51 protein-coding genes and 1 tRNA gene (1 of these 52 running past the window's edge) are annotated in these 56610 nt (G+C 72.2%); 21 read left to right on the top strand and 31 right to left on the bottom strand.

Annotated elements, in window-relative coordinates; translation table 11 throughout:
- Positions 1 to 112 carry the start of an SsgA family sporulation/cell division regulator gene (locus ACIQ1J_RS11970; RefSeq protein WP_403556372.1) on the bottom strand. It extends 272 nt beyond the left edge of the window, so 112 of the gene's 384 nt are visible here — the first part of the coding sequence; it begins with the start codon at positions 110 to 112; its stop codon lies off the left edge, out of view.
- A gap of 165 nt (positions 113 to 277) precedes the next feature.
- On the opposite strand from ACIQ1J_RS11970, the gene ACIQ1J_RS11965 reads away from it, so the two are divergent.
- The 4 genes from ACIQ1J_RS11965 (at position 278) to ACIQ1J_RS11950 (ending at position 4361) form a co-directional block, all read left to right on the top strand.
- Positions 278 to 1345 carry an energy-coupling factor ABC transporter permease gene (locus tag ACIQ1J_RS11965; RefSeq protein ID WP_403556370.1) on the top strand — a complete coding sequence of 356 codons (1068 nt, stop codon included), beginning with the start codon at positions 278 to 280 and terminating at the stop codon, positions 1343 to 1345.
- A gap of 1 nt (position 1346) precedes the next feature.
- The gene (gene cbiQ / locus ACIQ1J_RS11960) at positions 1347 to 2108 is read left to right on the top strand and encodes a cobalt ECF transporter T component CbiQ (protein ID WP_403556368.1); all 762 of its coding nucleotides are present in this window, start codon (positions 1347 to 1349) and stop codon (positions 2106 to 2108) included.
- A 202-nt stretch (positions 2109 to 2310) separates the two neighbouring features.
- Positions 2311 to 3060 (top strand): energy-coupling factor ABC transporter ATP-binding protein, encoded by a 750-nt coding sequence (locus ACIQ1J_RS11955; protein ID WP_403556366.1) that lies wholly within the window; start codon positions 2311 to 2313, stop codon positions 3058 to 3060.
- An 83-nt stretch (positions 3061 to 3143) separates the two neighbouring features.
- A complete protein-coding gene (locus tag ACIQ1J_RS11950; RefSeq protein WP_403556651.1) occupies positions 3144 to 4361 on the top strand; it encodes a serine hydrolase domain-containing protein in 1218 nt (405 codons plus the stop codon).
- Here ACIQ1J_RS11950 and ACIQ1J_RS11945 read toward each other — a convergent pair.
- The 5 genes from ACIQ1J_RS11945 to ACIQ1J_RS11925 form a co-directional block, all read right to left on the bottom strand.
- Positions 4341 to 4616: a DUF1876 domain-containing protein gene (locus tag ACIQ1J_RS11945; RefSeq protein ID WP_403556364.1), complete on the bottom strand. Its 276-nt coding sequence runs from the start codon at positions 4614 to 4616 to the stop codon at positions 4341 to 4343. The genes ACIQ1J_RS11950 and ACIQ1J_RS11945 overlap by 21 nt on opposite strands.
- A 56-nt stretch (positions 4617 to 4672) precedes the next feature.
- A complete protein-coding gene (locus ACIQ1J_RS11940) occupies positions 4673 to 5518 on the bottom strand; it encodes an EamA family transporter (protein ID WP_403556362.1) in 846 nt (281 codons plus the stop codon).
- Positions 5515 to 6027, bottom strand: a complete 513-nt coding sequence (locus ACIQ1J_RS11935; RefSeq protein WP_403556360.1) for a YbaK/EbsC family protein — start codon at positions 6025 to 6027, stop codon at positions 5515 to 5517. The genes ACIQ1J_RS11940 and ACIQ1J_RS11935 overlap by 4 nt, the downstream gene beginning before the upstream one ends.
- A 137-nt stretch (positions 6028 to 6164) precedes the next feature.
- A complete protein-coding gene (locus ACIQ1J_RS11930) occupies positions 6165 to 8396 on the bottom strand; it encodes an MMPL family transporter (RefSeq protein ID WP_403556358.1) in 2232 nt (743 codons plus the stop codon).
- Positions 8397 to 8525: 129 nt separating this feature from the next.
- Complete coding sequence (locus ACIQ1J_RS11925; protein ID WP_210963385.1) at positions 8526 to 9125, bottom strand: TetR/AcrR family transcriptional regulator; 600 nt, start codon at positions 9123 to 9125, stop codon at positions 8526 to 8528.
- A 178-nt stretch (positions 9126 to 9303) separates the two neighbouring features.
- On the opposite strand from ACIQ1J_RS11925, the gene ACIQ1J_RS11920 reads away from it, so the two are divergent.
- Entirely contained in the window at positions 9304 to 12831 is a 3528-nt protein-coding gene (locus ACIQ1J_RS11920; RefSeq protein WP_403556356.1) for a S41 family peptidase, read from the top strand.
- A 79-nt stretch (positions 12832 to 12910) separates the two neighbouring features.
- Here ACIQ1J_RS11920 and ACIQ1J_RS11915 read toward each other — a convergent pair whose 3' ends face one another.
- From ACIQ1J_RS11915 to ACIQ1J_RS11900, 4 genes are all read right to left on the bottom strand, one after another.
- Positions 12911 to 13123, bottom strand: coding sequence for a hypothetical protein (locus tag ACIQ1J_RS11915; protein ID WP_210963383.1), 213 nt, complete (start codon positions 13121 to 13123; stop codon positions 12911 to 12913).
- 86 nt (positions 13124 to 13209) lie between these two features.
- Positions 13210 to 14103: an SDR family oxidoreductase gene (locus ACIQ1J_RS11910; protein WP_210963382.1), complete on the bottom strand. Its 894-nt coding sequence runs from the start codon at positions 14101 to 14103 to the stop codon at positions 13210 to 13212.
- Positions 14100 to 15044 (bottom strand): alpha/beta fold hydrolase, encoded by a 945-nt coding sequence (locus ACIQ1J_RS11905; RefSeq protein ID WP_403556354.1) that lies wholly within the window; start codon positions 15042 to 15044, stop codon positions 14100 to 14102. Before ACIQ1J_RS11905 ends, ACIQ1J_RS11910 begins: the two co-directional genes overlap by 4 nt.
- On the bottom strand, positions 15041 to 16600 hold the full coding sequence (locus tag ACIQ1J_RS11900) for a flavin-containing monooxygenase (RefSeq protein ID WP_403556352.1): 1560 nt from the start codon (positions 16598 to 16600) through the stop codon (positions 15041 to 15043). The genes ACIQ1J_RS11905 and ACIQ1J_RS11900 overlap by 4 nt, the downstream gene beginning before the upstream one ends.
- Before the next feature lie 134 nt (positions 16601 to 16734).
- On the opposite strand from ACIQ1J_RS11900, the gene ACIQ1J_RS11895 reads away from it, so the two are divergent.
- The gene (locus tag ACIQ1J_RS11895; RefSeq protein WP_403556350.1) at positions 16735 to 17397 is read left to right on the top strand and encodes a MerR family transcriptional regulator; all 663 of its coding nucleotides are present in this window, start codon (positions 16735 to 16737) and stop codon (positions 17395 to 17397) included.
- 84 nt (positions 17398 to 17481) lie between these two features.
- Here the strand turns inward: ACIQ1J_RS11895 and ACIQ1J_RS11890 are convergent, their stop codons facing one another.
- Positions 17482 to 18285: an exodeoxyribonuclease III gene (locus ACIQ1J_RS11890; RefSeq protein WP_403556348.1), complete on the bottom strand. Its 804-nt coding sequence runs from the start codon at positions 18283 to 18285 to the stop codon at positions 17482 to 17484.
- Positions 18286 to 18353: 68 nt separating this feature from the next.
- Here ACIQ1J_RS11890 and ACIQ1J_RS11885 point away from each other — a divergent pair, with 68 nt between their 5' ends.
- A complete protein-coding gene (locus ACIQ1J_RS11885) occupies positions 18354 to 18839 on the top strand; it encodes a GNAT family N-acetyltransferase (protein ID WP_403556346.1) in 486 nt (161 codons plus the stop codon).
- Positions 18840 to 18849: 10 nt separating this feature from the next.
- Here the strand turns inward: ACIQ1J_RS11885 and ACIQ1J_RS11880 are convergent, their stop codons facing one another.
- The 8 genes from ACIQ1J_RS11880 to galU form a co-directional block, all read right to left on the bottom strand.
- Complete coding sequence (locus ACIQ1J_RS11880) at positions 18850 to 20613, bottom strand: hypothetical protein (RefSeq protein WP_403556344.1); 1764 nt, start codon at positions 20611 to 20613, stop codon at positions 18850 to 18852.
- 197 nt (positions 20614 to 20810) lie between these two features.
- A tRNA-Ala gene (locus ACIQ1J_RS11875) sits at positions 20811 to 20884 on the bottom strand.
- A gap of 82 nt (positions 20885 to 20966) precedes the next feature.
- Positions 20967 to 22292, bottom strand: coding sequence for a gephyrin-like molybdotransferase receptor GlpR (glpR, locus tag ACIQ1J_RS11870; protein ID WP_403556342.1), 1326 nt, complete (start codon positions 22290 to 22292; stop codon positions 20967 to 20969).
- A 173-nt stretch (positions 22293 to 22465) separates the two neighbouring features.
- Positions 22466 to 23074, bottom strand: coding sequence for a GNAT family N-acetyltransferase (locus tag ACIQ1J_RS11865; RefSeq protein ID WP_247697158.1), 609 nt, complete (start codon positions 23072 to 23074; stop codon positions 22466 to 22468).
- Positions 23075 to 23097: 23 nt separating this feature from the next.
- Positions 23098 to 23637, bottom strand: a complete 540-nt coding sequence (locus ACIQ1J_RS11860; protein WP_403556340.1) for a molybdenum cofactor biosynthesis protein B — start codon at positions 23635 to 23637, stop codon at positions 23098 to 23100.
- Positions 23634 to 24155, bottom strand: a complete 522-nt coding sequence (gene moaC / locus ACIQ1J_RS11855; protein ID WP_403556338.1) for a cyclic pyranopterin monophosphate synthase MoaC — start codon at positions 24153 to 24155, stop codon at positions 23634 to 23636. The genes ACIQ1J_RS11860 and moaC overlap by 4 nt, the downstream gene beginning before the upstream one ends.
- Positions 24156 to 24242: 87 nt before the next feature.
- A complete protein-coding gene (gene glp, locus ACIQ1J_RS11850; protein ID WP_403556336.1) occupies positions 24243 to 25592 on the bottom strand; it encodes a gephyrin-like molybdotransferase Glp in 1350 nt (449 codons plus the stop codon).
- On the bottom strand, positions 25589 to 26524 hold the full coding sequence (gene galU / locus ACIQ1J_RS11845) for a UTP--glucose-1-phosphate uridylyltransferase GalU (protein ID WP_403556334.1): 936 nt from the start codon (positions 26522 to 26524) through the stop codon (positions 25589 to 25591). The genes glp and galU overlap by 4 nt, the downstream gene beginning before the upstream one ends.
- Before the next feature lie 93 nt (positions 26525 to 26617).
- On the opposite strand from galU, the gene ACIQ1J_RS11840 reads away from it, so the two are divergent.
- Positions 26618 to 27238: a 5-formyltetrahydrofolate cyclo-ligase gene (locus ACIQ1J_RS11840; protein WP_403556332.1), complete on the top strand. Its 621-nt coding sequence runs from the start codon at positions 26618 to 26620 to the stop codon at positions 27236 to 27238.
- A 53-nt stretch (positions 27239 to 27291) separates the two neighbouring features.
- On the opposite strand, the gene ACIQ1J_RS11835 is transcribed toward ACIQ1J_RS11840, so the two are convergent.
- A complete protein-coding gene (locus ACIQ1J_RS11835; RefSeq protein ID WP_403556330.1) occupies positions 27292 to 30180 on the bottom strand; it encodes a penicillin acylase family protein in 2889 nt (962 codons plus the stop codon).
- A gap of 276 nt (positions 30181 to 30456) precedes the next feature.
- On the opposite strand from ACIQ1J_RS11835, the gene ACIQ1J_RS11830 reads away from it, so the two are divergent.
- The 6 genes from ACIQ1J_RS11830 to mscL all read left to right on the top strand — a co-directional run bounded on the left by ACIQ1J_RS11830 (position 30457) and on the right by mscL (position 36562).
- Positions 30457 to 32013 (top strand): potassium/proton antiporter, encoded by a 1557-nt coding sequence (locus ACIQ1J_RS11830; protein WP_403556648.1) that lies wholly within the window; start codon positions 30457 to 30459, stop codon positions 32011 to 32013.
- Positions 32014 to 32410: 397 nt separating this feature from the next.
- Positions 32411 to 33727 (top strand): MFS transporter, encoded by a 1317-nt coding sequence (locus ACIQ1J_RS11825; RefSeq protein WP_403556328.1) that lies wholly within the window; start codon positions 32411 to 32413, stop codon positions 33725 to 33727.
- A 68-nt stretch (positions 33728 to 33795) separates the two neighbouring features.
- On the top strand, positions 33796 to 34134 hold the full coding sequence (locus tag ACIQ1J_RS11820; RefSeq protein ID WP_403556326.1) for an FmdB family zinc ribbon protein: 339 nt from the start codon (positions 33796 to 33798) through the stop codon (positions 34132 to 34134).
- A gap of 83 nt (positions 34135 to 34217) precedes the next feature.
- Positions 34218 to 35069, top strand: coding sequence for an S-methyl-5'-thioadenosine phosphorylase (locus ACIQ1J_RS11815; RefSeq protein WP_403556324.1), 852 nt, complete (start codon positions 34218 to 34220; stop codon positions 35067 to 35069).
- A gap of 308 nt (positions 35070 to 35377) precedes the next feature.
- Entirely contained in the window at positions 35378 to 35950 is a 573-nt protein-coding gene (locus ACIQ1J_RS11810) for a hypothetical protein (protein WP_403556322.1), read from the top strand.
- A gap of 141 nt (positions 35951 to 36091) precedes the next feature.
- Entirely contained in the window at positions 36092 to 36562 is a 471-nt protein-coding gene (gene mscL / locus ACIQ1J_RS11805) for a large conductance mechanosensitive channel protein MscL (RefSeq protein ID WP_403556320.1), read from the top strand.
- 42 nt (positions 36563 to 36604) lie between these two features.
- Here mscL and ACIQ1J_RS11800 read toward each other — a convergent pair whose 3' ends face one another.
- Positions 36605 to 36781: a hypothetical protein gene (locus tag ACIQ1J_RS11800; protein ID WP_121747538.1), complete on the bottom strand. Its 177-nt coding sequence runs from the start codon at positions 36779 to 36781 to the stop codon at positions 36605 to 36607.
- A 98-nt stretch (positions 36782 to 36879) separates the two neighbouring features.
- Between ACIQ1J_RS11800 and ACIQ1J_RS11795 the strand changes: the two genes are divergently transcribed.
- From ACIQ1J_RS11795 to ACIQ1J_RS11785, 3 genes are all read left to right on the top strand, one after another.
- Positions 36880 to 37953: a P1 family peptidase gene (locus ACIQ1J_RS11795; RefSeq protein ID WP_403556318.1), complete on the top strand. Its 1074-nt coding sequence runs from the start codon at positions 36880 to 36882 to the stop codon at positions 37951 to 37953.
- Between the two features lie 141 nt (positions 37954 to 38094).
- Positions 38095 to 39318, top strand: coding sequence for an Ig-like domain-containing protein (locus ACIQ1J_RS11790; RefSeq protein ID WP_403556316.1), 1224 nt, complete (start codon positions 38095 to 38097; stop codon positions 39316 to 39318).
- Positions 39319 to 39486: 168 nt separating this feature from the next.
- Positions 39487 to 40233 carry a DUF6227 family protein gene (locus ACIQ1J_RS11785; protein ID WP_210963362.1) on the top strand — a complete coding sequence of 249 codons (747 nt, stop codon included), beginning with the start codon at positions 39487 to 39489 and terminating at the stop codon, positions 40231 to 40233.
- Between the two features lie 120 nt (positions 40234 to 40353).
- Here the strand turns inward: ACIQ1J_RS11785 and ACIQ1J_RS11780 are convergent, their stop codons facing one another.
- The 5 genes from ACIQ1J_RS11780 to ACIQ1J_RS11760 form a co-directional block, all read right to left on the bottom strand.
- On the bottom strand, positions 40354 to 42441 hold the full coding sequence (locus tag ACIQ1J_RS11780; RefSeq protein ID WP_403556314.1) for a fructose-specific PTS transporter subunit EIIC: 2088 nt from the start codon (positions 42439 to 42441) through the stop codon (positions 40354 to 40356).
- Positions 42438 to 42833, bottom strand: a complete 396-nt coding sequence (locus ACIQ1J_RS11775) for a hypothetical protein (RefSeq protein ID WP_403556312.1) — start codon at positions 42831 to 42833, stop codon at positions 42438 to 42440. The genes ACIQ1J_RS11780 and ACIQ1J_RS11775 overlap by 4 nt, the downstream gene beginning before the upstream one ends.
- The gene (gene pfkB / locus ACIQ1J_RS11770) at positions 42830 to 43777 is read right to left on the bottom strand and encodes a 1-phosphofructokinase (protein WP_403556310.1); all 948 of its coding nucleotides are present in this window, start codon (positions 43775 to 43777) and stop codon (positions 42830 to 42832) included. The genes ACIQ1J_RS11775 and pfkB overlap by 4 nt, the downstream gene beginning before the upstream one ends.
- On the bottom strand, positions 43774 to 44535 hold the full coding sequence (locus tag ACIQ1J_RS11765) for a DeoR/GlpR family DNA-binding transcription regulator (RefSeq protein ID WP_210963828.1): 762 nt from the start codon (positions 44533 to 44535) through the stop codon (positions 43774 to 43776). Before ACIQ1J_RS11765 ends, pfkB begins: the two co-directional genes overlap by 4 nt.
- A 300-nt stretch (positions 44536 to 44835) precedes the next feature.
- Positions 44836 to 46353 (bottom strand): MFS transporter, encoded by a 1518-nt coding sequence (locus ACIQ1J_RS11760; protein WP_403556308.1) that lies wholly within the window; start codon positions 46351 to 46353, stop codon positions 44836 to 44838.
- A 62-nt stretch (positions 46354 to 46415) separates the two neighbouring features.
- Here ACIQ1J_RS11760 and ACIQ1J_RS11755 point away from each other — a divergent pair, with 62 nt between their 5' ends.
- Positions 46416 to 47387: a helix-turn-helix transcriptional regulator gene (locus tag ACIQ1J_RS11755; protein ID WP_403556306.1), complete on the top strand. Its 972-nt coding sequence runs from the start codon at positions 46416 to 46418 to the stop codon at positions 47385 to 47387.
- Between the two features lie 224 nt (positions 47388 to 47611).
- Here ACIQ1J_RS11755 and ACIQ1J_RS11750 read toward each other — a convergent pair whose 3' ends face one another.
- Complete coding sequence (locus tag ACIQ1J_RS11750) at positions 47612 to 48409, bottom strand: TetR/AcrR family transcriptional regulator (RefSeq protein ID WP_403556304.1); 798 nt, start codon at positions 48407 to 48409, stop codon at positions 47612 to 47614.
- 482 nt (positions 48410 to 48891) lie between these two features.
- Positions 48892 to 49890, bottom strand: coding sequence for an RNA polymerase sigma factor RpoD/SigA (locus ACIQ1J_RS11745; RefSeq protein WP_210963825.1), 999 nt, complete (start codon positions 49888 to 49890; stop codon positions 48892 to 48894).
- Positions 49891 to 50124: 234 nt separating this feature from the next.
- Here ACIQ1J_RS11745 and ACIQ1J_RS11740 point away from each other — a divergent pair, with 234 nt between their 5' ends.
- Complete coding sequence (locus tag ACIQ1J_RS11740; protein WP_403556302.1) at positions 50125 to 50643, top strand: GNAT family N-acetyltransferase; 519 nt, start codon at positions 50125 to 50127, stop codon at positions 50641 to 50643.
- Between the two features lie 137 nt (positions 50644 to 50780).
- On the opposite strand, the gene ACIQ1J_RS11735 is transcribed toward ACIQ1J_RS11740, so the two are convergent.
- Positions 50781 to 51566 carry a dioxygenase gene (locus ACIQ1J_RS11735; protein WP_403556300.1) on the bottom strand — a complete coding sequence of 262 codons (786 nt, stop codon included), beginning with the start codon at positions 51564 to 51566 and terminating at the stop codon, positions 50781 to 50783.
- Between the two features lie 99 nt (positions 51567 to 51665).
- Between ACIQ1J_RS11735 and ACIQ1J_RS11730 the strand changes: the two genes are divergently transcribed.
- On the top strand, positions 51666 to 52184 hold the full coding sequence (locus tag ACIQ1J_RS11730) for a MarR family winged helix-turn-helix transcriptional regulator (protein WP_210963823.1): 519 nt from the start codon (positions 51666 to 51668) through the stop codon (positions 52182 to 52184).
- Between the two features lie 106 nt (positions 52185 to 52290).
- Here the strand turns inward: ACIQ1J_RS11730 and ACIQ1J_RS11725 are convergent, their stop codons facing one another.
- Positions 52291 to 53832 carry an MFS transporter gene (locus ACIQ1J_RS11725; RefSeq protein WP_403556298.1) on the bottom strand — a complete coding sequence of 514 codons (1542 nt, stop codon included), beginning with the start codon at positions 53830 to 53832 and terminating at the stop codon, positions 52291 to 52293.
- Between the two features lie 207 nt (positions 53833 to 54039).
- Positions 54040 to 54693, bottom strand: a complete 654-nt coding sequence (locus ACIQ1J_RS11720) for a TetR/AcrR family transcriptional regulator (protein WP_210963821.1) — start codon at positions 54691 to 54693, stop codon at positions 54040 to 54042.
- Between the two features lie 313 nt (positions 54694 to 55006).
- Here ACIQ1J_RS11720 and ACIQ1J_RS11715 point away from each other — a divergent pair, with 313 nt between their 5' ends.
- Complete coding sequence (locus tag ACIQ1J_RS11715; RefSeq protein WP_403556296.1) at positions 55007 to 56299, top strand: M6 family metalloprotease domain-containing protein; 1293 nt, start codon at positions 55007 to 55009, stop codon at positions 56297 to 56299.
- The last annotated feature ends 311 nt before the right edge of the window (positions 56300 to 56610 follow it).

Below are 56610 nucleotides of genomic sequence, written 5' to 3'. Positions count from 1 at the left end.
CGTGGTCGGGGTCGTAGCGCAGCACGACGGGTATCGCTCCGCCGTCGTCCTCGTCGGGAAGGTCCGCGTCCGTCAGAACGTGGGCTCGTGCGTACTGTTCGACAACGGACATCGGATCGCCCCTTGCGCTGTGCCACCTGTGCGAAAGCTCTGCGTCCACCCCTTCTCCAATGTCCCATAAATCCCGGACCACGCCCTTCGGGGCGTATATCACGTGTGAGATCAGCCTTTACCTCGCTCTTGCAAAGGGGTTGCAACTGGTCCCTATCATCGAGTCGTGCATGTACCTGACGGATTCATCAACGCCCCGGCCTCCGCCGTGACCGGAGTCGTCGCCGCGGGCGCCATCGCGGTCGGCCTGCGCGGCGCGCGCCGCGAGCTGGACGAGCGGACGGCACCCCTCGCGGGGCTGGTCGCGGCGTTCATCTTCGCGGTGCAGATGCTGAACTTCCCCGTCGCCGCCGGCACCAGCGGACATCTGCTCGGCGGTGCCCTCGCGGCGATCCTCGTGGGCCCCTGCACGGGGATGCTGTGCGTCTCCGTCGTCCTGCTCATGCAGGGCATCCTCTTCGCCGACGGCGGCCTGACCGCGCTCGGCGTCAACATCACCGACATGGCGATCGTCGCCACGGTCGTCGCCTACGCCCTCTTCCGGGGCCTGGTGAAGGTCCTGCCGCGCACCCGCCGCTCGGTCACCGTCGCCTCCTTCGTCGCCGCCCTCGTCTCCGTCCCGGCCGCCGCCCTCGCCTTCACGTTCCTGTACTGGATCGGCGGCACCACCGACGTCGCCGTCGGCAAGGTCGCCACCGCGATGGTCGGCGTGCACGTGCTGATCGGCATCGGCGAGGCCGCGATCACCGCGCTGACCGTCGGCGCCGTCATCGCCGTACGCCCGGACCTCGTGTACGGGGCGCGCGGGCTCACGCGGAAGCTCAGGCTGCGGGTGAACGGCGAACTCGTCGACGTCCCCGACGCGGAGCCGGCCGCCGCGCCCGCCGCCGCCCGCTCCCACCGCAAGCTGTGGATCACGGGCCTGGTCACCTCGCTGGTCCTCGCCGGCTTCGTCAGCTTCTACGCCTCCGCCGACCCCGACGGCCTGGAGAAGGTCGCCGCCGACGAGGGCATCGACGAGAAGACCGAGGAACACGCGAACGCCGGCTCCCCGCTCGCCGACTACGGCGTCGAGGACATCACCGACGCCCGTGTCTCCAGCGGCCTCGCGGGTGTGATCGGCGTCGGCGTCACGGTCGTCGCGGGCAGCGCGGTGTTCTGGTCGGTGCGCAGGCGGCGCGGCGACGACACCTCGCCGACCGGCGTCCCGGACCGCACGGACACGAGCGCCTGACATGGGCGCCGGGCACGCGCACCGGCTCTACCGGCACGGGGACTCCCCCGTGCACGGTCTGCCGCCGCACACCAAACTCGCCGCGACCTTCGCCTTCGTGATCGTCGTGGTGTCGACGCCCCGCGAGGCGATGTGGGCCTTCGGCCTCTACGCGCTGCTGCTCGCGACGGTGGCGTACGCCGCCCGGGTCCCGGCCGGCTTCCTGCTGCGTCGGCTGCTGATCGAGGTGCCGTTCGTCGCGTTCGCGGTGCTGATGCCGTTCGTGGCCCAGGGCGAGCGGGTCGAGGTGCTCGGCATCTCGCTGAGCGTCAACGGCCTGTGGGGCGCGTGGAACGTACTGGCCAAGGGCACCCTGGGCGTCGCCGCCTCCGTGCTCCTCGCCGCCACCACCGAGCTGCGTGAACTCCTGCTCGGCCTCCAGCGCCTGAAGCTGCCGCCGCTGCTGGTGCAGATCGCGTCCTTCATGATCCGGTACGGGGACGTGATCGCGGACGAGATGCGCCGGATGCGGATCGCCCGGGAGTCGCGCGGCTTCGAGGCGCGGGGCGTCCGGCACTGGGGCGTGCTCGCCAAGTCGGCCGGGGCGCTGTTCATCCGCTCCTACGAGCGCGGCGAGCGCGTCCACCTGGCCATGGTCAGCCGCGGGTACACCGGTTCGATGCCGGTGATCGACGAGGTGACCGCCTCCCGGGCGCAGTGGTCGTACGCTTCGCTGCTCCCGGGGGCGGCCCTTGTCGTGTGCTTGCTGGGATGGGTGCTTTGAATCCCCCCTGGGTCGCAAGGGGGGTTCCCGGCTCACGCTGCTCGATTGCCCAGCGGACGACCGAGACTGACGCGGTCAACACCAGCCGGGTCGAAACCAGCCCGGTTGACAGCAATGGCACAGGGGTGGTGCAAGCTTGGCTCTCGCAGGCACCGCCGTCGACGACGACACTCATCCGCAAGCTGGGAAGTGGGCGCTTCCGATGACACCCTCCCTTGAGGTCTCCGGCCTCGCCTACGCCTACCCCGACGGGCACCAGGCCCTCTTCGGCGTGGACTTCTCCGTCGCCCGCGGCGAGCGGGTCGCGCTGCTCGGCCCGAACGGCGCGGGCAAGACGACGCTCGTCCTCCACCTCAACGGCATCCTGACCGGTGGCACCGGCACGGTCACGGTCGCCGGGCTGCCCGTGGACAAGCGGAACATGGCCGAGGTCCGGCGCCGGGTCGGCATCGTCTTCCAGGACCCCGACGACCAGCTCTTCATGCCGACCGTGCGCGAGGACGTGGCGTTCGGGCCGGCGGCGGCCGGGCTCAAGGGGGCGGAGCTGGAGCGTTGCGTGGACCGGGCGCTCGCCCTGGTCGGCATGGCGGAGTTCAAGGACCGGCCCCCGCACCACCTCTCCTTCGGCCAGCGACGCCGGGTGGCGGTGGCGACCGTGCTCGCCATGGAGCCGGAGATCCTCGTCCTGGACGAGCCCTCGTCCAACCTGGACCCGGCCTCCCGCCGCGAACTCGCCGACATCCTGCGCTCCCTGGACGTCACGGTCCTGATGGTCACCCACGACCTGCCCTACGCCCTGGAGCTGTGCCCCCGCGCGCTGATCCTCAGCGACGGCGTGATAGCGGCGGACGGCCCGGCCGCCGGCCTGCTCTCCGACGACGAGCTGATGCGCGCCCACCGCCTGGAACTGCCCTTCGGCTTCGACCCGCGGTCGGTGTCGGCGAGCGGGTGAGGAATCGCAGGGGGCCGGCGACGGTTGCACCCACTGTCGCAGGCGATCGGAAGGGACCCGGAAACGTGGACGCGGACGCGGACATGGACGTGCACGGCACAGTGGCCGAGGGCTTCGAGCCGGTCAGGGACGCGTTCGCACGGAACTTCACGGCGCTCGGGGACCGGGGCGCGGCGGTCGCCGTCTACCGGGACGGGCGCAAGGTCGTCGACCTGTGGGGCGGCACCAGGGACGTCGATGGCACAGCCGGCACCGAACCGTGGCGCCGGGGCACCGCCCAGGTCGTGCGCTCGGCCACGAAGGGCGTCGCCGCCGCCGTACCGCTGCTGCTGCACCAGCGCGGGGAGCTGGACCTGGACGCGCCGGTGGGCGAGTACTGGCCGCAGTTCAAGGCGCACGGCAAGGAGCGGGTGCTGGTCCGGCACGTGCTCAACCACCAGGCCGGGCTGCCCGTCCTCGACCGCCCGCTCACCCCGGACGAAGCTCTCGACCCGTCGCGCGGGCCGCAGGCCGTCGCCGCCCAGGCACCCGCCTGGGAACCCGGCACCGACCACGGCTACCACGCGCTGACGTACGGCTGGCTGCTCGACGAACTGGTCCGCAGGGCGACGGGCGGGCGGAGCACCGGCGAGTGGATCGCGGACGAGATCGCGGGGCCGCTGGGCCTGGACCTGTGGCTGGGGCTGCCCGCGGCGGAGGAGGCGGCGGGCCGGGCCGGGCGGGCCGGGCGCGTCGAGGACCCCGAGCCGTCGGGCAGCGGCCCGCGCCTGCGCCCCAAGCGCGCGGTCACCGAGGCCTACCGGGATCCGGACTCCCTCACCCGCCGCGCCTTCGCCGCGATCACGCCGTTCCCCGACCAGAACGACCCGGCGTACCGGGCGGCGGCCCTCCCCGCGACCAACGGCATCGCTACGGCCGACGGGCTGGCCCGCTTCTACGCCGCGCTGATCGGCGAGGTCGACGGTGTGACGCCGCACGCCCGGCTCTTCGACGCGGCGACGCTGGAGCGGGCCCGCGCCGAGGAGTCGGCCGGGCCGGACCGGATCCTCGTCGTGGGCACCCGCTTCGGCCTCGGCTACATGCTGCACGGCAGCGCGTCCCCGTTCCTGTCCCCCGGCTCCTTCGGCCACCCGGGCCGCGGCGGCGCGCTCGGCTTCGCCGACCCGGAGGCGGGCATCGCCTTCGGGTATGTCACCAACGGCTTCCGCAAGACCGTGACGGCGGACCCGCGGGCGCAGGCACTGGTGCGCGCGGTGCGGGCGTCGCTCGGGCGGACCGGCTCAGACGTGGATGGGGTGTGAGGTCCTCCCCGACGCCGTGTCGATCTCGTCGTGCGCCTTGGTGAGCAGTCGCATCGCCAGCTCGTTCAGGGCGCGCGCCCCCGCGACCTCCTCGCCGACCCTCGGCTGGTGGGAGTCGACGCGGTGGCGGCTGGCGTGGCCATGGCCGCGGACCTCACTGCCGTCGGGGAGCCGCACCATCGCGACCGCCCGCGTGTGCTGGTCGTCCTCCATGAACTCCAGCTCGACATGCCATCCCACTGCGGTGTGCATCATGACGATCACCTCCGGAACACCTGCTTCCAGGGTGCTCCTCGCAGCCGCCGTGCGCACTATCCCGTGTGCAGCATCAGTCCGATCCCGACGACGAGGAGGCCCGCCGCCGCGATCCGGGGCACGCCGAACCGCTCCTTGAAGAAGAGGGCGCCTATCGCCGCGCCGACCAGGATCGAGGACTCGCGCAGGGCGGCGATCGGCGCGAGTTCGGCGCGGGTCTGCGCCCACAGGACCAGCGCGTACGCGGCGACGGACAGCACCGCGCCGAGCAGCCCCAGACCGGCGTGCGGCCGCAGCAGCGCCCAGGCTCCGGCGCGGTGGCGGGACAGGAAGTACGCCGGGAGGACCGTCCCCTGCACCGCCATCAGCCAGGCGATGTAACCGAGGGAGGACCCGGCGGCGCGCACGCCCAGCCCGTCGACGACCGTGTACACCGCGATGGTCGCTCCGGTCGCCAGGGCCGCGCCGATCGCCGCCCAGTCGGGCCGGCGTCCGCGCAGCCCCCACAGGGCGACGCCGGTCAGCCCCGCGCAGGAGACCACGATGCCGCCCGCCGCCCAGCCGTCCGGCACCTCGTGCGCGAAGACGGCGGCGAGGCCGGTGACCAGCAGCGGTGCGCTGCCGCGGGCGATCGGGTAGGCCTGCCCGAAGTCGCCCAGCCGGAAGGACCGCATCAGCAGGGCGTAGTACGCGATGTGGATCGCGGCGGAGACGAGGAGGTACGGCCATGCGCCGGCCGCCGGGAACGCCGTGAAGGGCAGCAGCGCGAGCCCGATGAGCATCCCGCCGCCCGAGATCAGCGCGAAGCCGGTCAGCTTGTCCGTGATCCGGTGGGCGATGGCGTTCCAGCTCGCGTGGGTGACCGCGGCGAGCAGGACGGCGCCGGTGACCAGGGGCGTCACTCGGGGCGCTCGCGCACGTCCACGAGGGTGGCGCCGGCGGTGGCGACGAGCTCCTTGGGTTCCATCGGGAAGACGGCGTACGGGGTGCCGGCGGCGGCCCAGACGACGTCGTGCGCGAGGAGGGAACGGTCGGCGAGTACCCGGGTCCTGCTCCGGTGCCCGAAGGGCGGCACGCCGCCGATGGCGTATCCGGTGGTCTCCCGTACGACGTCGGCCTTGGCCCGCGTGACCTTTCCGGCGCCGAGCTCCTCCCGGACCCGCTCCAGGTCCACGCGTGAGGCGCCGTCCATGAGGACCAGCACGGGCACGCCGTCGGCGGCGAAGATGAGCGACTTGCAGATCTGGCTCAGCTCGCACCCGATCGCGGCGGCCGCCTCGGCGGCGGTGCGGGTGGCCTCGGGGAAGCGCCGGGCCCGTCCTGCGAGGTCACCGAGGCCGAGTTCGCGCAGGGCTTCGGCGAACCGGGGGTGGGCGGCGGGGGTCGCGGAGGCGTCGTCGGTCGTCGTCATGGACGGCACCGTAGCGGTACGTGTAGCCGGCAGGCGACCGGGTTGCGGTGTCCTCGCGCGACAGGAAGCCGGTGAGGGCAGCCCCGTCCCCACGGAGCCCTCACCGGCTGGTCTGTCGTCCTGTCAGAGGTGGCGCGTCAGGTGCGCGCCAGCTCCCGGTCCTCGTCGGGACCCGAGCCCCGCTCTCGGGCCGTGCGCAGTCCCTCGCCCTCGACGTCCACGTTGGGCAGCGCGCGGTCCAGCCACTTCGGCAGCCACCAGGCCTTCTTGCCGAGCAGCGCGAGGACCGCCGGGACGATGGCCATGCGGACGACGAACGCGTCGAAGAACACGGCGATCGCCAGGCCGAAGCCGATCATCTTGACCATCGCCTCGCTGGAGCCGATGAAGCCGGCGAAGACCGCCATCATGATGACCGCCGCGGCCGTGACGACCCTCGCTCCGTGCCTGAAGCCGGTGACGACCGCCTGGTTGGGCTTCTCGCCGTGGACGTGAGCCTCCCGCATGCGGGTGACCAGGAAGACCTCGTAGTCCATCGCCAGGCCGAAGACCACGCCGACCATGAAGATCGGCATCATCGACATGACCGGGCCGGTCTCCTCCACGCCCATCAGGCCGGACAGCCAGCCCCACTGGAAGACCGCGACGACCGCGCCCAGCGCCGCCATGACGGAGAGCAGGAAGCCGAGGGCCGCCTTCAGCGGGACCAGGATCGAGCGGAAGACCACGATCAGAAGGAGGAAGGCCAGGCCGACGACCAGGACCAGGTACGGCAGCAGCGCGTCGTTCAGCTTCTCGCTGACGTCGATGTTCATCGCCGTCGAGCCGGTGACCAGGGTCTCCGCGCCGGTGTCGGCCTGGATGTCGCCGCCCGCGTCGCGGATGGCGTGCACCAGGTCCTCGGTCTGGACGGAGGACGGCTTGGAGTCCGGGATCACGGTGATGGTCGCGGTGTCACCGCCCTTGTTGGGCGCGGGCGGGGTGACCGCCACGACGTCCTCGAGGCCCCTGATCTCGTTGGAGACGTCGGTGAAGACCTGCTTCGGGGCGTCGCTGCCCTTCGCGTCGACGACGACCATCAGCGGACCGTTGAAGCCCGGCCCGAAGCCCTCCGACAGGAGGTCGTACGCGCGGCGCTGGGTCGTGGACGTCGGCTGGGAGCCGTCGTCGGGCAGGCCCAGTTCCAGAGAGGCCGCGGGGATCGCGGCGGCTCCGAGGCCGATGACGCCGAGGAGCAGGACGGCCAGCGGGCGGCGGACGACGAAGCTCGCCCAGCGGGTGCCGAGGTTGGCCTTGGCGGGCTTGCCGTCGGCCTCCGCGCCGTTCTTCCTGCCGCCGCCCAGGAGCTTGCTCTTCGCGCCGGTCGGCTTCACCCTGCGGCCGGCGTAGCCGAGCAGTGCGGGGACCATCGTGAGGGCGATCAGGACCGCGATGGCGACGGTGCCGGCCGCCGCGATGCCCATCTTGGTCAGCATCGGGATGTTGACGACCGCGAGACCGACCAGGGCGATGACGACCGTGAGGCCGGCGAAGACGACCGCCGAGCCGGCGGTGCCGACCGCCCGGCCCGCGGCCTCCTCGCGCTCGCGGCCCTCGGCGAGTTCCGCGCGGTAGCGGGAGACGATGAACAGGGCGTAGTCGATGCCGACCGCGAGGCCGATCATCATCGCCAGGATGGAGGTGGTGGAGCCCAGTTCCAGGGCGCTGGCCAGGGCAGTGATCGAGGAGACGCCGATGCCGACACCGATCAGGGCCGTGAGCAGGGGCAGTCCGGCCGCGACCAGCGAGCCGAAGGTGATGACGAGGACGACGGCGGCGACCGCGATGCCGATGACCTCGGTGGCGCCGGTGTGCGGGACGGCCTGCAGCGCGTCACCGCCGACCTCGACGGTCAGCCCGGCGTCGCGCGCCTGCTGGGCGGCGTCCTCCAGGGCGTCCTTGGTGGTGTCCTCCAGCTCCATGCCGGAGACGTCGTACCTCACCGACGCGTAGGCGACCGTGCCGTCCTCGCTGACGGCGTTGCCCGTGTACGGGTCGGCGACCGAGGCGACCTCGGAGCCGTCGGCCAGGTCGGCGACCGTCTTCTCGACGGTCGCCTTGTTGTCGGCGGCCGTCATCGTCTCGCCGGACGGTGCCTTGAAGACGACGCGTGCGGTCGCCCCGTCGGCGCTGGTGCCGGGGAAGCGCTCTTCAAGCAGGTCGAAGGCCTTCTGGGCCTCGGTGCCGGGGATGGAGAAGGAGGTGGTGCCGGCGGGCGGGGCACTGGCCGCGCCGACGCCCGCGAGCGTCAGCAGCGCCACCCATATCAGGGCGACGAAGTGCCGCCGGCGGAAGGCGAGCCGGCCGAGTTTGTAGAGGAACGTGGCCACGAGGGCGTACTCCCGGTCAGGTCGTGGGAACTTCAGGGCAGGGGGGATCGGCCCGACGACGATGGGGGCACCGCCCACGCCCTTGAGGCAGTGGGGCTGGTTACGTCAGGTGGGCTCAGGCGGGGTTGCTCAGGTGGTGGGGACGCCGAGGGCGGGGAGGATCACGGCGTCGATGTAGGAGGTGAGGAAAGCCCGGGTCGGTGGCTGGTCCTCGAGCAGCGTGCGGGTGGCGAAGGCACCGACCAGCATGGGCACGAGGAAGTCCAGTGCGGGGCAGTCCGCTCTGATCTCGCCCCGGTCGACGGCGCGTTGCAGCAGGTGCCGGAACTCCGCCATCTCCGGTTCGACGAGTTGGTCCCGGAAAGCCTGGCGCAGGTCCGGGTTCTGGTGGAGCGCCATGGCCACGCCGCGCATCAGCGCGGAGTTCTGGGCCATGGTGCAGTCGTCCTCGCGGGCCATCAGGGCGTGCAGGTCGCCGCGCAGCGAGCCGGTGTCGACATCGCCGATCTCACCGGGCTTGTTGTGCCGCATGGCCCTGACGACCAGCTCGGGCTTGCCGCCCCACTGGCGGTAGAGCGTCGCCTTGCTGGACCGGGTGCGGGCCGCCACGGCGTCCATGGTGAGGGCGTCGTAGCCGACTTCCCGGAGCAGGTCGAGCACGGCCTCGTACAGCTCGGCCTCGCGCTCGGGAGTGATCCGACTGCGGCGCGCGGTGGCTGCCTCGGTCATCCCGCTCACCCCTCTCCGTGCCTCTGTGTGAACGACACCGTTTCGTACATGAACAAGGTACCCCACCCTCTAGCGAAACGAAACGGTTTCGTTCGTGTTCTGGGTCACGGTCGTCGGTTACTCATAAGTGCCCACGGGAGCGCGGGCCGAGTTGCCGGGGTCCGGCCCCCGGCAAAGCATGGGGTGGGTGAGCTACCTGCGCCTTCCGCACCTCAGTGGCGACCAGCTGTGCTTCGTGGCCGAGGACGACCTCTGGCTCGCGGACCTCGACGGTCCGGGCCGTGCCTGGCGGCTCACCGTCGACCGCACCAAGGCCGGCCACCCGCGCTTCTCGCCCGACGGCCGCCACATCGCCTACACCAGCTGGCGCAGCCTGTCGCCGGAGGTCCACCTCGTGCCGGTGGACGGCGGACCCGGACGGCAGCTCACCCACTGGGGCGGCCTCGACACCCGGGTCTGCGGCTGGTCCCCGCCCGAGCCCGACGGCCACGCCGCCATCCTCGCCGTCGCCTCGCACGGCGAACCCTTCTCCCACCTGACCTGGGCCTACAAGGTCACCCCCGACGGCGACCCCGGCCGCAAACTGCCCTGGGGACCGGTCACCGACATCCAGGCCGCCGATTTCGACGGCGAGCGCAGGACCCTGCTCCTGACCGGCACCCCGCCGCACGAACCCGCCGCCTGGAAGCGCTACCGGGGCGGCGCCACGGGCAGGCTCTGGCTGCACGGGCAGCGGCTGCTGCCCGGCCTCCAGGGGCACCTGCACTCTCCCCTGTTCGCCGGTGGCCGGATCGCCTTCCTCTCCGACCATGAGGGCGTCGGCAATCTCTACTCCTGCGCCCAGGACGGCTCCGACCTGCGCCGCCACACCGACCACGACGCCTGCTACGCCCGGCACGCCGCGAGCGACGGCGACCGCGTGGTGTACCAGTGCGCGGGCGACCTGTGGATCGTCGACGACCTGGCGCCCGGCTCGGTGCCACGCCGGCTCGACGTCCGGCTGAGCGGGCCGCGCGCGGGACGGCGTACCTACCAGGTGCCCGCAGCCCAGCACGTGGGCGGCGTCTCCGTCGACGAGACGGGCCGCGCGAGCGCCGTCGTCGTACGCGGCAGCCTGTACTGGCTCACCCACCGCGACGGCCCGGCCCGCACCCTCGCCGACACCCCGGGGGTCCGGGTGCGGCTGCCGGAGATGCTCGGGGCGAGCGGGCGGATCGCGTACGTGACGGACGCGGAGGGCGAGGACGCCGTCGAGATCGCCCACCTGCCGCGCGCGACCGGGGGCCGCGCGCCCAGACGGCTCGCCTCGGGGAAGCTGGGCCGGGTCCTGGAACTGGCCTCGGACCCGGCGGGCGAGCGGCTCGCCATCGCCTCGCACGACGGCAGGCTCCTGCTGCTCGACGTCTCGGAGGTGGACACGGAGGTCGCCCGGGCGCTGGACGCGGTGGGCACGGGGGGCCCGGCGGCGGAGGCAAGGGGTACGGGGAGCTCGGCGGCGGAGACGGCAAGGGGTACGGGGAGCCCTGCGGAGGCGGTGGCCGCCGCCAGCGGCACCGATACCGACACCGGTGGCGGCGGCGCGGACCCGGACGGGGCGACAGAGGGTGCCGGGGACAGCGGCACGGCAGGCGCGGCGGGGGCCTCCGGCCTCACCGGTGCCGCCGCGGGCCGCGTCACCGAGCTGATCCGGTCCGTCAACGGCCCCGTGAGCGACCTCGCCTTCTCCCCGGACGGGACCTGGCTCACCTGGTCGCACCCGGGCATCGGACGCTCGCTGCGGCAGATCAAGATGGCCCGGATCAACGGTCATCACGGGCAGAACGGGCAGGAGGGGCCGCTCGTCGTCGACGTCACCGACGGACGATTCGAGGACGAGAACCCGGTGTTCACCCGGGACGGCCGCTATCTCGCCTTCCTGTCCTGGCGCGGCTTCGACCCGGTGTACGACGTGCACACCGGCGACCTGTCCTTCCCGCTGGGCTGCCGCCCCTACCTGGTGCCGCTGTCCTCCGCGACCCCCTCCCCCTTCGCGCTGAACCCGGAGGGCCGTCCTGCCGCCGGGGGCCTGGACCCGCTGGAGGACGAGCCCGGCGAGGGCGGCGCGGTGACCGTCGAGGTGGAGGGACTGGAGAGCCGGGTGACCCCGTTCCCGGTCACCGCGTCCAAGTACTCGGCGCTGCAACCGGTCGCGGGCGGCGGCCTGGTCTGGCTGCGCTGGCCCATCTCCGGCGCGCTCGGCGAGACCTTCGCCAACCCGGCCGACCCGAGCGAGCAGCCCACCCTGGAGCACTTCAACCTCGCCAAGGCGAAGAAGTCCGAACTGGTCGACCACCTCGACTGGTTCCGGGTCAGCGGCGACGGCACCCGCCTGGTCGTGCTCGACGAGGGCGACCTGCGCGCCGTACCGGCGACCGAGACGGGCGACGGCGACTCGACCACCTGGATCGACCTGCGCCGCATCCTGCACGAGGTCGACCCGGCCGCCGAGTGGCGCCAGGCGTACGACGAGGCGGGCCGCCTGATCCGCGCCTACTTCTGGGACCCCGGCATGTGCGGCATCGACTGGGACGCGGTGCTGGACCAGTACCGGCCGCTGCTCGAACGGGTCGCCTCCCCCGACGAGTTCGCCGACCTGCTCCGCGAGGTACTCGGCGAACTCGGCACCTCGCACGCGTACGTCGCCGCCGCCCGGCGCAACGAGGGTCCGGCCCACTACCAGCGCCGGCAGGGCCTGCTCGGCGCCAACTTCGTGTGCCGGGACGGCCACTGGGTGGTCAAGCGCATCCTGCCCGGCGACTCCTCCGACTCCAAGGCACGCTCCCCGCTGGCCGGCACCGGCATCCGCGAGGGGGCGTCGCTGACCCACGTGGACGGCCGCCCGGTGGATCCGGTGACGGGCCCGTACCCGCTGCTGGCGGGAGCGGGCGGTACGACGGTGGAGCTGACCTTCACCCCGGGCGAGGGCGGCCCGGGACCGGCCCGCCGGGTCGCCGTCGTACCGCTCGTCGACGAACGGCCGCTGCGCTACCAGGACTGGGTGGCCAAACGCCGCGAGGTGGTACGCGAGTTGAGCGGCGGGCGGTGCGGCTACCTGCACATCCCCGACATGGGCGGCTCCGGCTGGGCGCAGTTCAACCGCGACCTGCGCATGGAGGTGTCCCGGCCCGCGCTGATCGTGGACGTGCGCGGCAACGCGGGCGGCCACATCAGTGAACTCGTCATCGAGAAGCTGACCCGCACCATCCTGGGCTGGGACCTGACCCGCGACGCGCAGCCGGTGTCGTACACCTCCAACGCCCCTCGCGGGCCCGTCGTGGCGGTCGCGGACGAGGCGACGTCCTCCGACGGCGACATGATCACGGCCGCGTTCAAACTGCTGCGCCTCGGCCCGGTGGTCGGGCAGCGCACCTGGGGAGGCGTGGTCGGCATGACCGGCCGGCACCGCCTCGGCGACGGCACGGTGATCACGGTGCCGATGAACGCTGCCTGGTTCGACGCGTACGGCTGGTCCGTGGAGAACTACGGCGTCGCCCCCGACGTCGAGGCGATGCGCACCCCGCTGGACTGGGCCGAGGGCCGCTACCCGGTACTGGACGAGGCGGTCCGGCTGGCCCTGGAGCTGCTGGAGACCAACCCGCCCGCCACGCCGCCCGGTTACGACGGCGTACCCGACCGGTCGCGGCCGCCGCTGCCACCCAGGGCGTGACCCGGAAGCGAGCCCGGGGCAGGCGAAAGGGCGCCCTCCGCGCGTGCGGTGGGCGCCCCTTCGACTCAGCGGCGGCGCGTCAGGCGTCGCTGCCCTCGAACCGCTCGTCCGTGTCACGGCGGCGCGTGGCGGGCTCGCGCTCCTCCGCGTCCCGGCGGCGCGACGGGTCCATCTCGTCCTCGTCACGACGGTGGTCGCGGTTCTTGAACTGCTCCCTGGCCTGGTCGGCCCGCTGCTTGCCCTGCTGCTGCATGCGCTCGGCCTTGTCCTGGAACTGGTCCTTCATACCCATGTGGGTTCACTCCTGTGATGTTCGGGCCCGGCCGGATCGGCCTGGCTCGATCAGATTCACATGGGCTGTGACCGTGCGCATGTCGATCACTTACGGACCGTAGTCCTGCTGGTCGGGCGCTGCTCGTCAGCCGCTCCGCCCGCGCCGACCAGGCCCGTGCGCACACTGTCGAGCCGGTCCCCGAAGCGCCGCATCTCGCGCTGCCCGACGGTGCCGATGACGGCCGGCAGGTAGCCGCGCATCCCCTGCATGCCGCGCAGCCACCACTGCCCGTAGACGTGGGCCGAGCGTCGCTCGATGCCCTCCACGAGCCGGTCGACCGCCGGGCCCAGCGGATAGGTCTTGTTCGACGGCCAGGGCAGCCGCCGGCGCAGTTCGCGCATGACGTCGTCCTGGTCCGCGCCGCGCACCATGTCGGTGTCGGTCCAGGACAGATAGCCGACGCCGACCTTCACACCCCGGTGCCCGACCTCGCCGCGCAGGCAGTGCGCGTACGCCTCGACACCGGACTTGGAGGCGCAGTAGGCGCTCATCATCGGCGCGGGGGTGAGGGCGGCGAGGGACGCGATCTGGAGCAGGTAGCCGCGGCTCTCCAGCAGCGCCGGCAGGAAGGCGCGGGCCGTGACGGCCGAGCCGATCAGGTTGACCTCGACGACCCGCCGCCAGGACTGAGGGTCGGAGTCGACGAAGGGCCCGCCGGTGGCGACGCCCGCGTTGGCGACGACGATGTCGATCCTGCCGAACCGTTCCTTGACCTCACCCGCGACCCGGGCCATCGCCTCGTGGTCGGTGACGTCGGCGTGCCAGTGCTCGCTCTCGCTGTGCAGCCGGGCCGAGACCTGCTTGAGCTCGTCCGGCTCCAGACCGACCAGGGCCACCTTCACCCCGCGCGCGGAGAGCTTGCGGGCCAGCAACTCCCCGACGCCCCGCGCGGCTCCGGTGACGACGGCGACCCGCCCTTCCAGGCTCACCCTGCTCATGCGCTCTCCTCGGCGTGTACGGCACGCTCGCCGCGTGCGGTGGGTATGTGGGTGGCGGCGAGGGCGCGTATCTTCCCGGTGACCAGCTCCGGCGCCTCCACCGGCGTCATGTGGCCGACCCCCGAAAGCTCCGTCAGGCCCACGCAGTGGGGCAGCGCGGCGGCCAGCGAGCGGGCGTGCACGGGCGGGGTCAGCCGGTCGGCGGTGCCGACGACCACCTCCACCGGCATCGTCAACTCCCGTACCCCGTGGTCGAGGTCGAGCAGGTCCAGCACCTCCGACCAGGCGTGCCGCACCTTGCGCGGACAGGCGTGCACGATGCGGGCACAGGCGTCGACCATGTGCGGGGCCGAACCGGGGCCCATCGTCCCGTACTTGAGGATCCTGCGCGCGAGGGGCGTGACCGGCCCGAGCGGCGCCCGGGAACCGAGGATCCGCCGGGTCAGCCAGGTACGCACCCGGCCCTCCCCGAGCGGCACCACGGTCGAGGAGGCCACCAGCCGCGAACTGCCGGTGCTGCACAGCAGGACGGCCGCCGCGTGCTCGCGCACCGCGGGCCGGGTCGCGGCGGCCATCACCGTCATCCCGCCCATGGAGTGCCCGGCGATCACGGCCCGTTCGCCCGGTGCGAGCGTGGCCGACAGGACCGCCTCGAGGTCGTCGGCGAGGGCCTCGGTACCGCACGCCGGATTCGCCGGACTGCGGCCGTGGCCGCGCTGGTCGTACACGACGACCCGGTGGTCGGCGGCCAGCGCACGGACCTGAGCCGCCCAGAAGGCGGTCGAGCAGACCCACCCGTGCGCGAGGACGACCGCGGGGGCGCTCCCGGGGCCGTGCGCCTCGACGTGTATCCGGGCGCCGTCGGCGGCGGTGACGGTCAGCTCACGGGCGGGGGCGGGCGGCGCGTACGGCCCGGCGGCGGCGTGCAGCAGGCGGCTCACGCGCCCACCTCCGCGGTCGCGTCCGCGCCGGGGACCGCATCGGCGTCCGCGGCCGCGCTCGGTGCCGCCTCGGCGACGGCCGTACGCAGCACCTCGTACTCCGCGAGGTCCACGCGCCGCGTCGCGCGCCGGAACTCGGCGGTCGTGCCGGGCCAGACGGTGGTGTTGCGGCCGCTCGCGTCCAGGTACCAGCTGGTGCAGCCGCCGGTGTTCCACACCGTGCGCTTCATGCGCTCCTGCACCCGGTGGTTCCAGTTCCGCACGGCGGCGGGCCGGGCGTCGAGGGCGGTCCGGCCGCCGAGCACGTTGATCTGCCGCAGGTAGTCGGCCAGGTAGTTCAGCTGCGACTCGATCATCAGGATCATCGACGAGTTCCCGAGGCCGGTGTTGGGCCCGATGACCGTCATGAAGTTGGGGAAGCCGGCCGCCGACGCGCCGCGCAACGCCTCCATACCGTCCTTCCAGGTCTCGGCGAGGGTCCGCCCGTCCGCGCCCACGACACGCTCGGCGATGGGCATGTCGGTGACGTGGAAACCGGTGCCGAAGATGATCGCGTCCACCTCGGCCTCGGTGCCGTCGGCGGCGACGAGGGTCGAGCCGCGCACCTCGCTCAGTCCGCCGACGACGTCCACGTTCGGCTTGGCGAGCGCCGGATAGTACGTACTCGACAGCAGGATCCGCTTGCAGCCGATGCGGTAGTCGGGGGTGAGTTTGGCGCGCAGGGCCGGGTCCTTGATGGCGGCGCCCATGTTGCGCTTGGCGATCTGCTCGACGAAGCCCAGCTCGTTCGGATGCTTGGTGAAGGCCTGCACCTGGAGTTCCCGGATGCCCCACAGCAGCCCGCGGCGCAGCTTGGTGGTGACGGGCAGCGCCCGGTGCAGGGCGCGCTCGGCGCCGCTGATCGGCCGGTCCATGCGGGGCATCACCCAGGCCGGGGTGCGCTGGAAGAGGGTGAGGCGGCCGGCCTTCGGCTGGATGGACGGCACGATCTGGATGGCGGAGGCACCGGTGCCGATCATGGCGACCCGCTTGCCGGTGAGGTCGTAGTCGTGGTCCCAGCGGGCCGAGTGGAAGACCTTGCCGGGGAAGGAGTCCAGCCCCGGGATGTCCGGCACCTTGGGGTCGGACAGCGGCCCGGTCGCGGACACGACGACATCGGCGGTGAGACTCCCGCTCGCGGTCTCGATCTCCCACCGCAGCTGCTCGCCGTCCCACGCCATCCGCTTCACCTCCGAGTCGAAGCGGAGGTGGGGGCGCAGCCCGAAGGTGTCGGTCACATGCTCCAGGTAGGCGCGGATGTGCTCCTGCCCGGAGAAGGTGCGCGGCCACTCGGGGTTGGGTGCGAAGGAGAAGGAGTACAGGTGGGACGGCACGTCACAGGCGCACCCGGGGTAGCTGTTGTCCCGCCACGTACCGCCGACGCTCGAGGCCCGCTCCAGCACCACGAAGTCCGTGATCCCCTCGCGCCGCAGCCGCACGGCGGCCCCCAGCCCGCCGAAGCCGGACCCGATCACCGCCACCCGCACGTGTTCTTGTACCTGCTCGTGCTCGGCCATCCCGAAGCCTCCACGCGTCGCCTAGAACTCTGCCAGTGAACACTGGCGCAATGGGGAGAGTAGAGCAGCACCCGTACTGATGGGTAGGGGGCACGCGAGGAAAGTTACCGACGGTACGCCGTAGGCTCGACGCCGTGACCGAGAAGCGCGAATACCGCATGGCGGAACTGGCCCGGCTGGCCGGCATCACGGTGCGCACCCTGCGCTTCTACCGGGAACGCAAACTGATCCCCCCGCCCCGCCGCGAGGGCCGCATCGCCTGGTACGACGACCACCACCTGGCCCGCCTGCGCACCATCGCGGCACTGCTGGAGCGCGGCCACACCCTGAACGGCATCGCGGAACTCGCCGACGCCTTCGACCACGGCCGCGACGTCGGCGACCTCCTCGGCCTCGGCGAACCCACCGAGGAAACCCCGGTCCGCCTCACCCCCGAGGAACTCGCCGCCCGCTTCGAGGGAGAGGTCACCCCCGAGAACCTGGCCGCCGCGATGGACCTCGGCTACCTCGGCACCGACGGCGACGAACTCGTCCACATCAGCCACCGCCTGCTGGAGGTCTCCTCCGCCCTGGTCCGCGAGGGCATCCCCCTCGGCGAGGTCCTCCAGGCCGGCGCCCGAGTCCGCGAACACGCCGACGCCCTGGCCGACCTCTTCGCCGACCTGATCCTGCGCCACGCCCCCGAAGAGGAACTCCACCGCCTGCGCCCCCTGGCCCGCAGCGTCATCGAGGCGGAACTGTCCCTGGCGCTGGACCGGCGGATAGGGAAACCGGGCAGAGGAGGCGGAGAGGACTGACCGGGGTCCACGTCCTGACGACAGGGCCTAGTCCTGTCGTCAGGGCCTAGTCCTGTCGTCAGGGCCTAGTCCTGTCGTCAGGGCCTAGCGGTCGTAGACGACCGTCACCGGTGCGTGGTCGGACCAGCGCCCGGCGTGCGTGGCGGCCCGCTCGACGTGGCCCTTGACCGCCTTGGCGGCCAGCCCCGGGGTGGCCATGTGGTAGTCGATGCGCCATCCGGAATCGTTTTCGAAGGCCCGCCCCCGGTAGGACCACCACGAGTAAGGCCCCTCGACGTCCGGGTGCAGGGCGCGTACGACGTCGACGTAGCCGCCCTCCGCCGGATCCAGGACGCGCCCCAGCCACTCGCGCTCCTCCGGCAGGAAGCCGGAGTTCTTCTTGTTGGCGCGCCAGTTCTTGAGGTCGGCCTCGCGGTGGGCGATGTTCCAGTCGCCGCAGACCACGACCTCGCGGCCGTCGGCGGCGGCGCGTTCGCGCAGTTCCTTGAGGTAGGCGAGGAACTCGCCCATGAAGCGGACCTTCTCGTCCTGGCGCTGGGTGCCGACCTCGCCGGAGGGGAGGTAGAGGGAGGCGACGGTCACACCGGGCAGGTCGGCCTCGACGTAGCGGCCGCCGGCGTCGAACTCCGTCGAGCCGAAGCCGACCTGGACGCGGTCGGGCTCGCGGCGGGTGCAGAGCGAGACGCCGGCGCGGCCCTTGGCGGCGGCGGGGGCGTGCGTCACGTGCCAGCCGTCGGGGGTCCGGACGTGTCCGGGCAGCTGCTGGGGCTCGGCCCGTACCTCCTGGAGGCACAGCACGTCGGCGGAGGTGTCGGCGAGCCACTCCACGAAGCCCTTCTTCGCGGCGGCGCGCAGACCATTCACGTTTACGGAGGTCACGGTGAGCACCAGGGCACGATACCGGCACACTGGACGATGTCCCGCTCCGGGCAGTGCATTCATATACGGTAGGTAGCATGAACATACGCCGGGTCCCCTTCGACCACCCCGACGCCGTGAAGCTCAACGACGAGGTACAGGCCGAGTACGACCTCCGCTACGGCGACGGCGGCGACGCCACGCACCTGGACCCGTCGGACTTCGCGCCGCCGAACGGCCTGTACCTGGTCGCGTACGACGAGAACGACGTCCCGGTCGCCTCCGGCGGCTGGCGCAGCCAGGAGACCAACGACGAGGGTTACCGCGACGGGGACGCCGAGCTGAAGCGGATGTTCGTGATCGAGCAGGTGCGCGGGCGCGGGCTGGCCCGCCGCATCCTGGCCGCCCTGGAGGAGGACGCCCGTGCGGCGGGCCGGACCCGCATGGTGCTGGAGACCGGCACCAAGCAGCCGGAGGCCGTGGCCCTGTACACCTCCAGCGGCTACGAGCCCTGCGGGAAGTTCGGCTTCTACCGCTTCCACGAGGAGAGCCTCTGCTATGCGAAGGCTCTGCAGGTCCCGTAGCGCTTGACCGTCAGGCCCTCGTCAGGCCGTGTCGGCTGCCCTGGCGGCGGCGTGAGACGGCGAAGAGCACGCCGCCCGCGGCGAGGGCCAGCACCGCGCCGGCCGAGGCGAGCAGAGCCGCGGAGCCGGTGGAGGCCAGCAGGCCGTCCTGGCCGCCCTGCGGCGACTGGCCGCCGGTCGTGCCTCCGGTGGAGGCCGAGCCGCCGGTCGTGCCGGTGCCACCCGTGGCGCCCCCGGTGGAGGCCGAGCCGCCGGTCGTGCCGGTGCCGCCCGTGGTCTCCGAGCCGCCGGTGGTGCCGGAACCGCCCGTGGAGCCGCCGTCGGTACCGCCCGTGGTCCCGCCGGTGTCGCCCGGCGTCTCCTCGTCGCCGGTGCCGTTCAGCACGATCCAGCCGGTGTCGTTGGACGGGTCGCCCTCCCACGGGTTGTCCCACTCGGGAAGGGCGATCTTGCCCTTGGCGCCCTCGACGACCTTGTCGATGCGGAGCTGGAAGGTGAAGGTGCGGTGGTCGTCCTCGAGGAACGGGGTGTCGGCGAAGCAGAGGTACTCGGCCGTGGCCTCGTCGTTCATGGGGCGGCAGGGGCTGTCCACGACGCTCGCGCCCTCGGGGATCTGCACGCTGAAGCCCAGCGGCTCACCGCCCGAGCGCAGTGCCCCGATCCAGGCGGGTCCGTGGTTGCTCAGACCGATGCCGACCGTGACGGTCTCGCCCTGCTCGCCGTCGACGCGTGCACCGGTGAGGTCGAGGTCGTAGCTGTTCTGCGTGGGCAGGTCGATCTCGGCGTACTTCGTGTAGTCGCCGCTCTGGCCGCCCTTGACCGGCTTCAGGGTGAGCGTCCGGCCGGACCCCTGCCGGTAGTCGGCGCCCGACCGCAGCGCGCCGGCCTCCTCGGCGCCGACCGCGTCGAAGCCGTAGTGGAAGATGTCGCCGAGCGCGAAGTCCGCGGTCTTCACCCGGACGGGCTCGCTCAGTTCGTAGGCCGTGCCCGGCAGGAATTCGCCCTCGAAGGTGCACAGGGCGACCTTCTGATAGCGGATCAGGTCGTCCTTGTTCTCCTCCGCGTACGAGCAGTTGTCGTACGCGTCGGGGAAGGACAGGCCGCGCGTGCCGCCGAAGCGCAGGACCACGCCGTCGGCCGACATGCTGCCGACGTTGCGGAAGCCGAGCGGGGCGCTGTAGGTGTCACCGGCCTCGAAGTCCTCGGGTTCGGCCGGGAGCTTCTTCTTCAGCAGCTCGGGCCCGCCGACCAGCACGTCGACGGTGTGCTCGTTGAACTCCAGGCCCTCGCCGGCGCCCGTCACCTGTATCTTGCCGAAGTCCCCGGCCTCGGCGGTGTCCTTGAGGTCGAGACGGATGCTCCAGCTCGGGTTGTAGGAGTCTCCGGGGTACAGGCTGCTCGTGTCGCAGACGGCGGTCAGTGCGTCCACGTCGCACGACTGCGGCAGGTCGACCTCGGCGAAGCCCTTGAGCGCGGTGGCGTCGATGGTGACGCTGTAGCCGTTGTTCGGGACCGGCTCCGGGTCCGTGCCGCTGTCCGGGTCGTAATCCCCCGGCCCGGTGATGCCCAGCCGGATCTGCGGCTCCCCCGGCTCGCCCTCGGCCCCGTCCAGCGCCAGGTCCACCTTGTCCGGCCCGGTGATGGCGACGGGAAGCGGCGCCTGGCCGCCGTCCGCCTGTGCGACTCCGGCCAGCCCCAGCGTGGCGAGTCCCGCGACGGCCACTTGGGCCACTGCCGCGCGAGTCCACGGCGCGCGCAGGGAGCTACGTCTCATGCTTCTCTTCCGTTCCCAGACGACAGGACGGCGCCACTGCGGTGACGCCGCACACAGGTGACCCGCTGGTAACGGTGAAGGTTGCACAGTGCCCGGTCACGAATCCATCCCGGCCCCACATGCCTACAGGTGCGCCCCGGAAACGACGAAGGTCCCGTCCGATCGTGATGACCGGACGGGACCTTCGTCAATGTGCGTGGACCTGTGGGGATTTGAACCCCAGACCCCCTCGATGCGAACGAGGTGCGCTACCAGACTGCGCCACAGGCCCTTGCGACGTGTGAAACTTTAGCACCCCGACCGGCCTGCTCAAAAATCGCTAACGACCGGCGAGCAGGCGACCCGGCGGGAAGCTACTCGTTGGCCGCGCGGGGGCGGCCTCCGTCCTCGTACTGGTCGAAGAGCGGGGTCCGGCCCCGCTCCCGGGACCGGCGGGCGGATGCGGCGCGGCGGGCGTCGCTGCGGCCCGGGGTTTCCGCCCGGTCCTCGGTGTGGGTCGGCGAGTGGTCCGGCTGGGGATCGGCCGCCGCGTCCTCCTGGTCGGCGACGGCGCTGGAGCGTGCCGAGCTCCAGGCGTCCGGCGCCGCGAGGTCCACGTCGGGCGTGGCGCGGGGGGCGACCGGCGCGGTGACGTAGGTGGGCAGGGGGACGGGCACCGGGTCCCAGCTGTCGCCCCGCGGCCGCCGCTGCCGTTCGCGCTGCTGGTCGACCCACTCGGCGTGGTCGGTCTGCTCCACCAACGCACGCCGGTCGGCGGCGAGCGCCGACAGGCCGGAATCGGGCTCCTCCTCGGGTCCCTCGTCCGGCTCCTCGGCGTCGGGGTCGCCGACGGGGCCGACGGGGTCGGCGGGCATGCGCCGACGCGGCCGGCGGTCGCCGTCGCGCAGCCGCTGCGCGGCGACCTCTGCCTGGCGGCGGTCCATGTGGAACGCGAACCGGTGGCGTTCCTGCGAGCGCAGGTAGGCGATGTAGCCGCTGAGCAGTACGGCGGGAACCCCGGGTGCCCACAGGAAGGCGAGTCCGCCGACCGCCGCGACGACCGAGCCTAGGGTGAAGGCCAGGAACAGCATCACCGTCGTGCGCCGACGGCGCGCGAGGACCTTGGTGCGCCGGGCGCGGGCCGCGGCCGCCGGCGAGACGGGGGCGCGCCGGGCCTGCGGCACGCGCCTGCGCGCCGCTGCGGCACCGGGCCCGGGGGACTGTTCGGGTCTGGGGCCGTGCGGACGTCCGCCGGTCTCCTGGCGCGCCGGCTCAGGCTGGCGTGCCGGTTCGGGCTGGCGTGCCGGCTCAGGCTGGCGTGCCGGCTCAGGCTGGCGTGCCGGTTCGGGCTGGCGCGCCGGGCCGGGCTGCTCCGCGGGCTGGGCCGCGGGCTGCTGCCGTGCGTCGGGGCGGGGGTGCCGGTGCGTTCTGGACACGGCGAAGGCCCGGACGTCCACCGAGTCGGTGACGGCGTCCGGGGCGTCGGCGTCGGGCTCCGCCTCGTCGGCGGAGCGCGACCGCAGGTCCTTGGCGTACCGGCGCTCCATGCCCGCCCGTCCGGACAGCAGCCGGATGGCGGTGCTGAAGCGTTCCGTCGGACGGGCCTCGTTCAGCTCGTCCTGCCTACGGAGCCACATCGGCACCAAGTAGGCGGCCCAGGCCCCGACGATGACTGCGTAGATGAGGCCGCTGCTGCTCACGCCTCACACGGTAGAGGGGTTTGCTTGAGGCCATCCGCCAATTGAGCCGGTGTGTCGCACGATCTGGCTGATATTTCGAGCTTTTTTTGTGATCGATGTGATCAGCCGACTACCAGGGGTGCGAAATTATCCGTTCCGGACGGTCGCACCCCTGGTCAATTTCGAACGTTTATTCAATTACCGGTCTTCCGCGTACTCCGGTCGCGTGACCGGTGCCAGCGCCGCAGCAGCCCCTCCGGGACCTCTTCCGCGGTGAGCGCGAAGACGAGATGGTCGCGCCAGGCTCCGTCGATGTGGAGATAACGCGGCCTGAGACCCTCCTCGCGAAATCCGAGTTTCTCCACGACCCGGCGACTGGGCGCGTTCTCGGGGCGAATACAGACCTCGACGCGATGCAGTCCGACGGTGCGGAAACAGTGGTCCACCACCATCGCCACGGCGGTCGGCATCACCCCGCGGCCGGCCACCGCCTCGTCCACCCAGTAGCCGACGTGCCCGGAGCACATCGAGCCCCAGGTGATGCCGGCCACCGTCAACTGCCCGACCAGTCGCCCTTGGTACTCGATGACGAACGGCAGCATCCTGCCCGCGTGGGCCTCGGACCGCAGGTGCCGCACCATCTGGCGGTAGGTGGGGCGGTGCGTGAGCGGACCGCCGGGCGTCGGCGGCGGGATCGTCGCCTCCCACGGTCGCAGCCAGTCGCGGTTGCGCCGGTTGACCTCCCGCCAGGCCCGCTGGTCGCGCAGCCTTATCGGCCTGATGACGAGGTCGCCGTCCACCAGCTCCGCGGGCCAGGATGGGCTGTTCAGCTCGCACCCCCACCACTGGCTGGTCTGGCGTGGTCGCCGCCGCGGAGCTGGTCCACGGCGTGCGTGAGCAGCGGCTCCAGCACGGCGAGGCCGTCCTTCACCCCGCCGGAGGAACCCGGCAGGTTGACGATCAGCGTGCCGCCCGCCACTCCGGCCAGGCCCCGGGAGAGCACCGCGGTCGGCACCTTGTCCCGGCCGTACGCCCGGACGGCCTCCGCGATGCCGGGGACCTCGTAGTCGATCACCGCCCGGGTCGCCTCGGGGGTGCGGTCGGTGGGCGAGATGCCGGTGCCGCCGGTGGTGACGATCACGTCGTAGCCGGCCTCGGCACCCGCTCGCAGGGCGGCCTCGACGGGGTCGCCGTCGGGGACGACCCGGGGGCCGTCGACGGCGAAGCCGAAGCCGCGCAGGCCCTCGGCGATCAGCGGCCCGCCCTTGTCCTCGTAGACCCCGGCGGCGGCCCGGTTGGAGGCGGTGACCACGAGGGCGCTGTACGGCGCGAGGAGGCCGCCGCCGGCCGACCCGTCCCGTGTCATGACCGGCTCCAGTCGCCCGACTTGCCGCCCGTCTTCTCCTCCACGCGCACGTCCGTGATGACCGCTCCCTTGTCGACCGCCTTGACCATGTCGATCACGGTGAGCGCGGCGACGGAGACCGCGGTGAGCGCCTCCATCTCGACACCCGTGCGATCCGTCGTGCGCACCGTGGCGGTGATCTCCACGGCGTCGTCCGCGACCGACAGGTCCAGTTTCACACCGGAGACCGACAACGGGTGGCACAAGGGGATCAGGTCCGGGGTGCGTTTGGCACCCATGATGCCCGCGATGCGCGCGGTGGCGAGGGCGTCGCCCTTGGGGACCCCCTCGCCGCGCAGCAGCTCGACCACACGGGGCGCGACCAGGACGCGTCCGCTCGCGCGCGCGGTGCGTGCGGTCACTTCCTTGGCGGACACGTCGACCATCCGGGCGGCGCCCGCCTCGTCGATGTGCGTCAGCCGGTCCTGCGGGTCGTGCGCGTCCTGGCCGTGGTGCGTGGGTCGGTCCTGCGTACTCATGCTTGTGTGGCGCTCCCGGTCCGGGCCCCGGCGCGGTGCGGCGCGTGGGCCTGCTGTGCGCGACACGGTACCGCCAAGCGGGCGGGGTCAGCCGAGCAGGACCACTTCGACGTCGGCGCCGGGCTCGACGGACTCGGTGTCCTCGGGGACGACGATCAGCGCGTCGGCGTGCGCGAGTGCGGCCACGAGGTGGGAGCCCGAGCCGCCGACCGGGGTGACCGAGCCGCCGGCGTAGCTGCCGCGCAGGAACTGCCGGCGCCCCTTCGGTGAGGTCAGCGCCTTCTCCGCGGCCAGGGACGCGGTGGTCGTCGGGCGGTGGACGTCGGTGAGGCCCATGAGGGTGCGGATCGCGGGGCGGACGAACAACTCGAAGGAGACGTACGACGACACCGGGTTGCCGGGCAGGGCGAGCAGCGGGGTGTGGTCGGGGCCGATGGAACCGAAGCCCTGGGGCTTGCCGGGCTGCATGGCGAGCTTGCGGAAGTCCACGCCGCTGCCGGGCTCGTCCTCGTCGGCGACGTGCGCCAGCGCCTCCTTGACCACGTCGTACGCCCCGACGCTCACCCCGCCGGTGGTGACCATCAGGTCGGCGCGGACCAGTTGGTCCTCGATGGTGGACCGCAGGGTCTCGGCGTCGTCGGCGACGGCGCCCACGCGGTAGGCGATGGCGCCGGCGTCGCGGGCGGCCGCGGTGAGGGCGAAGCTGTTGGAGTCGTAGATCTGGCCGTGGGCCAGTTCCTCGTCGGGCTGGACGAGTTCGCTGCCGGTGGAGAGCACCACCACGCGGGGGCGCGGGCGGACGCGGACCCTGCCCCGGCCGATCGCGGCGAGCAGCGCGATCTGCGGCGGACCGAGGACCGTGCCGGCCGCCAGGGCGCGGTCGCCGGACCTGACGTCGCTGCCCTTCGCGCGGACGTGCGCGCGTGCCTCGGCCGGGCGGTGCACGTGGACCTGACCCTCGGCGCCCTCGGGGGCCAGGCTGCGGGCGCGCATGCCGGCCACCGGGCCCTCGCCGAGCCCGCCGTCGGTCCACTCGACGGGGACGACGGTCTCGGCGCCGGGCGGGAGGGGGGCGCCCGTCATGATGCGGGCGGCCTGGCCGGGGCCCACGGTCAGCGGGTCGGCCCGGCCGGCGGCGACGTCCCCGACGACGACCAGGGCGGCGGGGAACTCCTCGGTCGCGCCCGCCACGTCGGCGACCCGCACCGCGTACCCGTCCATGGAGCTGTTGTCGAACGGCGGCAGAGAGAGCGGCACCGTGATGTCGTCGACCAGGACGCAGCCCTGGGCGTCGAGCAGGTTCAGCTCGATGGGTTCCAGGGGGCGGACGGTGGTGAGGATGTCGTCCAGGTGGTCCTGCACCGACCACAGCCGGTCCGGACCGAAGTCCGCGGGGGCGTGGTCGTGGCCGGTGTCACGGTGCGCTGTGCTGCTCAACGTCCCTGCATCTCCTCGGCTACGTAACTGCGAAGCCAGGTCCGGAAGTCCGGGCCCAGGTCTTCACGTTCGCACGCGAGTCTGACAATGGCACGCAGATAGTCGCCGCGGTCACCGGTGTCATAGCGGCGGCCCTTGAAGACGACGCCGTGCACCGGGCCGCCGGCCTTTCCCGCGGCGGTAGCCGCCGTTGTGTGCGTCTCGGCGAGCTGCTGGAGGGCGTCGGTCAGCTGGATCTCACCGCCGCGGCCGGGCTCGGTCTTGCGGAGTATGTCGAAGATGTGGGGGTCGAGCACGTAGCGGCCGATGATGGCGTAGTTGGAGGGCGCGTCGGCCGCGTCGGGCTTCTCGACCAGTCCGCCGACCTTGACGACGTCGCCGTCCTCGGTGCTCTCCACAGCCGCGCAGCCGTAGAGGTGGATCTGCTCGGGCGCGACCTCCATGAGGGCGATGACGCTGCCGCCGTACTGCTCCTGGACCTCGATCATGCGCTGCAGCAGCGGATCGCGCGGGTCGATCAGGTCGTCGCCGAGCAGGACCGCGAAGGGCTCGTTGCCGACGTGCGGGGCGGCGCACAGCACGGCGTGGCCGAGCCCCTTGGGGTCGCCCTGGCGAACGTAGTGGATCATGGCGAGGTCGCTGGACTCCTGGACCTTGGCCAGCCGGCTCGCGTCACCCTTCTTCTGAAGGGCGGACTCCAGTTCGTAGTTGCGGTCGAAGTGGTCCTCCAGGGGACGCTTGTTGCGGCCCGTGACCATGAGGACGTCGCCGAGGCCCGCGGTCACGGCCTCTTCGACCACGTACTGGATCGCCGGCTTGTCGACGACCGGCAGCATCTCCTTGGGAGTGGCTTTGGTGGCCGGCAGGAACCGGGTACCGAGCCCGGCCGCGGGGATGACAGCCTTGCTGATCCTGGGGTGGGACTGAGTCATGCGCGCCACCATATCCGGTGCCAATAGGGAGAATCTGTGACTCCGGATCACTGGCGCTCATATGAGCGTATTAGAGAGGTACGGGAGCGACCTTTGAGTCACATCGGACCTATTGGCCAGCCTGACAAGCGGACGTTGCGGCGGGAGTTCCTCGCGGTGAGGAACGGGTTGACGGCCGATGACGTGCGAGAAGCCGCGGACTCGCTGGCCGCGCGGGCGCTCGCGATGCCGGAGGTGGCGCAGGCGCACGCCGTGGCGGCGTACGTCTCCGTGGGCGCCGAACCAGGCACCCTCACGCTCCTGGACGCGCTGCGCGCGCGGGGGGTGCGCGTCCTGCTGCCGGCGCTGCTGCCGGACAACGACCTGGACTGGGGCGAGTACGCCGGGGAGGACTCCCTCGCGGTCGTGCGGCACGGCGGGCGGATGGCCCTGTACGAGCCCGCCGGCCGGCGCCTGGGGCCGGACGCGGTGACGGAGGCCGACGTCGTGCTGCTGCCGGGCCTGGCGGTCGACGGACGCGGCCTGCGGCTGGGGCGCGGCGGCGGGTCGTACGACCGGGTCCTCGCGCGTCTGGACCGGGCGGGCGCGCGTCCCGCGCTGCTGGTCCTGCTGTACGACTCGGAGGTCGTCGCGCTCGTCCCCGCCGAGCCCCACGACCGGCCGGTGGACGCGGCGGTGACGCCGTCGGGGGTGCGCAGGTTCACGCGCGCGTGAACTGAAGGGGCCCTCCACGCGCGCGTGGAGGGCCCCTTCGGGTCAGTCGTCGGCTACGGCTTCAGCACCAGCGTGTCGCTCGTGCTGTCGTCGACCGCCTTCTTGGAGAAGGCCCACGGCAGCAGCTCTCCCTTGGCCCACTTGTCCGTCTGGTCCGTGTAGTGGGCGCTGTAGGCGTGTCCGGAGGCACCGGTGAGGTTGATCCACCGCGACTTGTCGAGGTCGCCGAGGTTGACCACCATCCGCATGGACGGCACCCACACCACGCCGTAGCCGCCGGCCGCGTTCCAGCCGGCGGCGTTGACCGCCGCCTCGCCGCCGCTGAGCTTCCACGGGCCGCGGTTGAGGGCGTACTTCAGGAAGCCGGGGCCCTCGGTGCCCAGGGTCTGGTTCTTCAGGAACAGGCGGTGCAGCCGGCCCCAGTTCCAGGTGTCGATGTCCTTGCCGAGCTTGGCGGTCAGCTCCCAGCGGGCGTCGATCATGGCCCGCTTGAAGAGGTCGTCGCGGTTGTGGTCGGCGCCCTTGCGGGTGCCGGAGGCGGGCGTCGTCCACCAGTCGCTCTCGGGCTTGTCCATCAGGGTGCGGACGACCTCGAACCAGCGGTCGCCGCCGTCCGGCTGCGCCTGGTCGGCATCCCGCTGGCCGCACTCGCGGACCTTGTTCGTCTCGTCCGCGGGTCCGGTGGTGTTGACCGGGTCGACCCACAGGCACTGGCCCTCGACCCGCAGCTCCTTGGGCAGCTTGTTGCCGAAGGCGAGCTTGAGGACGTTGCGCCACACGGCGTTGAAGTAGGCGGCGGCCGCCGAGTCGGCGTCCTGGGTGTAGTCCCAGCCCTCCAGCAGCTTCTGCGACTCGCGGACGTCCTTGTCGCCGACGTCGATCTTCAGCAGCTGGGGGACGAGCAGCTTGGCCACCTCGCTGCTGTTGTCCAGCTGCATCTGGCGCATGTCGTCGGTGGAGATCTTGCCGCCGTCCTTGATCTTCTGCTCGATCAGGGAGGTGATCCGCTGACTGCGAGTGCCGTAGCCCCAGTCCGTGGTCAGCGTGTACGGGTACTCGTCCGCGTCGACGACGGCCTGGTTGGCGGTCACGATGTAGCCGCGTTCCGGGTCGTACTCGTACGGCAGCTCGTCCGGGTCGATGTACTCGCCGGTCCAGCGGTACTTGGAGCTCCAGCCCGGTGCCGGGACCGAACCGTCGTGGTCCTCGGCGCGCACCGGGATCTTGCCGGGCAGCGTGTAGCCGATGTGCTCCGCGTCGGCGTAGACGAGGTTCTGCGAGGGCACGTCGAACAGGGCGGCGGCCTCACGGAAGGCGTCCCAGTCCTTCGCCCGGTCCATCGCGAAGACGGCGTCCATGGTGGTGCCGGCGTCCAGCGCGGTCCAGCGCAGGGCGACGCCGTAGCCGTCGCCACGGTCGGGGGCGGCGGTGTCGACGGTGGCCTTCTTGCCGACCTTCACGAGTTCGTCGTCCCGGTCGGAGAGCAGGGGGCCGTTGTTGGTCTCGCGGACGACGATCTTCTTGGACTCTCCGCCGGCGACCTTGATGGTCTCCTCGCGCGTCTCGAAGGGGACCACCTTGCCGTCGTACTGGTAGCCGGTGCCGGTGATCTTCTCCAGGTAGAGGTCGGTGACGTCGACGCCGGAGTTGGTCAGGCCCCAGGCGATGTCCTGGTTGTGGCCGACGACCACGCCGGGCATGCCCGCGAAGGTGTAGCCGGCGACGTCGTACTGGCACTTCGCGGAGACGCTGCGGCAGTGCAGGCCCATCTGGTACCAGACGGACGGCAGCGACGGCGACAGGTGCGGGTCGTTGGCCAGCAGCGGCTTGCCGGTGATGGTGTGCTCGCCGGAGACGACCCAGGAGTTGGAGCCGATGCCGTTGCCGTTCACGCCGACGGCGGTGGGCAGGTCGTCCAGCACTTCCTGAAGGCCGGCCAGTTGGCCTTGCAGAGCGTTGCCCGTACCCGCGCCCGTGCCGGTACCGGCCCCGATGCCATTGCCCATGCCCGTCCCGGTGCCTGTACCCGTCCCGGTGCCCGAACCCGTCCCGCTGCCTGTACCCGTCCCGGTGCCCGAACCCGTACCGCTGCCTGTACCCGTCCCGGTGCCCGAACCCGTACCGGACGAGGAGTCGCCGCCACCGGACGGGCCGCCGCCGTCGAACGTCTCGGTCAGCTCGTCGTACTGGCCCTCCTGGACGATCGCCTTGTTCCGGTCGTACGGGTACGCCGGATACAGGTCGGCGATCTGCTTGGGACCGAGGCGGCTGGTCATCAGGGCCCGGTCGACCTCGTCCTGCATGTTGCCGCGCAGGTCCCAGGCCATCGCCTTCAGCCAGGCCACCGAGTCGACCGGCGTCCACTCCTGCGGCTTGTAGTCGTTGGTGAAGCCGAGGGCGGCGTACTCCAGGGAGATGTCCGCGCCGTCCTTGCCCTCGAGGTAGGAGTTGACGCCCTTGGCGTACGCCTGGAGGTACTTCTTGGTGGAGTCCGACAGCTTCTCGTCGTACTCCTTCTTCGCCACCCGGTGCCAGCCCAGTGTGCGCAGGAACTCGTCGTTGTCGACCTGGCCCTTGCCGAACATCTCCGACAGGCGCCCGGAGGTCATGTGGCGGCGCACGTCCATCTCGTAGAACCGGTCCTGCGCCTGCACGTAGCCCTGCGCCATGAACAGGTCCTCGTCGGAGGAGGCGTAGATCTGCGGAATGCCGTGGTCGTCGCGCTTGACGTCGACCGGCCCCGACAGGCCCTCCAGCGTGATCGAGCCCTTGGTCTGCGGAAAGGACGCGCGGACGGTGCTGATGGACCAGTACGCCCCGTAGACGAGGCCGCCGATGATGGCCAGAACCAGCACGAGGACGAGCAGGCGCGCCTTGCGCCCCTTCTTCCTGCCGGACTTGCCGGGCTGCTGACCCGTAGAGGCGGTGTTGGTGGGGGGCATCGCTGTCCTTGCTGTCCTAACACGAGCGGCAGGGGCGGGCTGTGCTTTGTACTGAACGCTGGAGCAACTGTAGGCGCAGGGCCCACGCCCCCTTGACGCGGAGTCGGGTACCGGCGGGCACGGGCGTTCGATCTTGCCAAGTCGAGCGTCAAGAAATCGTCAAGAGTTAGGTAAGGTAACGAAGTAGTTGTCCGCAGAGCACTGGGTCTCGTGTGCCATGGGGGTGTGCTTTCGCGCACCGCGCGGGAGGCACTCGTCCGTGCCGCGATCCGCACAGTGGTCCGTGTCGCGATCCGTGCTGTGCGTCAGGGAAGGGAACGGCCGCTGACTGTCCACCACCTCAACCAGCTCCTGCTCGTCTGCTCGCTCGTCCTGCTCATCGCCGTGGCGGCGGTCCGGATCTCCTCGCGCAGCGGGCTCCCCAGCCTGCTCGTCTACCTGGCGATCGGCGTCGCCATGGGTCAGGACGGCATCGGCGACATCCAGTTCGACAACGCCGAACTGGTCCAGGTCATCGGGTACGCCGCCCTGGTCGTGATCCTGGCCGAAGGCGGTCTCGGTACGAAGTGGAAGGAGGCGAAACCGGCCCTGCCGGCCGCCTCCGCACTGGCGCTGGCCGGGGTCGCGGCCAGTGTCGGCGTGACGGCCGCGGGCGCGCACTACCTGACCGGGCTGGAGTGGCGACAGGCGTTGATCGTGGGTGCGGTGGTGTCGTCCACGGACGCGGCGGCCGTCTTCTCGGTACTGCGCCGAATCCCGCTGCCCTCGCGGATAGTGGGCACTCTGGAGGCCGAGTCCGGCTTCAACGACGCCCCGGTGGTCATCCTGGTGGTCGCCTTCTCCACGGCCGGACCGATCGAGCACTGGTACGCGCTGCTGGGCGAGATCGCCCTGGAACTGGTCATCGGCGCGGTCATCGGGCTCGCGGTCGGCTGGCTGGGGTCGCTGGGACTGAAGCACGTGGCGCTGCCCGCCTCCGGCCTCTACCCCATCGCCGTCATGTCGATCGCCGTCGCGGCCTACGCGGCCGGTGCCATGGCCCACGGCAGTGGCTTCCTGGCCGTCTACCTCGCCTCGATGGTCATGGGCAACGCCCGGCTGCCGCACTGGCCCGCCACCCGCGGCTTCGCCGACGGGCTCGGCTGGCTCGCCCAGATCGGCATGTTCGTACTGCTCGGCCTGCTGGTCACCCCGCACGAGCTGGGCGACGACATCCTGCCCGCCCTGGTCATCGGACTGGTGCTCACCATGGTGGCGCGCCCGCTGAGCGTCGTGTTGTGCCTGATGCCGTTCCGGGTGCCGTGGCAGGAGCAGGCCCTGATGTCCTGGGCCGGGCTGCGCGGCGCGGTGCCCATCGTCCTGGCGACGATCCCCATGGTGGAGGGCGTCGACGGCAGCCGCCGGATCTTCAACATCGTCTTCGTCCTGGTCGTCGTCTACACCCTGGTCCAGGGGCCGACCCTGCCGTGGCTGGCCCGCAAGCTGCGCCTGGGAAAGGGGGACGAGGCCGCCGACCTCGGCGTCGAGTCGGCGCCCCTGGAACGGCTGCGCGGGCATCTGCTGTCCGTCACGATCCCCGAGGGTTCGAAAATGCACGGCGTCGAGGTCAGCGAGCTGCGGCTGCCGACCGGGGCCGCCGTCACGCTGGTCGTCCGCGACGGGAAGTCGTTCGTGCCGCTGCCCACGACGGGACTGCGGCGCGGGGACGAACTCCTCGTGGTCGCCACCGACCCCGTCCGGGACGCCGCCGAGGCGCGGCTGCTCGCGGTCGGCCGCGGCGGCAAGCTGGCCGGCTGGCTGGGCACCGGAGAAACCAGCGGCAATCACAGGTGAGCACGACAGGCGAGCGCAGATGTGCGGCAAGCGCAGGTGTGCGGCGGCGCGGGCGGGCGGGCGGCGAGCGCAGGTGTGGGACAAGCGCGGGCGTGCGGCGGGCACAGGTGTGGTGTGGGACAAGCGCGGGCGTGAGGCAATCGCAGGCGTGAGAGAGAGGAGTGCGCGCTTTCACAGGTTGCGCCCCTCTTGATCCCTGTACGATGAAGGCGGCACCTGATCGAACCAACTCTGCCTGAAGCAGAGCTGGCGCGACCGTATGGCGGCCGGCACGCCCCCTCCCCCAACCGGGCTCCGGCATCTACCGCAGTCCGCGCAAGAGGACAGCTCTCGGCGCTCCCGCACGGCGACAGCCGCGAGGCGGACCGCGCTACCAGGCGGCAGAAAGGCACGGGCCGTGGCATCCACGGTCACCCCGTCGAAGAAGTCGCCGGAGGGGGCGCAGCACACCGCGCCCGGCTCCGCCCGCCCTGGATACGGACAGCTGCTGCGCACCCGCGGCGCCTGGACGTTCCTGCTCCCCGGCTTCGCGGCACGCCAGCCCTTCGCCATGCTGACGCTCTCCATCGTGCTGCTCGTGCAGCACACCACCGGCTCGTACGGCGTCGCGGGCGCCGTCGCGGCCGTCACCGGCGTCGCCATGGCCGTGTTCGCCCCCTACACCGGCCGGCTCGCCGACCGCTACGGACAGCGCGCCGTCCTGCTCCCCGGCGTGCTCGTGCACGCCGCGTCCGGTCTGATCCTGACCGCCCTCGCGCTCGCGGACGCACCCCTGTGGGCGCTGTTCGTGGCGGCCGTGCCCACCGGTGCCTCGGTGCCGCAGGTCGGGCCCATGGTGCGCGCCCGCTGGGGCGTGAAGCTCAAGGACTCCCCCCTGATGGGCACGGCGGCCGCCTTCGAGTCCGTCACGGACGAGCTGACCTTCGTCCTCGGCCCGCTGATCGCCACCGCCCTGTGCACGACCGTCGACCCGGCCGCGGGCCTGGTCACGGAGGCGGCGCTCACCCTGGTGGGCGGTCTGCTGTTCGCCGCGCAGAAGAGCACCCAGCCGACGGTCGGCCGGGCCGACGGCGACCACACGCGCGTGGAGCACGTTCCGGCGCTGCGCATCCCCGGGGTGCGCGTCCTGATCGTGGTCTTCCTGGGCATCGGTTCCGTCTTCGGCGGCATGCAGGTCTCGCTGGCCGCGTTCACCGAGTCGATCGGCGAACCCGGGCTGAACGGCGTCCTGTACGGGATCTTCGCCGCGGGCAACATGCTCTCCGGCCTGGCCTGCGGCGCCATCGCCTGGAAGGTCGCCCCGCAGCGGCGCCTGCTGGTCGGCTACACCGCCCTCGCGCTGACCGCGTCCGGGCTGTGGGCCGCGCACTCGGTGCTCGTGCTGGCCGGTCTCGGCCTGCTCGTCGGCATGTGCATCGCGCCCGCCCTCATCACCGGCTACACGCTGGTCGAGGGGCTGGTCCCGGCCGGCGCCCGCACGGAGGCCTTCACCTGGCTGACCGGCGCCGTGGCACTCGGCCAGGCCGCGGCCGTGACCGTCTCCGGGCAACTGGAGGACCGGTTCTGGGACGGCGCCGGGTTCCTGGTGCCGATGGGCGGCACAGTGCTCGCGCTGGCGACGCTGGTGGCACTGCGATCGCGGCTGGAGACCCGGCCCCGGAGGCGTACGGTCGCACGTGGCGTCGGTCACCGCGAGCACGCCGCAGTGGACTGATTCCGCGGAATACGTCACTATGGACCGTCGTTAGCACTCATCGAGTGAGAGTGCCAGGAGGAAGACAAGTGCCGACGTACCAGTACCAGTGCACCGAGTGCGGCGAGGGCCTCGAGGCGGTGCAGAAGTTCACCGACGACGCCCTCACCGAGTGCCCGAACTGCCAGGGCCGCCTGAAGAAGGTGTTCTCGGCGGTCGGCATCGTCTTCAAGGGCTCCGGCTTCTACCGCAACGACAGCCGCGGCAGCTCGTCCAGCAGCTCGACCGCGTCGAAGTCCCCGGCGTCCCCGACGTCCTCTTCTTCGTCGAAGTCCTCGGACTCCGGTTCGTCGTCGGGCTCCGGGTCGTCGTCGAGCTCGGGATCGCCGAGTTCCGGCAGCTCCTCCTCCAGCACCACCGCCGCGTAAGGCCCGTCAGGACTTCTTACGGGACCCTGTCGTCGTCCGACGACGGGGTCCTCGGCGATTTCCGGGGCGGCTAGGGTGCGGGCATGGCGAACAAGGCGAACAAGGTGGATGCCGAGATCGGCGTGATCGGCGGCTCCGGTTTCTACTCGTTCCTCGACGACGTGACCGAGGTCGAGGTGGAGACCCCGTACGGGCCGCCCAGCGACTCCCTCTTCCTCGGCGAGGTCGCCGGCCGGCGGGTCGCCTTCCTCCCCCGGCACGGGCGCGGCCACCATCTGCCGCCGCACCGCATCAACTACCGGGCCAACCTGTGGGCGCTGCGCTCGGTCGGCGCGCGCCAGGTCCTCGGCCCGTGCGCGGTCGGCGGCCTGCGCCCCGAGTACGGGCCGGGCACGCTGCTGGTGCCGGACCAGTTCGTCGACCGTACGAAGTCCCGGCCGTCGACGTACTTCGACGGGCTGCCGATGCCCGACGGCACGGTGCCCAACGTGGTGCACGTGTCGCTGGCCGACCCGTACTGCCCCGCCGGACGGGCCGCCGCGCTGAAGGCGGCCCGGGGGCGGGACTGGGAGCCCGTGGACGGCGGCACCCTGGTCGTGGTCGAGGGGCCGCGCTTCGGGACCCGCGCGGAGTCCTCGTGGCACCGGGCACAGGGCTGGTCGGTGGTGGGCATGACCGGCCACCCCGAGGCGGCGCTCGCCCGTGAGCTGGAGCTCTGCTACACCTCGCTGACCCTCGTCACCGACCTCGACGCCGGTGCGGAGAGCGGCGAGGGCGTTTCACACGAGGAGGTTCTGCGGGTGTTCGCGGCGAACGTGGGCCGGCTGCGGGGCGTCCTGTTCGACGCGGTGGCCGCGCTGCCGACGGCCGGGGCTCGGGACTGCCCGTGCGGAGCGGCGCTGGGCGGGATGAATCCGGGGATCACGCTGCCGTAGTCACGCTGCCTTTGTCGCGGGGCGGTGCCGATCCGGGGGTGCCGATCGGGGCGGTGCCGATCGGGGGGTGCCGATCGGGGGGTGCCGATCGGGGGGTGCCGATCGGGGCGGTGCCGGGGGCGGCAAGGGTGTGGACGTCGGGGGCGGCCGGGGCGCTGGTGTCAGCGGAGCGGAACGTCCCGTTCGGGTGAGGGAGTTGTCCACAACCGGTCGGTGGCCCACGGGCTCCGGCGGGCGACGGCGAGAAGCCCCATCGTGGGAGCGCAAGCCGATCCCTCGTCGTCTCCTCGTCACAGGTGGTGGTCACCGTGTCCCGTTCCACCGTTCCCAGCCCGCTTCCGCTCCCGCCCCCGCTCGGCACCGACGCGCCGCCCACCTCCGAGGTGCCGCATTTCGCCCCGGTCCGGGTACGCGGCGGACGTCATCTGCTGCACCGGCTCGTACGCCACCGGCGGCGCGCCGTGGCCGCCGGGCTCGCCGTCACCGCCGCGGCACTGGTCGCGGCGGGCCCGTCACCGGGCGCCGGCGCACGGGACACCCAACGGGCACGCGGGCATCCGGCGACGGACACGGAAACGGCAACGGAGACGGCGGGCAGGCGGCACGGCTCGCGACTCGTGACGGCACCGGTGCGGATCGCCGACGCGGCCACGGTGCGGCTGCTCGGGCCGGGCGACCGGGTCGACGTCGTCGCGGCCGGGGACGGCGGCACGGGCGACGCCTCCGTGATCGCGCGCGGAGCGCTGGTGGCGAAGGTGCCGGAGCCCATCGACGGGACCGCGGCCGGCGGGGCACTGGTGGTGGTCTCGGTGCCGCGTGCCACCGCGCACCGGCTGGTCGGCGCGAGCGCCCTGTCGCGGCTGGCGGTGACCTTGTGCTGAGCCCGTCAAGTCGTTCGTTCGAGGGGTCTGATTGGACAGGACGGCCCAGCACTGACGTAGGTTGCGGAGCGTTTTGTTCCACACCCTGTTCGTGCGAGACCCGTTCGCGCGAGACCTGTGCACACGAGGAGAGCCCCCGAGGTGAGCGAGAAGAACAAGCCGAGCGTCTGGCAGGGCTTCAAGGCCTTCCTGATGCGCGGAAACGTGATCGACCTGGCGGTGGCGGTGGTCATCGGCGCCGCCTTCACCAACATCGTCAACTCGGTGGTGAAGGGGGTCATCAACCCCCTGGTCGGGGCGTTCGGCACCAAGAGCCTGGACAGCTACAGCTCCTGCCTCAAAGGCCCGTGCGCCGGTACCGGGGACGCCGCCACGGGCGTGCGCATCCTGTGGGGCTCGGTGCTGGGTGCCACCCTCACGTTCGTGATCACCGCGGCCGTCGTCTACTTCATGATGGTGCTGCCCATGGCGAAGTACCTCGCGCGGCAGGAGGCCCGCCGCAAGGCGAAGGAGAGCACGCAGGAGATCATCGAGGTCTCCGAGCTGGAGGTGCTCAAGGAGATCCGGGACGCGCTGGTCGCGCAGCGCGATTCGGGCCACGACCGCCCCTAGACCGCCCGGGGCGGGAGCGGCTCGGGCGGGTACGCGCACGGCTCAGAGGTGGTGGGGCGGCTTCTCGTCGAGGAAGCGCTTCAGGTCGGCCGCGCTGTCGCCCTCGGGCCGCTCGCCCCATCCCCGGTCGGTGTCGTCCGAGGTCTGCTGGTCCAGCGGGTCGTCGAAGACCAGTGCGGGCCTGGGCGCACGCGGCTCGGGTTCGGGGGTGGTGCTCATGGCTCAAGGGTACGGCCCCTCCGCTACGGGGCGCCCCGACTTCCCGGGCACCCCCTGATGCCGCCGCCAGGTGCCGGTGCCTGGACGAGACTGGCGGCATGACAGTTGACGCATTGACGGACGTGGCCGGCCTGCAGGTGGGGCACGCGACGCGCACCGGCGACGGGTGGCTCACGGGCACGACGGTGGTGCTCGCGCCGGAGGGCGGGGCGGTCGCCGCCGTGGACGTGCGCGGGGGAGGCCCCGGCACCAAGGAGACGGACGCGCTCGATCCGCGCAACCTGGTGCAGCGGGTCCAGGCGGTGGTGCTGACCGGCGGCAGCGCGTACGGGCTCGACGCGGCGTCGGGGGTGATGGCCTGGCTGGAGGAGCGGGGACGCGGGGTGCGCGTCGGCCCGGACCCCGCGCACGTGGTGCCGGTGGTGCCCGCGGCGTGCGTCTTCGACCTGGGGCGCGGGGGCGATTTCCGGGCCCGGCCGGACGCGGCCACCGGACGGGCGGCGGCCGAGGCGGCCCACGCGAGCGCGCCGGGCGCGGGGGTGGCCGAGGGGTCTGTCGGGGCGGGCACGGGAGCCGTGGTCGGCACGTTGAAGGGCGGTATCGGCACCGCGAGCACCGTGCTGGGGTCGGGGATCACGGTGGCGGCGCTGGTGGTGGCCAACGCGGCGGGATCGGTGACCGATCCGGAAACGGGGGTGCTGTACGGGGAGTTGTTCCGGGGCGGCCGGGTGGAGTACCCGGCCCCGGGTGTCCACGAGGCGGCGGCGCGGCGTCTCGCCGAGGTCGCGGCGAGAAACGCGCCGCCCCCGCTGAACACCACGCTCGCCGTGGTCGCCACCGACGCGGATCTGACCAAGGCGCAGGCGCAGAAGCTGGCCGGCACGGCGCACGACGGCATCGCGCGAGCCGTGCGGCCGGTGCACCTGCTCAGCGACGGGGACACGGTGTTCACCCTGGCGACCGGGCGGCGCACCCTCGACTCGGCCCAGCCGCTCGCGCTGAACGAGGTGCTGGCGGCGGGCGCGGACATGGTGACGCGCGCGATCGTGCGCGCCGTCCGGGCAGCCGAGCCGGTGGACGGGCCGGGCGGGGCGTGGCCGTCGTACGAGGAGCTCTACGGAAGGCCGTCCAGGTTCGGGCGACCGGATTCGAGGAGCAACTCTCCCCAGTAGTGCGGTCCGTGCCGAGCAGGTGATTGTCCCGGTTCTGTCACGCGTCGGCGTTCCGGGCGGCCGGTGGGAACCCCGTCGGCCGCCGGGCACCTCTACAGGTCTGAAGCGACCACCGCACAACACCCGAACCTGGAGCAGCCCGTGACAACGCCGGACATATCCGCGCGGCGCGTACTGGGCGCCTGTGCCGCCCTGATGGTCGGCGCCCTCACCCTCACCGCCTGCGGCGGAAGCGCCAGCGCCGACGACAAGAAGGACGGCAAGGGCGGGGCGGACTCCGCCAGGACCTCGGTCGCGAAGGTCGTGATCTCGGCGGAGAACGGTTCGACCGGCGCCTCGATCAACACGACCGGCGTGAAGGTCAGCGACGGCAGGCTGACGGACGTGAAGATGACGATGCCGGAGACGGGCGCCGTCGTGCCGGGCACGGTCTCAGCCGACGGCGGCAGCTGGAAGCCGAAGGAGCAGCTGGAGCGCGGCACGAAGTACCGGATCACGGCGACCGCGAAGGACACCGACGGCCGCACGGCCGCCGCCGACTCGGTCTTCACCACCGTCTCCCCGGCCAACAGCTTCATCGGCACGTACACCCCGGACGGCGGCACGACGGTGGGGGTCGGGATGCCGGTGTCGTTCACGTTCGACAAGGCGATCAGCGACCGCAAGAGCGTGCAGTCGCACATCACGGTCACCTCCAGCAGCGGGCAGGAGGTCGTCGGACACTGGTTCGGGTCGCGGCGGCTCGACTTCCGGCCCGAGGAGTACTGGAAGGCCGGCTCCAAGGTCACGATGAAGATCGACCTGGACGGGGTGGAGGGCGCGAACGACGTCTACGGCGTGCAGAAGAAGACCGTCACCTTCACCGTGGGCCGCGCACAGGTCTCCACGGTGGACGCCAGCACCCAGACCATGACGGTCGTGCGCGACGGCAAGACCGTGAAGAGCGTCCCGATCTCGGCGGGCGACGCCCAGCACACCACGTACAACGGGCAGATGGTCATCTCCGAGAAGGTCCTGCAGACCCGCATGGACAGCCGGACGGTCGGGCTCGGCGGCGAGTACGACATCCCGGACGTGCCGCACGCCATGCGGCTGACGACCTCCGGCACCTTCCTGCACGGCAACTACTGGTACAACCCGGGCAATCCCCCCTTCGGCCGCCAGGGCACCAGCCACGGCTGTGTCGGACTGCGGGACGTCCAGGGCGGGCAGGGCGCCACTCCCGCCAAGTGGTTCTACGACAACTCGCTCGTCGGGGACGTCGTGGTCGTCAAGAACTCCCCGGACGACACGGTCGCGCCGGACAACGGACTCAACGGCTGGAACATGGCCTGGAGCGAGTGGGCCGCCGGAAGCGCCGCCTGACCGGCCTCTGAGCAGCGTATTTTGACGATTCGTCGGGTCGCGCGGGAACTTTTCGCGCGGCCCGCGCGTTTTTCGGACGTACGTTTTCTCGGTTCCCGGACATGATGTCCGACCGAGGAGCTACGGTATGCACCCACAAGGTGACATGCAGCAACGCCGGGAGAAACCTTGAGCGTTCCGTACGAGACGGCAGCGTACGAACCACCCGAGTCGCCCGAGTCTCCGGAGGAGCACCTCATGCGACTGCTCGGTCGCGCCCTGAACTCGTTCGAGCTGCCCGACGAGACGATACGGCAACTGGACTGCGCGCTGGCGCACGACGGTTCCCTGCACTCCGCGCACCACAGCGCGGGGCTGCACCGCGAGACGTACCGGCACACCTGGCTGCTCGCCGACGGCTCGGCGGTCACGCTCTGGGAGCTGGTCCACAACACCGCCCCGGGCAGTGAACCCCAGCACGAGGTGTACGTCGACGAGGAGGAGCTGCGCACCGCCACCGCCCGGCTGGCACTGCCGCCGGACACACCCAACTTCGAGCTGCCGGTGCAGGTGCAGTTGTCCCCGGTGCCCGCCCCGCGGCACGCCTACGTCCCCGACGCCTCGGCGGACCACGCCCGTCGGCTGCTGCGCCGCGCGGAGAACCCGGACCGGCCCGGCGCCGACCTCGCCGCGCTGCTGGCGACGGCGTCCGCGCACCAGATCACCCAGGCGTTCGGCGGCCCCGGCCGCACGGGCCGCGCCCGGATCGGTTTCTCGCTCTACGAGCACGCGTTCCTGCTGCGCGACGGCGCGGAGGTCTCCCTCTGGGAGGTCGAGCACACGGCCACGCCCGACGGGCGGCACATGTGCGAGGTGTACGACAGCGAGGAGTCCGCCCGCCGCGCGATGGAGCGGCGCGCGGCGCAGGTCTCCTAGAGCCGGGGACACCCCCGGGCCGGGGACACCGCTAGGCCGGGGACGCCGTCGGGCGGGGGACGCCGTCGGGCCGGGTCCCCTGCGGAACCCGGCCCGTGGATCGTTGACGCAGACCGTCCCTTACGCGGCCACCGGCTGCTTGGCCCCCGGTGCCGAGGCCGACGGGTCCGCGCCGCCGGGTCCCGGTGCCGCCACTCCCGGCGCCGGCTTGCGCAGGCCCTTGAGGACGATCACCAGGGCCGTGGTGACGCAGACGCCCGCCGCGATGGCGACCAGGTAGAGCAGCGGGTTGCCGATCAGCGGGACCACGAAGATGCCGCCGTGCGGGGCGCGCAGCGTGGCGCCGAAGGCCATCGAGAGGGCGCCGGTGACCGCGCCGCCCACCATCGAGGACGGGATGACCCGCAGCGGGTCGGCCGCGGCGAACGGGATCGCGCCCTCGGAGATGAAGGAGGCGCCCAGCACCCAGGCGGCCTTGCCGTTCTCTCGCTCGGCGGCGTTGAAGAGCTTGCTCCGCACGGTCGTGGCCAGGGCCATGGCCAGCGGCGGGACCATACCGGCCGCCATGACCGCCGCCATGATCTTCATCGCCGAGTCGCTCGGGTCGGAGACCGCGATACCCGCGGTGGCGAAGGCGTAGGCGACCTTGTTGACCGGACCGCCGAGGTCGAAGCACATCATCAGGCCGAGCAGGGCGCCGAGCAGGATCGCGTTGGCACCGGACAGGTCGCTCAGCCAGTCGGTCATCGCCTTCTGCGCGGACGCGATGGGCTTGCCGATCACCACGAACATCAGGAACCCGACGACCGCCGAGGAGATCAGCGGGATCACCACCACGGGCATGATGCCGCGCAACGCAGCCGGGATGCGTACCCGTTGGATCGCCAGCACCACGGCACCGGAGATCAGACCGGCCGCCAGACCGCCGAGGAACCCGGCGTTGATGGTCAGCGCGATCGAGCCGCCGACGAAGCCGGGGACCAGGCCCGGCCGGTCGGCCATGCCGTAGGCGATGTAACCGGCCAGCACCGGGACGAGGAAGGCGAAGGCCACGCCGCCGATCTGGAACAGCAGCGCCGCCCAGCTGTCCGCCTGGGACCACACGAAGTGGTCCATCACCGACGGCGCCTTGTTGATCTCGTAGCCGCCGATCGCGAAGCCCAGGGCGATCAGCAGACCGCCCGCGGCGACGAACGGGACCATGTAACTGACGCCGGACATCAGCCAGACGCGCAGCTTCGTCCCGTATCCCTCACCGGACCCGCCGCCGCGCTCGACGGGCGTCGCACCGGCGGAACCGGCCGCCGTGACCTCGCCGCGGGCCGCCTTGCCGCGAACCTCGCCGATCAGCTCGGCGGGCCGGTTGATGGCCGCCTTGACGCCGGTGTCGACGGTGGGCTTCCCGGCGAAGCGGTCCTTCTCGCGCACGGGCACGTCATGGGCGAGGATCACGCCGTCCGCCGCCTCGATCAGCGCCGGGTCGAGCCGGGTGAAGCCTGCCGAACCCTGGGTCTCGACGGCGACCTCGACGCCTGCCTCGCGGCCCGCGTTCTCCAGTGACTCGGCCGCCATGTAGGTGTGTGCGATACCGGTGGGGCAGGAGGTGACGGCGACGATGCGGAAGGGACGTCCGGGTTCGTCGCTCCTCTCGTCGGGGCTGCCCGTGGCGGTCTCGGCGGAGGCCGCCGCCGAGACCGCCACGGAGTCCTCGGCGCCCTCGGAGGCGTTTACGGACGCGTCTTCGGAGACGCCGCCGGCACCGGTCGGCTCCTCCCCGCGGATCAGCGCCGCGGCGGCACTCGCGTCGCCCACCGACCGCAGCGCGTCGGTGAACTCGGCGTTCATCAGTTGCCGGGCCAGTGAGGAGAGGATCGTCAGGTGGGCGTCGTCGGCGCCCGCCGGAGCGGCGATCAGGAAGATCAGGTCGGCCGGGCCGTCCGCCGCCCCGAAGTCGACGCCGTCCACGCTGCGCCCGAAGGCGAGCGTCGGCTCGGTGACATGCTCGCTGCGGCAGTGCGGGAAGCCGATGCCGCCGTCGAGGCCGGTCGGCATCTGCGCCTCACGGGCGGCCACGTCGGCGAGGAAGCCGTCCAGGTCGGTCACCCGGCCCTGGACCACCATCCGCTCGGCGAGGGCGCGCGCCGCCGCTTCCTTGGTGTCGGCGGACAGGTCGAGGTCGACCAGATCCGCGGTGATCATGTCGCTCATCGCGGGCTCCTTAGCTCGCGTATCGCCCGAAACGTGGGGTGGTGGGCGGGGGCGGGGAGGGGGACGGGGAGGGGGACGGGGAGGGGGACGGGGGCACTGCGGTGGGGGCGTGATCCCGGGCCGCGGAGGGCCGGGACGGGGAGGTAGTCGAGGTGGGGGCCGGGGTGGAAGCCGGAGCGGAAGCCGAGGTAGGGGCCGGAGCGGAAGCCGAGGCGGGAGCCGGAGCGGAAGCCGAGGTAGGGGCCGGAGCGGAAGCCGAGGCGGGAGCCGGAGCGGAAGCCGAGGCGGGAGCCGGAGCGGAAGCCGAGGTAGGGGCCGGAGCGGAAGCCGAGGCGGGAGCCGGAGCGGAAGCCGAGGTAGGGGCCGGAGCGGAAGCCGAGGCGGGAGTTCATGACGCCGGCTCCGTCAGTGCGCGGTCCACCGGCACCTCCGCCGTGACCGTCACCGCCCCCGGTTCCAGGTCGGCCGGCGTCGGCATCACGCTGCCGGGCAGCTGCACGGCGGCGGCGCCGTGCGCGACGGCGGAGGCGAGCGCGCCCGGACCGGCACCGCCGGCGACGAGGAAACCGGCGAGGGAGGCGTCACCGGCGCCGACGTTGCTGCGTACGGCGTCCACGCGGGCGCTGCCGAACCAGGTGCCCGCGTCGTCCACGAGCAGCTGGCCGTCGGCGCCGAGACTGGCGAGCACGGACCGGGCGCCCGACTCCCGCAGTTCCTCGGCGGCCTTCAAGGCGTCGCCGACGGTGGCCAGGGGGCGCCCGACGGCCTCCGCGAGCTCCTCGGCGTTCGGCTTGACCACGTCGGGCCGCTCACGCAACGCCTGGAGCAGGGCGGGCCCGGAGGTGTCGAGGGCGATGCGGACACCCGCGGCGTGCGCCCGGGCGACCAGGTCGGCGTACCAGGAGGGGGCGAGTCCGCGGGGCAGGCTGCCGCAGCAGGCGATCCAGTCCGCGCCGCGCGACTGCCGCCGCACGGTCTCCAGGAGCAGTTCCCGTTCGGCCGCCGACAGCTCGGGGCCCGGTGCGTTGATCTTCGTGAGGACGCCGTCGGCCTCGGCGAGCGCGATGTTGGCCCGGGTCACCCCGGCGATCGGCACCGGTGCGACCTCGATGCCCTGGGCGTCGAGAAGTCCGGTGACGAGCGCGCCGGACGGGCCGCCGAGCGGCAGCACCGCGACGGTGCGCCGGCCGGCCGCCGTCACCGCGCGCGAGACGTTCACGCCCTTGCCGCCCGGGTCCACGCGCTCGCCCGTGGCGCGGACGACCTCGCCGCGGTCGAGGGAGGGGACCTCGTAGGTACGGTCCAGCGACGGGTTGGGGGTGACGGTGACGATCATGCGCGTACTACTTCCGTGCCGGCGCGCTCGATGGCGGTGGCGTCTTCGGGACTCATCCCGCTGTCGGTGATCAGCAGGTCCACATCGCTCAGGGCGCCGAAGCGGGCGAAGTGCTCCTGGCCGTGCTTGGAGGAGTCGGCGAGCAGCACCACGCGACGGGCGGCGGCGACCGCGGCCCGCTTCACGGCGGCCTCGGCGAGGTCCGGGGTGGTCAGACCGTGCTCCACGGAGAAGCCGTTGGCCGCCACCACCAGCACGTCCGCGCGGATCTCGCCGTACGCGCGCAGCGCCCAGGCGTCCACGGCGGCGCGCGTACGGTGCCGCACGCGCCCTCCGACCAGGTGGAGCTGGATGCCGGGGTGGTCGGCGAGCCGGGCCGCGATGGGCAGGCTGTGGGTGACGACGGTCAGCGAGGCCTCCGGCGGGATCGCGGCGGCCATGCGGGCCACCGTCGAACCGGCGTCGAGGATCATCGTGCCCTCGGTCGGCAGTTCCGCCAGGGCCGCCTTCGCGATCCGGTCCTTCTCGTCGGCGGCCGTCGACTCGCGCTCGGCGAGGTCCGGCTCGAAGTCCAGCCGCCCGGCCGGGATCGCGCCGCCGTGCACCCGGCGGAGCAGACCGGCGCGGTCGAGCGCCTTGAGGTCGCGGCGGATGGTCTCCGCCGTCACCTGGAACTCCTCGGCCAGCGACACCACGTCCACCCGGCCGCCGTCCCGGGCGAGCCGGAGGATCTCCTGCTGCCGCTCCGGTGCGTACATCACCGACCGCCTCCGACCTGTGCCCGAACCTGTGGTTTCAGTCGGAGATTACGCCCGGTATTCCAGAATGTAAACAGAGAATCGGAAGCACTCGGACCCAAACAGACATGAACGGGCACCGCGAAAGGAGGGGGCGGGCCCGGCACCGAAGCACCGGACCCGCCCCTCCGTCCCGTCCGTCCCCGCCCTCTCGTACCCGCCCTATCGTCGCCGACGCCGGCCCTGCCCCTCCCGTCCCCGCCCTCCCGTCCGCTCAAGCGCGGCGCGATCAGGCGAGCGTGGGCTCGGACCAGCGTGCGCTCAGACCAGCGTGGGCTCCTTCTCCTCCGCCCGCGCCTCCTCCTGGGCGCCCTCCACGTGCTGGGCCGGCCGCCTGGGCAGCGCGAACATCAGCAGGAAGATGACGCCCATCACCCCGGCCACCCAGCCCAGCGCGTTCTGGAAGCCGTCCGCGTAGGCCGCACCGATCCGCGTAGGCGTCAGGTGGTCGCTCATCGTGCCGAAGAAGACCACCGAGACCAGCCCCAGCCCCAGCGCGTTGCCCATCTGCTGGACCGTGTTGATGAGCCCGGACGCCGCTCCGGCGTGCTCACGGGGCACCTGGGACAGCACCGCGTCCGTCAGCGGGGCGACGATCAGACCCATGCCGAGGCCCATGACGACGAGCGGCAGCGCCATCTGCCAGGACGTGATTCCGAGCCCGTACCGCTCCGACTCCCAGATGTAGAGCAGTACTCCGGCCGCCATCACCAGCGCGCCCGCCTGGAGCACCTTGCGCCCGAAGCGCGGGACCAGCTTCTGCACCGACACCCCGGCCGCCACGGAGACGGCTATCGAGAACGGTACGCCGGTCAGCCCGGCCCGCAGCGGGCTCCAGCCGAGCCCGTCCTGCATGTACAGCGTCCAGACCAGGAAGAAGATGCCGAGCGCGACCCCGAAGACGGTCTGCACGGCGATGCCCGCCGCGAAGCTCTTCACCTTGAACAGCGACAGCTCCACCAGCGGCGAACCGTCCCGGGCGGTCTTCCGCCGCTCGTACGCCACCAGCACCGCGAGGACGACGACCGAGCCGGCCATCGACAGATGTCCCCACAGCGGCCAGTCCAGCTCGCGGCCCCGGGTGAGCGGATAGACCAGCATCAGCAGACCGAGAGTGACCAGGGCGACCCCGACCAGGTCCAGCTTGAGGGCGCGCGGCGCCTTGGACTCCGTGATGAAGCGGCTGCCGAGGACGAGTCCCGCGATGCCGACCGGCAGGTTGATGAGGAAGATGGGCCGCCACTCGAGCCCGAAGATGTTCCACTCGGTGAGCAGGGCGCCCAGCAGCGGGCCGGAGACGGCCCCCAGTCCGACGATCGCGCCGAACAGCCCGAACACCTTGCCGCGTTCGTGCGCCGGGAACGTCGCGTGCACGATCGACAACACCTGCGGCACCATCAGCGCCGCCATCGCGCCCTGGAGGATGCGGGAGGCGACCAGCATCTCCGGGTTCACGGCGAGGCCGCACAGCGCGGACGCGACGGTGAAGCCGCCGATGCCGATGAGGAACACCCGCTTGCGGCCGTGGATGTCGCCGAGCCGCCCGCCGGTGATCAGACCGGCGGCGAAGGCGAGGGCGTACCCAGCGGTGATCCACTGGATCTGGCTGAAGGTGGCGCCCTCGTCCTGCCGGATCGACGGGATCGCGATGTTGACGATGGTGACGTCGACCAGGTCCATGAACGCCGCGGTCATCACGATCGCGAGGGCGAACCAGCGACGTCGGTCGCCCGCGGCGGGCCGGGCTGGGGACGGGTCCGGGGTGTGCGTGAAGGTCATGGACCGAAGCTATGGCCCCAATAGGACAGATCTTGTCCTAGATCCGCGGCATCCTCGAACGCATGACGACGGACACTCCGGCCCGGCTCCTGACGCTCCTCTCCCTCCTCCAGACGCCCCGCGAATGGCCCGGCGGCGAGCTCGCCGACCGGCTCGGGGTCTCCCGCCGCACGGTGCGGCGGGACATCGACCGGCTGCGCGAACTGGGCTACCCCGTGCAGGCGACCATGGGTTCGGACGGCGGCTACCGGCTGGTGGCCGGCAAGGCGATGCCGCCGCTCGTCCTCGACGACGAGGAGGCGGTGGCCATCGCGGTCGGGCTGCGCGCCGGCGCCGGTCACGCGGTCGAGGGCGTGGACGAGGCGTCGGTACGGGCGCTGGCCAAGCTGGAGCAGGTGCTGCCGGGCCGGCTCCGTCACCGCGTCGCCAACCTCCAGGCCGCGACGACGCCGCTGACCAGCGGGGACGGTCCGAGCATCGCGCCCGAGACGCTGACCGTCATGGCGTCTACGGTGGCCGGGCGGGAGCGGCTGCGGTTCGCCTACCGTGCGGGGGACGGCGTCGAGTCGCGGCGCGTGACGGAGCCGTACCGGCTGGTGTCGACGGGCCGCCGCTGGTACCTGGTCGCCTACGACCTCGACCGGGACGACTGGCGGACGTTCCGGGTCGACCGGGTGAGCGAGCCGTTCGCGACGGGGGCGCGGTTCGCCCCGCGGGAGTTGCCGACGGGGAGCGCGGCGGAGTACCTGCGGCGCTCGATGCAGCGGCGCGGCGACTCGTACGAGATCGTGGTCGCCTTCGACGCACCGGCCGAGGCGGTCGCGGCACGGCTGCCGCAGTGGCTCGGCACACCGGAGCCGACGGACGACGGCGCGTCGTGCGTCCTGCGGGCGACCGTGTCCGACGCGGTGGAGTGGATGGCGGTACGGCTCGCGATGCTGGGGGTGGACTTCCGGGTGCGGGAGCCGGCGGAACTGGTGGAGTGCGTACGGGGGTTGGGGACGAGGCTGGTGAGGGCGGCAGCGGACCGGTGACCGGCCCCGCCACGCTCCGGCCGCCATGCCCCCACCGTCACGCTCCGGTCGCCATGCCCTCATCGTCATGCTCCGGTCGCAGCGTGCCCACCGCCACACTCCACCCCGCCATGCCCCACCGCCACGGTCCGGCCCGCCATGCCCCACCGCCACGCTCCACCCCGCCATGCCCCACCGCCACGGTCCGGCCCCGGGAACCGACGGCCCCGAAGCGCGCCCGCCCCCTACCCCGTAGAACCGCCCGGACCACCGGGACCACCGGGACCACCCGGACCACCCGGACCACCCGGACCACCGGTATCGCCGGTATCGCCGGGACCGCCCGAGCCGCCGCCCTCCCAAGGGACCTCCCGCAACACCCGCAGATTCCGCAACGCCAGTTCCAGCGGGCTCCGCGCCCCCTCGGCCGAGGGGGCCTCCGCGGCCGCCGCCCAGTACTCCACCGCCACGCGCACCGCCGCACCCGCCACCGCTGCCGCGAAGTGCAGCTCGGGAGAGGCCCGCAGCCGCGCGGCAACGTTGTCGTCCCCTTGCGCCGTCCGCACGGCCAGCACCTCCACGAGCCCCCGCTCCGCCGTCTGGCAGACCTCCGCCCACACCTTCCGCAGCGCCGGACTGGTCTCGGCCAGGCGGATGAGCGTGCGGGCCCATTCCCAGGAGGGCGCCGACACCCCGGCACCCGGCGTCAGCGTGTGCTGTACGGCGTACTCCAGGGCCTCGGGCTGGGACAGCTCGGCCGGGGCCTCGCGCACCGCCTGCGCCCAGCGCTCGGCGCCCAGGGCGTAGAGCGGGGCGACGGCCTCCTCCTTCGTCGCGAAGTAGCGGTAGAAGGTGCGCGGGGCGATGCCGGCGGCCCGGGCGATGTCCTCGGCGCGGGTGGCCCGCAGGCCCTGGCCGACGAAGAGCCGGGCCGCCGCGCGGGCGATTTCCATCCGGGTTTCGGCCTTGCGCCGCTCGGTCAGGGAGACGGGGGCCGGACCGGGCGCGGGGGCGGCCGACGATGCTGGGGTGGTGCTGCTCACTTCGGCAGGCTATGCCGCTGTGGCAGAATCTGCCATTCGGCGGGCCACCCCGGGGTTCAGGTTCGGGGTGCCCCGCCTCCCCTGGTCCGCTCCGGTCGGGGAGCCCCACTTCGCCGAGCCGCTCGGGCGGCGCGCGGCCGGCTCGCGCGACTCGCGCTTCCAATGCGCAGGGAGCCGGGCTGCGGCGCCCCGGGGGGAGAGGCGCCGAGCCCGGCTCGGGAGAGTCCCGGCGCCGGGGGGAGTGCGTCGGGACGTGGTCCAAAGAGGGCGGAGGAAGGGTTCGGGGCCGGTGTCCCGGGCCCGAACTGCTGGGCCTGGAGTTCTTGTTCCCGGACCCCCGCCGGTTGAAGCAGCGTTGTACGGCCATGTTTGCGCGGGGTTCGGCCACCGGCGTACGCCCCACGCGTCACGTCACGCCCCCCACATCACGACTTCCGGCGGGCGACCCGCTCCTGCCGTGCCGCCGACTGTCCCGCCACTGCTTACGCCGCCGCCTCGAAACCGGTGTCGCGGGCCAGCTTCTTGAGCTCCAGCAGCGCGTGCTTCTCGATCTGCCGGATCCGCTCGCGGGTGAGCCCGTGCTCCTTGCCGACCTCGGTCAGCGTACGCTCGCGGCCGTCGTCGATGCCGTACCGCATCTTGATGATGGAGGCCGTGCGCGGGTCGAGGCGGCCGATGAGGTCGTCGAGCTCCTCGCTGCGCAGCAGCGTCATCACCGACTGCTCGGGCGACACGGCGGAGGTGTCCTCCAGCAGGTCGCCGAACTGGGTCTCACCCTCGTCGTCCACCGACATGTTCAGCGAGACCGGATCGCGGGCCCAGTCGAGTACGTCGGTGACGCGCTCCGGCGTCGAACCGAGCTCGGCGGCGATCTCGGCGGGCTCCGGCTCGCGGCCGTGCTCGCGGTTGAACTCGCGCTGCACCCGCCGGATCCGGCCCAGCTCCTCCACCAGGTGGACGGGCAGCCGGATGGTGCGCGACTGGTCGGCGATCGACCGGGTGATGGCCTGGCGGATCCACCAGGTCGCGTAGGTCGAGAACTTGAAGCCCTTGCGGTAGTCGAACTTCTCGACCGCGCGGACCAGGCCGGCGTTGCCCTCCTGGATGAGGTCGAGGAGAGGCAGACCACTGCGGGGGTAGCGGCGGGCGACCGCGACGACGAGGCGGAGGTTGGAACGGATGAAGACGTCCTTCGCCCGCTCGCTCTCCTCGATCAGGGCCTCAAGCTCCTCCCGGGTGGCGTCCGCCCCGGTCTCCTCGTAGCCTTCGAGGACCTGCCGCGCGAACACACCCGCCTCGATGGTCTGGGACAGCTCGACCTCCTTGGCGGCGTCGAGCAGAGGGGTGCGTGCGATCTCGTCGAGGTACATGCCGACCAGATCGCGGTCGGCGAGCTCGCCGCCGGCTGCGCGGACGCTGGTTGCCGCGTCGGAGGCCCCGCCGGTGGCGGACTTACGACGGGCGACGGCACGGGTTGCCATGCGTGCTCCCTTGCGATGGTGGTTCAGCGGGTGGTCCTGTGGACGCCGGGCACCGTGTGGGGTTGTCGTCTCCGGTGTTCCCGGTCCCGGATCCGGTCTCCGGTCCCTCTCGGGACTCTCCTCGGGTGCCCTGCATCCGATGGAAACAACGACTGGAATCCGGACAGAATTCCCAACCCGCCCCCCGATTTTTCTGATCATGCAGTACCCTGTGCCGCCACATAGGGAGGCACGATGGCGCCGGGACGTACAGAGGTCCAGGTCAGGCCGGGAGTCGAGGACGATCTCAAGGCTCTCACCGACCTCTACAACCACTACGTGCGTGAGACGCCCATCACGTTCGACACCGACACCTTCACCCCGGAAGAGCGCCGCCCTTGGCTGCTCTCCCACCCTGAAGACGGCCCGCACCGGCTGAGGGTTGCCACGGACGCCGGCTCACAGGAGATTCTGGGCTACGCCGCATCCAGCCCCCATCGCGCCAAGCCCGCGTACGGGACCTCGGTGGAGACGACCGTCTACGTCGCCCCGCGGGCCGGCGGCCGGGGCATCGGCACGCTTCTCTACGCCTCCCTCTTCGAGGCCCTGGCCGGCGAGGACCTGCACCGCGCCTACGCGGGCATCGCACAGCCCAACGCCGCCTCCGTCCGGCTGCACGAGCGCTTCGGCTTCCGGTACGTCGGCACGTACCGCGAGGTGGGCCGGAAGTTCGGCCGGTACTGGGACGTGGCCTGGTACGAGAAACCGCTGTAGCCCTCCACGGAGGCGCGAGCCCTCCCCGCCGGGCGTGAACCTCCCCGTGGGGCGCGAACCCTCCCCGCCGAGCGCGAACCCTCCGCGTGGGGCGCGAACCCTCCCCGCCGAGCGCGAACCCTCCCCGTGGGGCGCGCTCAGCCGAACTGCACCGACCGCTTGGCCAGCCCCATCCAGAACCCGTCGATCACGGATTCGCGCAGGGCCGGCTCACCGGCCGCGTCCGCCGCCCCCATCGTCACGAACAGCGGGGCGAAGTGCTCGGTGCGCGGGTGGGCGAGCAGGCCCGCCGGGGACTTGCGGGCGAAGTCGAGCAGCCCGTCCACGTCACCGGCCTCCAGCGCGCGCCGTCCCCAGTCGTCGAACTCGGCGGACCAGGCGGGGACGCCACCCTGGCGCAGCGCGGCCAGGTTGTGGGTGAAGAACCCGGAGCCGATGATCAGCACGCCCTCGTCGCGCAGCGGCGCGAGCCTGCGGCCGATCTCCATGAGCCGCGCGGGGTCGAGGGTCGGCATGGAGACCTGGAGGACCGGGATGTCGGCGCCGGGGTACATCTCGACGAGGGGCACGTACGCGCCATGGTCGAGGCCGCGGTCGGGGACATCCTGCACGGGCGTGCCGGGGGCGCGCAGCAGCTTGCGGACGGACTCGGCGAGCGCGGGTGCGCCGGGGGCCTCGTAGCGCACCTGGTAGTAGTGCTCCGGGAAGCCCCAGAAGTCGTAGACCAGGGGGACGGTCCGGGTGGCGCCGAGGGCGAGCGGGGCCTCCTCCCAGTGCGCGGAGACGACGAGGATCGCCTTGGGGCGCGGCAGGGCGGCGGCCCAGGCGGCGAGTTCGCCGGGCCAGACGGGGTCGTCGGCGAGCGGCGGGGCGCCGTGACTGAGGTAGAGGGCGGGCATGCGTTCCCGGGTGGCGGCGGACATGAGGGCGGCTCCCCTTACTTGAACTCTCAATCTCCCTTGCACATGAATCTACGCCCGGTTTGTTTAAACTTCAAGAAGTGATTGCGTACGATGGATTACATGAACACGGCACCCATCCCGGCCGCCCCCGCCGAAGAGCCCCGCTGGCTCACCGCCGATGAACAGCGCGTCTGGCGCTCCTACATCGAGGCCGCGACCCTCCTGGAGGACCACCTCGACCGTCAGCTCCAGCGTGACGCGGGCATGCCGCACGTCTACTACGGCCTGCTGGTCAAGCTCGCCGAGTCACCGCGGCGGCGGCTGCGGATGACGGAGCTGGCCCGGTACGCGAAGATCACCCGCTCCCGCCTCTCGCACGCGATCGCCCGCCTGGAGAAGAACGGCTGGGTGCGCCGCGAGGACTGCCCCTCCGACAAGCGGGGCCAGTTCGCCATCCTCACGGACGAGGGGTACGAGGTGCTGAGCGGGACCGCGCCGGGCCATGTGGAGGCCGTACGCCAGGCCGTGTTCGACCGGCTCACGCCCGAACAGCAGAAGTCCCTCGGCGAGATCATGCGGATCGTCGCCGAGGGACTCCAGCCGAGCGAAGCGGGTGCGGACCTGCCCTGGCTGCGCTGAGCGCGCGGCCGGGGCAGGTCCTGGGAACCGTGCCCGAGGGGGCGTCCCCTCCCCCTGCGCACGGATGGAACAGGTGGCCCGAAGGGATACCGCGTCCGGCGTCGCGTCAGTGGGCGACCACCGGCACCGGCAGCTCGTCCTCGACCGCGTCGCCCGAACCGGAGCCCGAACCCGTGACGGCGGTGCCGCCCGGGCGGCCGGCGTTGACGAAGGTCAGGGCGATCACGGCCGCCGCGACCAGGATGCCGACGGCGAACCAGATGGCGCTGGTGTAGCCCTGCACCTGACCCTCCAGCTGGACCAGCTGCTGCTGGGACCGGGAGGTCGCGCCGCCGATGTGGTCGGCGACGTAGGACGTGGTCGCCGAGGCGGCGATCGTGTTCAGCAGCGCCGTACCGATCGCGCCGCCCACCTGCTGCGAGGTGTTGACCATCGCGGAGGCGACACCGGAGTCCCGCGGCTCCACGCCCATGGTGGCCAGGGACATGGCCGGCATGAACGCCGTACCCATGCCGAGGCCGAGCAGGAGCATGCCGGGCAGCAGCACGGCGGTGTAGGAGGTGTCGATCTCCAGCTGGGTCAGCAGCAGCATGCCGACGGCTGCGACGAGGAAGCCGGGGCCCATCAGCAGCCGGGGTGCGACCCGGGTCATCAGCCGGGTGCCGATCTGCGTGGAGCCCGTGATCATGCCCGCGATCATCGGCAGGAAGGCGAAGCCGGTCTTCACCGGCGAGTAACCCTTCACGATCTGCAGGTAGTAGGTCAGGAAGAGGAACAGACCGAACATCGCGATGATCGCCAGGCCCAGCGAGAGGTAGATCCCGCCCCGGTTGCGCTCGGTGATCACGCGCAGCGGCAGCAGCGGGGCCTTGACCCGGGACTCGACCAGCACGAAGGCGAGCAGCAGCACGGCGGAACCGACGAACATGCCGACCGTCACCGCGTCGCTCCAGCCGTTGGACTCGGCGCGGGTGAAGCCGTAGACGAGCGCGACCAGACCGAGGGTGGACAGGATCACGCCGGGGATGTCGAGCGGCGAGCGGTTGCGGCTGCCCTGCGGCTCACGGATGACGAGGTACGCACCGGCCGCGGCGACGACCGCGAACGGGATGTTGACGAAGAACGTCCAGCGCCAGTTCAGGTACTCGGTGAGGAATCCGCCGAGGATCAGACCCACGGCGCCGCCACCACCGGCGATCGCACCGTAGATGCCGAAGGCCTTGGCGCGCTCCTTGGCGTCCGTGAACATCACGGCGAGCAGGGAGAGCGCGGCGGGCGCGAGCAGCGCTCCGAAGACGCCCTGGAGGGCGCGGGAGCCGAACATCATCGCCTCGTTGGTGGCCGCACCGCCGAGCGCGGAGGCGACGGCGAAGCCGCCCAGCCCGAGGACGAAGGTGCGCTTGCGGCCCCACAGGTCGGCTATCCGGCCGCCGAACAGCAGCAGACCGCCGAAGGCGAGGGCGTAGGCCGTGACGACCCACTGCCGGTTGCCGTCGGAGATGCCGAGGTCCTGCTGGGCCGAGGGCAGGGCGATGTTCACGATGGTGGCGTCGAGGACGACCATCAGCTGGGCGAGCGCGATGAAGACGAGCGCTTTCCAGCGTCCGGCGTCCGGGACGCCGGGAGCCTTGACGGCTGTTTCAGACATGGGGATACCCGCTTCGGGACTTCGTGACGGAAAAATGATGAGTAAAGGGACGACTGGGCCGCCGTCCGCCCTTCAGGAAGGCCGGACGGTCAGGAGTCGGGAAGCTACGGAACTACTCGGGAACCGAACGGAGCCACTCGGGAACCGAACCGAACTACTCGGGAACCGAACCGAACTACTCGGGTGCTGCTGGGTACTGCTCGGGAACTACTGGTCGCAGGGTCGGCGCAGGTCCTCCATGGTCACGGCCGCGCCCGGCAGGGCGGAGCGGGCGGGAGCCCGCAGCCCGTCCAGGAACAGCTGCAGGTGGCGGTGGACGAACCGGTCGGCGCTCAGACACCCCGTACCGGCCGGGGGCCGGCTGAGCTGGGCCGTGGCGATCATCAGGTCGCCCACGCCCACGTCGGTACGGAGCTGACCGGCCGCCTTCGCCCGGTCCATGACCTCGGCGACGAGTCGCTCGACCCGTTCGCGCGCCGCTTCCAGGTCGGGGTGGTGCTGGTCGAACGTGCTGGACACCATGGGGCACAGGGCACTGATCCGCTCGTCGACGGAGGCGTGCACGAAGCGCTCCAGCGCCTCGAAGGCGTCGCCGGTCTCCGCGAGAGCGAGCTCGGCCGCCCGTGCCGTACGGTCCATGACCGAGCAGACGACCTCGCGGACGAGGGCGTCGCGGTCGGGGAAGTTGCGGTACACCGTGGCGTTGCCGACGCCGGCCCGGCGGGCGACGTCGTCGAGCGGCACGTCTGGCCCGTGCTCGACGAACATCTCCCGGGCGGCGGTGACGATCCGCTCCCGATTGCGCAGGGCGTCGGCGCGGGGCCGGGTCACCTTGTGCTGCTCGGGGGTTGCGGTCTGCACGGCGTACTCCTCGGACGGCTCGGCTGGCGATCCGGGGAGGAAATCCCCGTTTCGCTCGGACACAGGGCTAAACGGGGAAACGATCCCCGGTTATTTCCGGAACCCGATCCGATCCGCCGTGACCTGCGTCACACCCCACGTCTGTCGCTCCCGGGTGCCGCGCCTCCGGGTGGCACTCCCGTCCCCCGGTCGGCGGCTACCGGCGAGAAACCCACGATCGGCTCCTCCAGCGCGCGCCCTCCCAGCCCCCGGCACAGGGTGATCGCAAGGGTGCAGCCGGTGTCCGGCGGCTGCCGTGGTCCGGGAGGTCTGCATGCAGCCGCAGCCGCAGGCGCCGAGCCGTTGGATACGCCCGCGCCGGCTGGCCGCGATCGCGACCGTCACCGTCGTGACCTTCGCGGTCAGCACCTCGGCCGGCACCGGCCGGCTCGCGCCGGGCACCACGGCGTCCGGCCCCGGTCCGGCCGCCCTCTCCCGCTCCTCCGCGCACGGCCCCTGCATGATCAGCGGCGGCTCCGAGATCCAGATGTCCGAGGGCGTCCCGACCTCCGCCGGCTACGCCCGCCCGACCGGCACCGTACGCGCCCTCACCCTGATGATCGACTTCTCGGACGCGCCCGGCGAGGGCAAGGCGCTCGACCGGTACGCGGAGTTCTTCCCGCAGACCGAGGAATGGTTCCGCACCAGCTCCTACGACCGCCTCGACTACCAGCCCGAGACCCCGATCCGGGACTGGCTGCGCATGCCGAAGTCGTTCGCCGAGTACGGCATAGAGCGCGGCGCCCCCTTCGACCCCGGCTACCGGAACCTGGTCCAGGACCTGGTGGCGGCGGCCGACGCGAAGGTGGACTTCCGGTCGTACGACCTCCTGAACGTGCTGGTCACCCCCAACGCGGGCCCCTCCGCCCTGGACACGGTCCTGTCCGTGACCTTCGCCGGCAACACCGAGGCCCCGGTCGCCGACGGCGTCCCGGTGGCCAACGCGTCCTTCGTCTACTCCCGCCAGGACGACGGCTCCGGCTCCTACGACGAGACCGGCTACCGGGTCCTGCCCCACGAGAACGGCCACGTCTTCGGCCTCCCCGACCTCTACACCCAGGAGGGCGGAGGGGCCGTCGGCCACTGGGACATCATGAGCGAGGACTGGGGCGCCAACAACGACCTCCTCGGCTGGCACAAGTGGAAACTGGGCTGGCTGGACCCCTCCCAGGTGCACTGCGCCGCGGCGCCCGGAACGACGGAGTACACACTGACCCCGCTGGCCCGCAAGGGCGGCGACAAGCTGGTGGTCGTCCCGCTGGACGGCAAGTCCGGCTACGCCGTGGAACTGCGCACCCGCGCGGGCAACGACGAGACGGTGTGCCGCCCGGGAGTACTGATCTACAAGATCGACGCCGACGTGGAGACGGGAATGGGCCCGGTGACGGTCTACGACTCCCGCCGGGACAGCGGCGGCTGCACCCGCAGCCCGAACGTCCACGCCGAACTGTCGGACGCCGCCTTCACCCCGGGCGAGACCTTCAAGGACCCGCGCCGGAACATCACGATCGCGGTGTCCGGGGCGGACCTGGAGGGCGACCACCGGGTGCGGGTCACCCGCAGTTGACGCCCAGGTGACGACCGGCCCGTCCGGCGGCGGCGGCATTACGGTAGCCGTTGCCCTGCCGCGACCGCCGCACCGCCGTACCGGAGAGCCGATGCCCGCCCACACGGCGACGGCCGACCCCGCCCGGCGACGGCATTACCGTGAGCCCTCCACGACCGCCGTAGCGGAGAACCCGAGAACCGATAGCCGCCCCCACGGCGACGGCCAGCCCACCCAGCGGCGGCATTACGGTAGCCGTTGCCCTGCCGCGACCGCCGCACCGCCGTACCGGAGAGCCGATGCCCGCCCACACCACGAACGACGCCGCCCGC

It is taken from the genome of Streptomyces sp. NPDC097107, assembly GCF_044762405.1.
In the GTDB taxonomy this organism is placed as follows: Bacteria; Actinomycetota; Actinomycetes; order Streptomycetales; family Streptomycetaceae; genus Streptomyces; species Streptomyces thinghirensis.
The sequence above is the reverse complement of the archived record's forward strand: the minus strand, read 5'-3'. Positions and strand labels throughout refer to the sequence as shown.

Bases quoted from the DNA above. Each gene is read 5' to 3' on its own strand.
- ACIQ1J_RS11775 (WP_403556312.1), bottom strand. From the start codon at position 42,833: ATGAACTCCCGCCTCGGCTTCCGCTCCGGCCCCTACCTCGGCTTCCGC.
- ACIQ1J_RS11835 (WP_403556330.1), bottom strand. From the start codon at position 30,180: ATGCCCCCCACCAACACCGCCTCTACGGGTCAGCAGCCCGGCAAGTCC.
- ACIQ1J_RS11755 (WP_403556306.1), top strand. From the start codon at position 46,416: ATGACGACGGACACTCCGGCCCGGCTCCTGACGCTCCTCTCCCTCCTC.
- ACIQ1J_RS11950 (WP_403556651.1), top strand. From the start codon at position 3,144: ATGGACGTGCACGGCACAGTGGCCGAGGGCTTCGAGCCGGTCAGGGAC.
- ACIQ1J_RS11885 (WP_403556346.1), top strand. From the start codon at position 18,354: ATGAACATACGCCGGGTCCCCTTCGACCACCCCGACGCCGTGAAGCTC.
- ACIQ1J_RS11740 (WP_403556302.1), top strand. From the start codon at position 50,125: ATGGCGCCGGGACGTACAGAGGTCCAGGTCAGGCCGGGAGTCGAGGAC.
- ACIQ1J_RS11815 (WP_403556324.1), top strand. From the start codon at position 34,218: ATGGCGAACAAGGCGAACAAGGTGGATGCCGAGATCGGCGTGATCGGC.
- ACIQ1J_RS11910 (WP_210963382.1), bottom strand. From the start codon at position 14,103: ATGAGCAGGGTGAGCCTGGAAGGGCGGGTCGCCGTCGTCACCGGAGCC.
- ACIQ1J_RS11760 (WP_403556308.1), bottom strand. From the start codon at position 46,353: ATGACCTTCACGCACACCCCGGACCCGTCCCCAGCCCGGCCCGCCGCG.
- ACIQ1J_RS11955 (WP_403556366.1), top strand. From the start codon at position 2,311: ATGACACCCTCCCTTGAGGTCTCCGGCCTCGCCTACGCCTACCCCGAC.
- ACIQ1J_RS11880 (WP_403556344.1), bottom strand. From the start codon at position 20,613: ATGAGACGTAGCTCCCTGCGCGCGCCGTGGACTCGCGCGGCAGTGGCC.
- ACIQ1J_RS11945 (WP_403556364.1), bottom strand. From the start codon at position 4,616: ATGATGCACACCGCAGTGGGATGGCATGTCGAGCTGGAGTTCATGGAG.
- ACIQ1J_RS11900 (WP_403556352.1), bottom strand. From the start codon at position 16,600: ATGGCCGAGCACGAGCAGGTACAAGAACACGTGCGGGTGGCGGTGATC.
- ACIQ1J_RS11725 (WP_403556298.1), bottom strand. From the start codon at position 53,832: ATGTCTGAAACAGCCGTCAAGGCTCCCGGCGTCCCGGACGCCGGACGC.
- pfkB (WP_403556310.1), bottom strand. From the start codon at position 43,777: ATGATCGTCACCGTCACCCCCAACCCGTCGCTGGACCGTACCTACGAG.
- ACIQ1J_RS11860 (WP_403556340.1), bottom strand. From the start codon at position 23,637: ATGACACGGGACGGGTCGGCCGGCGGCGGCCTCCTCGCGCCGTACAGC.
- ACIQ1J_RS11745 (WP_210963825.1), bottom strand. From the start codon at position 49,890: ATGGCAACCCGTGCCGTCGCCCGTCGTAAGTCCGCCACCGGCGGGGCC.
- ACIQ1J_RS11915 (WP_210963383.1), bottom strand. From the start codon at position 13,123: ATGGGTATGAAGGACCAGTTCCAGGACAAGGCCGAGCGCATGCAGCAG.
- ACIQ1J_RS11765 (WP_210963828.1), bottom strand. From the start codon at position 44,535: ATGTACGCACCGGAGCGGCAGCAGGAGATCCTCCGGCTCGCCCGGGAC.
- ACIQ1J_RS11935 (WP_403556360.1), bottom strand. From the start codon at position 6,027: ATGACGACGACCGACGACGCCTCCGCGACCCCCGCCGCCCACCCCCGG.
- ACIQ1J_RS11780 (WP_403556314.1), bottom strand. From the start codon at position 42,441: ATGAGCGACATGATCACCGCGGATCTGGTCGACCTCGACCTGTCCGCC.
- ACIQ1J_RS11925 (WP_210963385.1), bottom strand. From the start codon at position 9,125: ATGACCGAGGCAGCCACCGCGCGCCGCAGTCGGATCACTCCCGAGCGC.
- moaC (WP_403556338.1), bottom strand. From the start codon at position 24,155: ATGAGTACGCAGGACCGACCCACGCACCACGGCCAGGACGCGCACGAC.
- cbiQ (WP_403556368.1), top strand. From the start codon at position 1,347: ATGGGCGCCGGGCACGCGCACCGGCTCTACCGGCACGGGGACTCCCCC.
- ACIQ1J_RS11800 (WP_121747538.1), bottom strand. From the start codon at position 36,781: ATGAGCACCACCCCCGAACCCGAGCCGCGTGCGCCCAGGCCCGCACTG.
- galU (WP_403556334.1), bottom strand. From the start codon at position 26,524: ATGACTCAGTCCCACCCCAGGATCAGCAAGGCTGTCATCCCCGCGGCC.
- ACIQ1J_RS11795 (WP_403556318.1), top strand. From the start codon at position 36,880: ATGACAGTTGACGCATTGACGGACGTGGCCGGCCTGCAGGTGGGGCAC.
- ACIQ1J_RS11920 (WP_403556356.1), top strand. From the start codon at position 9,304: ATGGGGTGGGTGAGCTACCTGCGCCTTCCGCACCTCAGTGGCGACCAG.
- ACIQ1J_RS11715 (WP_403556296.1), top strand. From the start codon at position 55,007: ATGCAGCCGCAGCCGCAGGCGCCGAGCCGTTGGATACGCCCGCGCCGG.
- ACIQ1J_RS11730 (WP_210963823.1), top strand. From the start codon at position 51,666: ATGAACACGGCACCCATCCCGGCCGCCCCCGCCGAAGAGCCCCGCTGG.
- ACIQ1J_RS11735 (WP_403556300.1), bottom strand. From the start codon at position 51,566: ATGTCCGCCGCCACCCGGGAACGCATGCCCGCCCTCTACCTCAGTCAC.